General features: G+C 57.9%; 51 protein-coding genes (1 of these 51 running past the window's edge). 31 read left to right on the top strand and 20 right to left on the bottom strand.

Going from position 1 to position 57,671, the window contains the following annotated elements:
- Positions 1-664: the 5' portion of a DUF2333 family protein gene (locus QZ534_RS14160; RefSeq protein ID WP_296935192.1), read on the bottom strand. It extends 389 nt beyond the left edge of the window; 664 of the gene's 1,053 nt are visible here — the first part of the coding sequence; its start codon is at positions 662-664; its stop codon lies off the left edge, out of view.
- Positions 665-671: 7 nt separating this feature from the next.
- Positions 672-2,672: an EAL domain-containing protein gene (locus QZ534_RS14155; RefSeq protein ID WP_296935191.1), complete on the bottom strand. Its 2,001-nt coding sequence runs from the start codon at positions 2,670-2,672 to the stop codon at positions 672-674.
- 198 nt (positions 2,673-2,870) lie between these two features.
- On the opposite strand from QZ534_RS14155, the gene QZ534_RS14150 reads away from it, so the two are divergent.
- The 12 genes from QZ534_RS14150 to QZ534_RS14095 all read left to right on the top strand — a co-directional run bounded on the left by QZ534_RS14150 (position 2,871) and on the right by QZ534_RS14095 (position 16,661).
- A complete protein-coding gene (locus tag QZ534_RS14150; protein ID WP_296935190.1) occupies positions 2,871-4,484 on the top strand; it encodes a diguanylate cyclase in 1,614 nt (537 codons plus the stop codon).
- A 335-nt stretch (positions 4,485-4,819) separates the two neighbouring features.
- Positions 4,820-5,260, top strand: a complete 441-nt coding sequence (gene aroQ / locus QZ534_RS14145; RefSeq protein ID WP_296935189.1) for a type II 3-dehydroquinate dehydratase — start codon at positions 4,820-4,822, stop codon at positions 5,258-5,260.
- Between the two features lie 27 nt (positions 5,261-5,287).
- The gene (gene accB / locus QZ534_RS14140; RefSeq protein WP_296935188.1) at positions 5,288-5,755 is read left to right on the top strand and encodes an acetyl-CoA carboxylase biotin carboxyl carrier protein; all 468 of its coding nucleotides are present in this window, start codon (positions 5,288-5,290) and stop codon (positions 5,753-5,755) included.
- An 18-nt stretch (positions 5,756-5,773) separates the two neighbouring features.
- Positions 5,774-7,120, top strand: a complete 1,347-nt coding sequence (accC, locus tag QZ534_RS14135) for an acetyl-CoA carboxylase biotin carboxylase subunit (protein ID WP_296935187.1) — start codon at positions 5,774-5,776, stop codon at positions 7,118-7,120.
- A gap of 2 nt (positions 7,121-7,122) precedes the next feature.
- Complete coding sequence (gene prmA / locus QZ534_RS14130; RefSeq protein ID WP_296935186.1) at positions 7,123-8,019, top strand: 50S ribosomal protein L11 methyltransferase; 897 nt, start codon at positions 7,123-7,125, stop codon at positions 8,017-8,019.
- Between the two features lie 61 nt (positions 8,020-8,080).
- Positions 8,081-9,316: a DUF3426 domain-containing protein gene (locus QZ534_RS14125; RefSeq protein WP_296935185.1), complete on the top strand. Its 1,236-nt coding sequence runs from the start codon at positions 8,081-8,083 to the stop codon at positions 9,314-9,316.
- 228 nt (positions 9,317-9,544) lie between these two features.
- Positions 9,545-10,540 carry a tRNA dihydrouridine synthase DusB gene (gene dusB / locus QZ534_RS14120; RefSeq protein WP_296935193.1) on the top strand — a complete coding sequence of 332 codons (996 nt, stop codon included), beginning with the start codon at positions 9,545-9,547 and terminating at the stop codon, positions 10,538-10,540.
- On the top strand, positions 10,537-10,854 hold the full coding sequence (gene fis / locus QZ534_RS14115; protein WP_008170934.1) for a DNA-binding transcriptional regulator Fis: 318 nt from the start codon (positions 10,537-10,539) through the stop codon (positions 10,852-10,854). The genes dusB and fis overlap by 4 nt, the downstream gene beginning before the upstream one ends.
- Before the next feature lie 78 nt (positions 10,855-10,932).
- On the top strand, positions 10,933-12,513 hold the full coding sequence (purH, locus tag QZ534_RS14110) for a bifunctional phosphoribosylaminoimidazolecarboxamide formyltransferase/IMP cyclohydrolase (RefSeq protein ID WP_296935184.1): 1,581 nt from the start codon (positions 10,933-10,935) through the stop codon (positions 12,511-12,513).
- A 116-nt stretch (positions 12,514-12,629) separates the two neighbouring features.
- Positions 12,630-13,916 (top strand): phosphoribosylamine--glycine ligase, encoded by a 1,287-nt coding sequence (purD, locus tag QZ534_RS14105; protein WP_296935183.1) that lies wholly within the window; start codon positions 12,630-12,632, stop codon positions 13,914-13,916.
- A gap of 123 nt (positions 13,917-14,039) precedes the next feature.
- Complete coding sequence (locus tag QZ534_RS14100) at positions 14,040-14,978, top strand: alpha/beta fold hydrolase (RefSeq protein WP_296935182.1); 939 nt, start codon at positions 14,040-14,042, stop codon at positions 14,976-14,978.
- Between the two features lie 108 nt (positions 14,979-15,086).
- Positions 15,087-16,661 (top strand): cation:proton antiporter family protein, encoded by a 1,575-nt coding sequence (locus QZ534_RS14095; protein WP_296935181.1) that lies wholly within the window; start codon positions 15,087-15,089, stop codon positions 16,659-16,661.
- A 30-nt stretch (positions 16,662-16,691) separates the two neighbouring features.
- Here the strand turns inward: QZ534_RS14095 and senA are convergent, their stop codons facing one another.
- A complete protein-coding gene (senA, locus tag QZ534_RS14090) occupies positions 16,692-18,056 on the bottom strand; it encodes a selenoneine synthase SenA (protein WP_296935180.1) in 1,365 nt (454 codons plus the stop codon).
- A gap of 68 nt (positions 18,057-18,124) precedes the next feature.
- On the bottom strand, positions 18,125-19,939 hold the full coding sequence (locus tag QZ534_RS14085) for an SLC13 family permease (protein ID WP_296935179.1): 1,815 nt from the start codon (positions 19,937-19,939) through the stop codon (positions 18,125-18,127).
- A 286-nt stretch (positions 19,940-20,225) separates the two neighbouring features.
- Between QZ534_RS14085 and QZ534_RS14080 the strand changes: the two genes are divergently transcribed.
- Both QZ534_RS14080 and QZ534_RS14075 read left to right on the top strand, forming a co-directional pair.
- Positions 20,226-21,602 carry a sigma-54 dependent transcriptional regulator gene (locus tag QZ534_RS14080; RefSeq protein WP_296935178.1) on the top strand — a complete coding sequence of 459 codons (1,377 nt, stop codon included), beginning with the start codon at positions 20,226-20,228 and terminating at the stop codon, positions 21,600-21,602.
- Positions 21,603-21,613: 11 nt separating this feature from the next.
- The gene (locus QZ534_RS14075) at positions 21,614-22,687 is read left to right on the top strand and encodes a transporter (RefSeq protein WP_296935177.1); all 1,074 of its coding nucleotides are present in this window, start codon (positions 21,614-21,616) and stop codon (positions 22,685-22,687) included.
- Between the two features lie 18 nt (positions 22,688-22,705).
- Here the strand turns inward: QZ534_RS14075 and QZ534_RS14070 are convergent, their stop codons facing one another.
- The 5 genes from QZ534_RS14070 to QZ534_RS14050 form a co-directional block, all read right to left on the bottom strand.
- The gene (locus QZ534_RS14070; protein ID WP_296935176.1) at positions 22,706-23,197 is read right to left on the bottom strand and encodes a hypothetical protein; all 492 of its coding nucleotides are present in this window, start codon (positions 23,195-23,197) and stop codon (positions 22,706-22,708) included.
- Positions 23,198-23,202: 5 nt separating this feature from the next.
- Entirely contained in the window at positions 23,203-23,895 is a 693-nt protein-coding gene (locus QZ534_RS14065; RefSeq protein ID WP_296935175.1) for a C39 family peptidase, read from the bottom strand.
- Between the two features lie 12 nt (positions 23,896-23,907).
- Entirely contained in the window at positions 23,908-24,258 is a 351-nt protein-coding gene (locus QZ534_RS14060) for a hypothetical protein (protein WP_296935174.1), read from the bottom strand.
- A gap of 54 nt (positions 24,259-24,312) precedes the next feature.
- Positions 24,313-25,404 (bottom strand): hypothetical protein, encoded by a 1,092-nt coding sequence (locus QZ534_RS14055; RefSeq protein WP_296935173.1) that lies wholly within the window; start codon positions 25,402-25,404, stop codon positions 24,313-24,315.
- A 374-nt stretch (positions 25,405-25,778) separates the two neighbouring features.
- Positions 25,779-27,371 carry an isocitrate lyase gene (locus QZ534_RS14050; protein ID WP_296935172.1) on the bottom strand — a complete coding sequence of 531 codons (1,593 nt, stop codon included), beginning with the start codon at positions 27,369-27,371 and terminating at the stop codon, positions 25,779-25,781.
- A 278-nt stretch (positions 27,372-27,649) separates the two neighbouring features.
- On the opposite strand from QZ534_RS14050, the gene QZ534_RS14045 reads away from it, so the two are divergent.
- From QZ534_RS14045 to QZ534_RS14035, 3 genes are read left to right on the top strand one after another with little or no spacing between them, the layout of a single operon-like run.
- Positions 27,650-29,143, top strand: coding sequence for a DUF1538 domain-containing protein (locus QZ534_RS14045; RefSeq protein ID WP_296935171.1), 1,494 nt, complete (start codon positions 27,650-27,652; stop codon positions 29,141-29,143).
- A complete protein-coding gene (locus QZ534_RS14040; protein ID WP_296935170.1) occupies positions 29,140-29,490 on the top strand; it encodes a transcriptional regulator in 351 nt (116 codons plus the stop codon). Before QZ534_RS14045 ends, QZ534_RS14040 begins: the two co-directional genes overlap by 4 nt.
- A gap of 13 nt (positions 29,491-29,503) precedes the next feature.
- Positions 29,504-29,893 (top strand): CBS domain-containing protein, encoded by a 390-nt coding sequence (locus QZ534_RS14035; RefSeq protein WP_296935169.1) that lies wholly within the window; start codon positions 29,504-29,506, stop codon positions 29,891-29,893.
- A 7-nt stretch (positions 29,894-29,900) separates the two neighbouring features.
- Here QZ534_RS14035 and QZ534_RS14030 read toward each other — a convergent pair whose 3' ends face one another.
- Complete coding sequence (locus QZ534_RS14030) at positions 29,901-31,847, bottom strand: ion channel DMI1 (RefSeq protein ID WP_296935168.1); 1,947 nt, start codon at positions 31,845-31,847, stop codon at positions 29,901-29,903.
- A 63-nt stretch (positions 31,848-31,910) separates the two neighbouring features.
- Complete coding sequence (dauA, locus tag QZ534_RS14025) at positions 31,911-33,671, bottom strand: C4-dicarboxylic acid transporter DauA (protein WP_296935167.1); 1,761 nt, start codon at positions 33,669-33,671, stop codon at positions 31,911-31,913.
- 112 nt (positions 33,672-33,783) lie between these two features.
- Here dauA and QZ534_RS14020 point away from each other — a divergent pair, with 112 nt between their 5' ends.
- Together QZ534_RS14020 and QZ534_RS14015 are read left to right on the top strand one after the other, a co-directional pair.
- A complete protein-coding gene (locus tag QZ534_RS14020) occupies positions 33,784-33,963 on the top strand; it encodes a CopG family transcriptional regulator (protein ID WP_069182795.1) in 180 nt (59 codons plus the stop codon).
- An 88-nt stretch (positions 33,964-34,051) separates the two neighbouring features.
- Positions 34,052-34,996 (top strand): ChaN family lipoprotein, encoded by a 945-nt coding sequence (locus tag QZ534_RS14015; RefSeq protein ID WP_296935166.1) that lies wholly within the window; start codon positions 34,052-34,054, stop codon positions 34,994-34,996.
- Between the two features lie 8 nt (positions 34,997-35,004).
- Here QZ534_RS14015 and QZ534_RS14010 read toward each other — a convergent pair whose 3' ends face one another.
- Positions 35,005-35,538 (bottom strand): macro domain-containing protein, encoded by a 534-nt coding sequence (locus QZ534_RS14010; RefSeq protein ID WP_296935165.1) that lies wholly within the window; start codon positions 35,536-35,538, stop codon positions 35,005-35,007.
- 129 nt (positions 35,539-35,667) lie between these two features.
- Here QZ534_RS14010 and QZ534_RS14005 point away from each other — a divergent pair, with 129 nt between their 5' ends.
- On the top strand, positions 35,668-36,378 hold the full coding sequence (locus QZ534_RS14005; protein ID WP_296935163.1) for an SIMPL domain-containing protein: 711 nt from the start codon (positions 35,668-35,670) through the stop codon (positions 36,376-36,378).
- Between the two features lie 9 nt (positions 36,379-36,387).
- Here QZ534_RS14005 and QZ534_RS14000 read toward each other — a convergent pair whose 3' ends face one another.
- The gene (locus QZ534_RS14000; protein ID WP_296935162.1) at positions 36,388-37,455 is read right to left on the bottom strand and encodes a beta-N-acetylglucosaminidase domain-containing protein; all 1,068 of its coding nucleotides are present in this window, start codon (positions 37,453-37,455) and stop codon (positions 36,388-36,390) included.
- A gap of 118 nt (positions 37,456-37,573) precedes the next feature.
- On the opposite strand from QZ534_RS14000, the gene QZ534_RS13995 reads away from it, so the two are divergent.
- The 6 genes from QZ534_RS13995 to QZ534_RS13970 all read left to right on the top strand — a co-directional run bounded on the left by QZ534_RS13995 (position 37,574) and on the right by QZ534_RS13970 (position 43,860).
- Positions 37,574-38,038, top strand: coding sequence for an ATPase (locus tag QZ534_RS13995; RefSeq protein ID WP_296935161.1), 465 nt, complete (start codon positions 37,574-37,576; stop codon positions 38,036-38,038).
- A 146-nt stretch (positions 38,039-38,184) separates the two neighbouring features.
- Positions 38,185-39,261, top strand: coding sequence for a TRAP transporter substrate-binding protein (locus QZ534_RS13990; RefSeq protein ID WP_296935160.1), 1,077 nt, complete (start codon positions 38,185-38,187; stop codon positions 39,259-39,261).
- 101 nt (positions 39,262-39,362) lie between these two features.
- Positions 39,363-39,908, top strand: a complete 546-nt coding sequence (locus QZ534_RS13985) for a TRAP transporter small permease subunit (protein ID WP_296935159.1) — start codon at positions 39,363-39,365, stop codon at positions 39,906-39,908.
- Positions 39,905-41,200: a TRAP transporter large permease subunit gene (locus tag QZ534_RS13980; RefSeq protein WP_296935158.1), complete on the top strand. Its 1,296-nt coding sequence runs from the start codon at positions 39,905-39,907 to the stop codon at positions 41,198-41,200. The genes QZ534_RS13985 and QZ534_RS13980 overlap by 4 nt, the downstream gene beginning before the upstream one ends.
- Positions 41,201-41,422: 222 nt before the next feature.
- Positions 41,423-42,736 (top strand): cyclopropane-fatty-acyl-phospholipid synthase family protein, encoded by a 1,314-nt coding sequence (locus tag QZ534_RS13975; RefSeq protein WP_296935157.1) that lies wholly within the window; start codon positions 41,423-41,425, stop codon positions 42,734-42,736.
- Positions 42,736-43,860, top strand: a complete 1,125-nt coding sequence (locus tag QZ534_RS13970) for an NAD(P)/FAD-dependent oxidoreductase (protein WP_296935156.1) — start codon at positions 42,736-42,738, stop codon at positions 43,858-43,860. The genes QZ534_RS13975 and QZ534_RS13970 overlap by 1 nt, the downstream gene beginning before the upstream one ends.
- Positions 43,861-43,925: 65 nt before the next feature.
- On the opposite strand, the gene QZ534_RS13965 is transcribed toward QZ534_RS13970, so the two are convergent.
- On the bottom strand, positions 43,926-45,596 hold the full coding sequence (locus QZ534_RS13965) for a choice-of-anchor I family protein (protein WP_296935155.1): 1,671 nt from the start codon (positions 45,594-45,596) through the stop codon (positions 43,926-43,928).
- A 160-nt stretch (positions 45,597-45,756) separates the two neighbouring features.
- Positions 45,757-46,230 (bottom strand): Dps family protein, encoded by a 474-nt coding sequence (locus QZ534_RS13960; protein WP_296935154.1) that lies wholly within the window; start codon positions 46,228-46,230, stop codon positions 45,757-45,759.
- 229 nt (positions 46,231-46,459) lie between these two features.
- Here QZ534_RS13960 and QZ534_RS13955 point away from each other — a divergent pair, with 229 nt between their 5' ends.
- The gene (locus tag QZ534_RS13955) at positions 46,460-46,735 is read left to right on the top strand and encodes a DUF2061 domain-containing protein (protein WP_296935153.1); all 276 of its coding nucleotides are present in this window, start codon (positions 46,460-46,462) and stop codon (positions 46,733-46,735) included.
- Between the two features lie 18 nt (positions 46,736-46,753).
- Here the strand turns inward: QZ534_RS13955 and QZ534_RS13950 are convergent, their stop codons facing one another.
- The gene (locus QZ534_RS13950) at positions 46,754-48,196 is read right to left on the bottom strand and encodes a dihydrolipoyl dehydrogenase (RefSeq protein ID WP_296935152.1); all 1,443 of its coding nucleotides are present in this window, start codon (positions 48,194-48,196) and stop codon (positions 46,754-46,756) included.
- Positions 48,197-48,370: 174 nt separating this feature from the next.
- Between QZ534_RS13950 and QZ534_RS13945 the strand changes: the two genes are divergently transcribed.
- A complete protein-coding gene (locus QZ534_RS13945; protein WP_296935151.1) occupies positions 48,371-49,042 on the top strand; it encodes a LysE family transporter in 672 nt (223 codons plus the stop codon).
- Here the strand turns inward: QZ534_RS13945 and QZ534_RS13940 are convergent.
- Positions 48,987-50,039 carry a 3-deoxy-7-phosphoheptulonate synthase gene (locus tag QZ534_RS13940; protein ID WP_296935149.1) on the bottom strand — a complete coding sequence of 351 codons (1,053 nt, stop codon included), beginning with the start codon at positions 50,037-50,039 and terminating at the stop codon, positions 48,987-48,989. The two genes, QZ534_RS13945 and QZ534_RS13940, sit on opposite strands and share 56 nt — an antisense overlap.
- A gap of 356 nt (positions 50,040-50,395) precedes the next feature.
- Here QZ534_RS13940 and QZ534_RS13935 point away from each other — a divergent pair, with 356 nt between their 5' ends.
- Positions 50,396-51,184 carry a secretin N-terminal domain-containing protein gene (locus QZ534_RS13935; RefSeq protein WP_296935148.1) on the top strand — a complete coding sequence of 263 codons (789 nt, stop codon included), beginning with the start codon at positions 50,396-50,398 and terminating at the stop codon, positions 51,182-51,184.
- Position 51,185: 1 nt separating this feature from the next.
- On the opposite strand, the gene QZ534_RS13930 is transcribed toward QZ534_RS13935, so the two are convergent.
- Positions 51,186-51,716, bottom strand: a complete 531-nt coding sequence (locus QZ534_RS13930; RefSeq protein ID WP_296935147.1) for a DnaJ domain-containing protein — start codon at positions 51,714-51,716, stop codon at positions 51,186-51,188.
- A gap of 226 nt (positions 51,717-51,942) precedes the next feature.
- Here QZ534_RS13930 and QZ534_RS13925 point away from each other — a divergent pair, with 226 nt between their 5' ends.
- Both QZ534_RS13925 and QZ534_RS13920 read left to right on the top strand, forming a co-directional pair.
- Positions 51,943-53,043 carry an efflux RND transporter periplasmic adaptor subunit gene (locus QZ534_RS13925; protein ID WP_296935146.1) on the top strand — a complete coding sequence of 367 codons (1,101 nt, stop codon included), beginning with the start codon at positions 51,943-51,945 and terminating at the stop codon, positions 53,041-53,043.
- The gene (locus QZ534_RS13920) at positions 53,043-56,132 is read left to right on the top strand and encodes an efflux RND transporter permease subunit (RefSeq protein ID WP_296935145.1); all 3,090 of its coding nucleotides are present in this window, start codon (positions 53,043-53,045) and stop codon (positions 56,130-56,132) included. Before QZ534_RS13925 ends, QZ534_RS13920 begins: the two co-directional genes overlap by 1 nt.
- A gap of 62 nt (positions 56,133-56,194) precedes the next feature.
- Here QZ534_RS13920 and QZ534_RS13915 read toward each other — a convergent pair whose 3' ends face one another.
- Together QZ534_RS13915 and QZ534_RS13910 are read right to left on the bottom strand one after the other, a co-directional pair.
- On the bottom strand, positions 56,195-57,172 hold the full coding sequence (locus QZ534_RS13915) for a helix-turn-helix domain-containing protein (RefSeq protein ID WP_296935144.1): 978 nt from the start codon (positions 57,170-57,172) through the stop codon (positions 56,195-56,197).
- A 97-nt stretch (positions 57,173-57,269) separates the two neighbouring features.
- On the bottom strand, positions 57,270-57,671 hold a 402-nt coding region (locus QZ534_RS13910; protein ID WP_296935143.1), incomplete at its 5' end, for an EAL domain-containing protein.

The following is a 57,671-nucleotide window of genomic DNA, read 5'->3' as shown; positions in this document are numbered from 1 at the left end:
CGCTTTCGCCAAGCGTACGGGAGAGGCTGCCCAGTCGGGTTTCAAGATCCGCCAGCCAATTGCTCAGGTTATCCGCCCGGGCGAAGAACTGGGCATCGGCCTGTTCAGGGCTCGATAGCCGGTTCAGGTAACGCTTCAGGGCTGTGATACCACGACGGTACTCTGCCTCGGTCGACGGAATTGCCCAGCTTTCGCTGTCAAAGTGGAACTGGGGCTCGGCGATGGTCAGGTCAGTGTCTTCCGCTGACTGGCTCTGGGAGCGGCTGATGTCTTTGCGCATGGCACGAGACAGGTCACGGAGCTGGACCAGCACCCCATATTCCCAGTTGGGCATGTTATCCAGCCACAATCCCGGCGGGAAAATATCGTTGGAAATATAGCCGCCGGGCTTGTCGAGTAGTGTCTCGGCAATACGTATCATGGTTACCGTGGTGGCAAAACCGGTAACGGGCTCCCTCTCCATGGTATTGGCGACCGAACGGGTGTGTTCCCGCACCGAGAAAGTGTCTGGCTCGCTGCTCCAGATCATGCCAAGCACCAACGCCACAAGCAGGTAGACCACAACCAACGCCAGAATCAGTTTACCGATTACGCCGCTACCACCGGCATAATCCTGAACATCGTCTTTCTTGTCCTTGAAGTACTGTCTGATTTTGCCTGGCATATGACTTTTAATCCCCTGTCTGTTGGTTGTCAGCGGCAAACGGTCGGCCCAGATGGTAACCCATGGCCCCGTCGATACCCAGTTTACAGAGTACCGAGTATTCCGCCGCAGTTTCCACTCCTGTGGCGAACACTTTCACGCCGCGGCTGTGTGCTATGGCAATAACCGACTCAAGATAGAAGCGGTTATCCTCATGGGTGTCTATATCGTGAATGAAGCTGTTATCAATACGCAGACCCTGAAACCTCAGATTTCTCAGGTAACTGAAGGGCACGCCGCCAACGCCAAAGCGGTCGACCAGTACGGGAACCTCCAGACGCCCCAGCGCCCGGACCAGCAAGCCCACTGCCGTGCGGTGATGGTGGATGGCCTGTTCGGAGACGCCTATCCAGAGATTGCGGGCCCGCGGACCAGCCTGCTGGAGCTGCTCAAGCAAGTTCGCACGAAAAGTCTCGCTGGCCACGGACGCGTTTCCGAGCGAGACGGCCAGCGGCTGATCCGGCAACTCTTTCAGGCGATCAAGTACCCGCTGAACCAACAACCGATCAATCTCAGAAATCAGGCCAAAGCGCTCAGCCATCGGAACAAAAGTACCTGCCTTCAAGGCCCCTTCGGCAGAATCAATACGCGAGAACACCTGATGATAAACAGGCATGAGCCGGCCTTCGTGGACCATGGGCTGGAGCCAGAGCGACAGCGTCTGCTGGCGGATCGCCTGACTGATGATCACCCGCCAGGTTTCCAGGTTGTGATGACCATCTTTCTCGGGGTCGGCCAAATGGCAGCCCGTCCCGTTGTTACTCTGGGCGGCCCGCAGGGCTTCATCGGCAGCGGCCATGAGATCCCTGGCGCCACGGCCTTCAAGCGTTCTCGCCAGCCCGGCATGTACTGCCGTATCCATGGGTGAGGCAAGATCTGAATACACCCCGTCGAGGTCATTGACCAGTTGCCGACACCAGACGCCGGCGTCGGCCGGCATCACGCCGGGCAGAAAAACGGCAAATTCGGCACCGGTTCGGCGTCCGGCAAAGGAGCCCGCATGCTGTTTCACGAAATCGGCAACCGCCGTCGCAACCCTCAGCAGCAACCGGTCCGCTTCGCTCCGGCCATAGGCCTGGTTATATCCGGAAAAATCCGCCAGTTGAATCAACATGAGGATGCCGGGTGCGGCCTTTTCCTCGGACTCCACCTCCACTTTCAGCCGCTGGTCGAAGGCGCTCCGGCTAGCCAGGCCGGTGACCGAATCTTCATTGTTGACCCGGCGCAGGTGTTGAATGAGTTTGGCCTGCCCTTCAAAGAGTTGGCCCAGGTCATCTGCCATCTGATTCATGGCGTCAGTTACCTGGTTGATCTCACGGGTCGACGTGATCGAAACCCGCTTCCTGAAATCCCTCTGGCCCAGGGCTTTTGCCTGATCTTCCAGAGAGTGCAGCGGGCGCAGAGTGCGGCGGAGAAGGAGAAATACCGCAAATAGCCCGATACCTCCGATAATCGCAGTACTGGCAGTCAGCCCGATGGTGATTCGCCACAGATCCTCGTAGGCCCGTCCGGGGTGGCTGATAACCTGGACAGTCCCCAGGCGACTCCAGCCGCGAACCACTTCCGCCTCAGCTACCGGCAGGGGAAGATCTGCAAAAGAGCGGAACCAGGAAGGAACGGCCACCTCATTTAGCGTCATGGCCCGCCCGGCGACCTGATCGCCCTGATGATTCAGATAGCTGACTGACAGGTATCGCCCGCTGTCGAACACCGCATCAATTAATGAAGACGAGGCAACCGGATCACGGCCATCGATAGCGTTGGAGAGGGACAGCCCGATGGCCGTCGCCCCGTCACGGGCATGACCAGCCAACTGGTCCGAGACATAGTCCCGAAAATAGCCATAACTGGTAATGAAAACCGCGATAAGCAGGGTTACCAGCAAACTTCCGGTCAACACCAGAAGCAGCGTTCGCAGGGTAACCACGCCCTGCTGTTTGCGCTTGATGGGGATTTGCTTCCGTGCCATGGGCAGCTTCTCCGGATTGGCTGTGAGCCAGCCGGCCAGTTGATTGTGACCTGCACCGCAGAGTTGACAAACATTTACATAGCGCAACCTACGCCGACAACATTAAACACTATAGACTCTGCAAAAGGACTAAGGTTGAAAAATCGTCCGTACCGGGGAAGGACGACCAATAACGAAAAAGAGACAGGCCCGAGCAACATGAACGACGAAAGCCAGAAAGAAAAACTCAGGCAGCATTTCGCACGCCGTGTAACAACCCAGGCACGGGTTGTTCTCGACACCTGGCAGAAAATTCACGAAGACCGGGACATGGCCGCCGCCCACCGCAACGAGTTTGCAGCCGCCGCTGATAAACTGGTGCGTTACGCCCAGCGGTTTGAAATGGAGAGCCACGCCAGGGCCGGGCAGACAACACTGGAACTGATCAACCAGTGGGAACCGGGTTCGGCACTGGATGATACCCTCGAGAGACAACTGCAGGATGCCATCGAGACCCTGTCCCAGAGCACCCTTCGCAGGACCGACCTCAACAGTTCCGAGTCACCCCACCAGTTCCGCCGTACCCCGGTATACATCGCTCTGGCCAACCAGGAAATGGCAAGCCGCCTGATCCGGCAACTGGAATTCTTCGGCTTTCGTGCCTCGGCCTTTGCCACCGCCGATGAACTGACCGAAGCCTGCGCACTGCACAAGCCGGAAACCATCCTGGTGGACGTCAACTTTGGTGGTTCACCCAACGCTGGCATTACCACCATCGAACACCTGCAGGAACGTCACGATACGCCCATCCCCATTATTTTCATGAGCGACGAGGACGGCTCCATCGAAACCCGCCTGCAGGCCTCACGGTGTGGTGGGGAAGAGTTCTTCTATCCGGCTGTCGATCCGGGCCAGCTGATCGAGAAGATCGAAACCTACACCCACGGCAACACCGTGGAGCCGTACAAGGTTCTGGTGCTGGACGACTCCCGGGCCCAGGCCAAGTACATGGAAACGGTACTGAAAAAGGCAGGCATGACTGCCCACATTATCACCGACCCGATGCAGATCATCCACGCCCTGGAGGAGTTCTCTCCGGAAATCATCATCCTGGACATGTATATGCCTGGCTGCACCGGTATGGAAATCGCCCGGGTCATCCGCCAGCAGGATCGTTTCCACAGCGTACCCATTATTTACCTGTCTGCGGAAGAAGACGTCAGCAAACAGCTCCATGCCATGAGCCTCGGCGGCGACGACTTCCTGACCAAACCCATCGACCCGAAACACCTGATCGCCACCATCCACAACCGCGGACGGCGTGCCCGTTCCCTGCTGGCTCTGATGATCCGTGACAGCCTGACTGGCCTGTTCAATCACACCCATACACTCCACCTGCTGGACCAGGAGATTGTCCGGGCGCGCCAGAAAGACCAGCCGCTGTGCTTTGCGATGATCGACATCGACTATTTCAAGAAGGTGAACGACACCTTTGGCCACCCGATTGGCGACCGGGTGTTGCGCAGCCTGTCGATGTTCCTCAAGCAACGCCTGCGCAAGACCGACCACATTGGCCGGTACGGCGGCGAGGAATTTGCCATCATCCTGCCCAATACCCGCCCGAGTGATGCCCGAAACGTTCTCAATGAAATCCGGGAGCGGTTCTCCGAGCTGCAACAGCCAGCCGGCGACCGGGAATTCAACGTCACCTTCAGCTGCGGCATCGCGGCCTGGGAGGATGACACCTCCCAGGCATTGTGTGAGCGGGCGGATCGGGCGCTTTACAGCTCCAAGGAACTTGGCCGCAACTGCGTAACCCTGTCTGACTCTTAGGTGTGGGCCGTCCAGGCCCACCCCCCCCCAGAAACCACCGATAACCTTCTCCGCAGGGCGCCACGGACAATTTTGCGCCGGACATGGCTCAGTCACTGTCCGGCTGCTACCTTTTATGAAACCAACGTCGAATAGAAGTTCGTTCCGCCGTTCACGACAATGATTGTCATCAGCGGAAAGATCCCGTTTCGATTCATTTGCCGTCTTTTTACGACCAATGGACAACAGGACGATTGTCAAAAAGTGTTGATCTGAGCAAAACAAGCACGCACCATTGGGGGAACATGCCGTTAAATTCGGCGATCCTGTAAAAAGACACCAAGGCAGTCAGAACCATGTCGACAATTCTCGTGCTCCATGGCCCCAACCTCAACATGCTCGGCACCCGCGAGCCAGAGGTCTATGGCTACGAGACACTGGCGGATATCGACGACCGGTTGCGCTCACATGCGGCAGAGCACGGCCATCATCTGCTGCACCTGCAATCAAACGCTGAATACGAACTGATTGAACGGGTTCACGAGGCCCGGGCGGAAGGCGTGGATTTTATCATCATCAATCCAGCCGCTTTCACCCACACCAGCGTCGCCCTGCGGGATGCCATGCTGGCTTCGGGAATTCCTTTTGTCGAAGTGCATCTTTCCAACGTGCATGCGCGGGAACCGTTCCGGCATCACTCCTATTTCTCGGATATCGCCGAAGGCGTTATCTGTGGGCTGGGTAGCCAGGGGTACGACCTCGCACTCCAGGCAGCCCTGAAACGCATTCACCGATAGACCTGACACAACGGGACTGGACTGACTATGGATATTCGTAAAATCAAGAAACTGATCGAGCTGCTTGAGGAATCTGACGTCGAGGAGCTGGAGATTCATGAAGCCGACGATTCGGTACGTATCTCACGCCGTCGCGAGCCGGCCGCCGGCACACAGTACGTAAGCCACTACCCGGCGCCTGCCCAGCAGCCAGCGCCCGCCCCCGCCCCGGCAGAATCTGCCCCGGCCACGGAAGAGTCCTCAAAACCGGCAGGTCCTTCCGGCCATACCGTGAAATCACCGATGGTGGGCACGTTCTACCGCTCGCCGTCGCCCACAGCCAAGGCGTTTGTGGAAGTTGGCCAGACCGTCAACGTGGGTGATGTCATCTGCATCGTGGAAGCCATGAAGATGATGAACCAGATTGAGGCCGACAAGAGCGGCACCATCCAGGATATCCTGGTCGAGAATGGCCAGCCGGTTGAGTTTGACCAGCCCCTGGTCGTCATTTCCTGAACGCGGTGATAGCTACTCATGGCCATGTTAGAAAAAGTTCTGATCGCAAACCGGGGTGAAATTGCCCTCCGGATTCTGCGCGCCTGCAAGGAGCTCGGCATCAAGACCGTGGCGGTGCACTCTCAGGTTGATCGCGACCTGATGCATGTGCGTCTCGCCGACGAGTCTGTCTGTATTGGCCCGAACAGCGCGACCGACAGTTACCTGAATATTCCCACCATTATCAGCGCCGCTGAGGTCACCGATTCCGTGGGCATTCACCCCGGCTACGGTTTCCTCGCCGAGAACGCCGATTTTGCCGAACAGGTGGAAAAGAGCGGCTTCCGCTTTATCGGCCCCAAGGCCGAAACCATTCGCCTGATGGGCAACAAGGTGTCCGCCATCAATGCCATGATCAAGGCCGGCGTTCCGACTGTGCCGGGCTCCGATGGGCCGCTTGATGACGACGAGGAGCGAACCCTGCGGATTGCCCGGGAAATCGGCTACCCGGTGATGATCAAGGCGGCTTCCGGCGGCGGCGGTCGCGGGATGCAGGTTGTCCACTCAGAAGCAGCTCTGCTGAAGGGTGTCCAGATTACCCAGAGTGAAGCCAAGAATGCCTTCGGCGACCCGACGGTCTACCTGGAGAAATTCCTGGAAGCGCCCCGACACGTTGAGGTCCAGGTTCTTGCCGACATGCACGGCAACTGCATCCATCTGGGCGATCGCGACTGTTCCATGCAGCGCCGGAACCAGAAGGTCATCGAGGAGGCCCCGGCCCCGAATATCAATCCGGAATCCCGGGAGCGCACGCTCAAGGCCTGCGTCGATGCCTGCAAGGAGATCGGCTATGTGGGCGCAGGCACCTTCGAGTTCCTGTACCAGGACGGCGAGTTCTATTTCATCGAAATGAACACCCGGGTTCAGGTGGAGCACCCCGTCTCCGAGATGGTCACCGGCGTTGATATCGTCCGGGAGCAGCTGCGTATCGCCAGCGGCCTGCCACTGCAGTACACCCAGGACGACATCCGGATTTCCGGCCACGCCATGGAATGCCGGATCAATGCCGAAGATCCGAAGACCTTTATCCCGAGCCCCGGCAAAGTGAAGCATTTCCATGCGCCCGGCGGTAACGGTGTACGCGTGGATTCGCATCTGTACAGCGGCTACACGGTTCCCCCCTATTACGATTCCCTGGTGGCAAAACTGATCACCTGGGGCGACGACAGGGACATTGCCCGGCGCCGTATGAAGAACGCGCTGGACGAACTGGTGGTCGAGGGCATCAAGACCAATCAACCCCTGCATCGGAAACTGGTGCGCGATGGTGGCTTTAAACAGGTAGACTTCACCATCCACTACCTTGAGAAACTGATGCGGGATTAATCATGCCCTGGATACAACTCCAGATCCCGGCTGATCCGGACAATGCGGATCAGCTGGAGGATCTGCTCATGGAGATGGGTTCTGACGCCGTCTCCATGGAAGACGCCGCCGACCAGCCCCTGTACGAGCCGGACCCCGGCACCACCCCTCTCTGGAGCCAAACCACCGTGACCGGTTTGTTCGATTCAGACCGGGATATCGAGCAGCTGTGTGCAGATATCCGGGATGCCTGGCACCAGCAGACCCAGCAGGCTTTGCCGGAAATCGAGGTAACACTGGTCGAGGACAAGGACTGGGAGCGGGCCTGGATGGACGATTTCCAGCCACTGAAATTCGGCGAGCGCCTCTGGATTGTTCCAAGCTGGCACGACGCCCCGGATCCCGAGGCCGCCAACCTGATGCTGGATCCCGGCCTCGCCTTCGGTACCGGCACCCACCCGACCACCGCCCTCTGCCTGGAATGGCTCGATGGTCAAGACGCCCACGGCAAGCAGGTCATCGATTACGGCTGCGGCTCGGGCATTCTCGGCCTGGCCGCCCTGCTGCTTGGCGCCGACCATGTTATTGGCGTCGATACCGACCCGCAGGCCCTCGAAGCCAGCAGGGAAAATGCCCGGCGTAACGGTGTCGAAGACAGTAAGCTGGACCTGTTTCTGCCGGAGGACGAACCCGAGACCAAAGCCGACATCATGCTCGCCAATATCCTGGCCCAACCCCTGATTGGCCTTGCCCCTCACCTTGCATCCCGGACCAGACCCGGCGGCGACCTGGTGCTGTCCGGCATACTGTCCAGCCAGGCCCGGGAAGTGATGGCCGCTTATGAGCCCTGGTTCGTGATGGACGAGCCCGAACAGCGGGAAGAGTGGATACGCCTCACAGGACGGCGCAACGACAGATGACGAAACCGGTCTTAACGACTAAACTCCGACACTCGTAGCCCAGTCGCTTTCAGGAAGAAGCATGACCCAGAGCAGCCTGCAGACACAGTGCCCGAATTGCCAGACCCGGTTCAGGGTAACCGAAGAACAGCTTGGCATTGCCAAGGGCAAGGTACGCTGCGGGAACTGCATGAAAGTGTTCAACGCCATCGAACACCAGGTTATCCCCGGCGGCGAGAAACCACGCCCCTCTCCCGCCCCGGAGAAGTCGGCGGACACCCCGTCATCGGCTGGCTCCGGCGTTAGCGAGGAAGATTTTGTCTTTGCCGACAACCCGGAAGAGGATGCAGCGGAAGGCCGCTACGCCGGCACCAAGCTGACCTTTTCCGATGACGAGCTCAGCGACAGCTTCCGCAGCTTCGACGAGCGGGACGAAGCAGACTACAAGGACGCTGAGACTGACAGTTCCGACGAGAATGTGGATGAAAGCTGGGCCGAAGCCATTCTGCAGGATGACGAGCCCGCTCCCCGGAAAACCGCTTCTACCGAGCGCCCCGAACCGCCCCCCGAGCCCGAAGAACCAGCACCCGAACCGGAAACCAGACCGGAACCCGACCATGAGCTGAGCCTTGAAGAAGAACCGGTGTTCGAGCAGTCAGAAACACCCTCTTCCAGGGACGCCCGGTCCGCCAAGGAATCGGATCCTTTCGACGATTTCGTGGACGAATCCGCTTTCGATTTCGATGAACCGGATCGACCGGCCGACACCTTCCACGCCGACCCGCCCTTTCGCGACCTGCACCGCGAACCCGTTGCCGTCGATTCTGGCCGAGGCGGCATCAGGACCATCGTGTGGAGTGTTATTGTGTTGGGCCTGGTTGGCGTCTTGATTGCCCAGGTGACCTGGTTCCAGTTCGACCGCCTGTCGGCCATTCCCGAACTGCGACCATTCTATGAAAAAGGCTGCGAACTGGCTGGCTGCGAGCTCAAACCACTGATCAATGTTGAAGCAATCCAGAGTCGGAAACTGGTGGTACGGACCGACCCGGATAATCGCTCGCAACTGGTGGTCGATGCCGTCATCATCAACCGGGCCGACTTCGAGCAACCGTTTCCTGCCATTGCCCTGACCTTCTCCAACCTGAATGGCGACGTGGTTGCCCAGAGCCTGTTCACGCCCGAAGAATACCTGGCCGGCGAGGGCCGGGAGCTGGATGCGATGCCCACGGATACGCCCGTGCGCATTGCCATCAACATCCGGGATCCGGGCCGTGATGCGGTCAATTACAACATCCTCTTCCGCCCCCACGCACCCTGATGCAGTAAGGAAGTATTTACTCGACAGCCATTACCGACGGCCATCGCACAGAACAAAAGTCAACCAGAAAGGGCGAAAAATAATCAGTTTTTTCACCGCCCAGCCCCTTCAATCATGGTCCACCCGGCGGTATCATTAGCGCCCTTCGGATGCTGGATCGGTTACTTATTGAACAACCGCTCAGCCCCGACCTTTGCTCAACCCGCTGTGACACGGACTCAGATCATGCTGCCAACGGCAAAAATCGGGCCGTACACCTTGCCCAACCCTTTGATTGTTGCGCCCATGGCCGGCGTAACAGACCGCCCTTTCCGTCTGCTCTGTCGTAGGTTGGGTGCCGGTCTGGCAGTCTCGGAAATGGTCATAGCGGACAGCAAACTCTGGCATACGCGCAAATCCCGGACACGCCTTGATCATAAAGGTGAGCCGGAACCCCGTTCGGTGCAGATTGCCGGCGGTGATCCGCACATGCTGGCCGACGCCGCTCGTCAGAATGCGCAATTCGGGGCCCAGATCATCGACATCAACATGGGTTGCCCGGCCAAGAAGGTCTGCAACAAGGCGGCCGGCTCCGCCCTGATGAAAGATGAAACCCTGGTGCGCGACATTCTTGAGGCGGTAGTCCAGGCGGTTGATGTTCCCGTTACCCTCAAGATGCGCACCGGATGGGATCGGGACAACCGCAATGCGCTGGTCATTGCCCGGATGGCCGAGGACGCCGGCATTCAGGCCGTTGCCATTCACGGCCGGACCCGGGCGGACAAGTACGAAGGCAACGCCGAGTACGACACCATCGCCGATGTAAAATCCCGCATCAGCATTCCGGTGTTTGCCAACGGGGATATCACATCACCGGAGAAAGCCCGGGAGGTACTTCGCCACACCGGTGCCGATGGCCTGCTCATCGGCCGAGCCGCCCAGGGCAGCCCCTGGATTTTCCGGGAAATCCGGCATTTCCTGGAAACCGGGAGCCACATGGCCGCGCCGGAGCTGGATGAGGTTGAGGATATTCTGACCGAGCATCTCCAGGCACTGCACGCCTTCTATGGCGAAACCATGGGTGTGCGTATTGCCAGAAAACACGTGGGCTGGTACCTGCAGTCCCACGATCCGGGTAAACAGTTCCGTAAACGCTTCAACGCCATCGACGATGCGCTGGAGCAGAGAGACACGATTCAACGGTATTTCGCAGGCTTACGAAATGGAGAGGTATTCGCAGCATGAGCGCTGAGACATTGGCAAACGACAACCTGAGCACCCCGGCCAACGATGATATTCATCAGTTGCAGACGGTGAACAGCAGCGGCAACACCGTCACTCTTCGCGACAGCGTTGAGGTTGCCCTGAAAAACTACTTCGCCCAACTGGACGGCGCTCCGGTGACGGAGGTGTACCAACTGGTTCTTTCCGAAGTGGAAGCGCCTCTGCTGGAGCAGGTGATGAAATACACCCGCAACAACCAGACCAAGGCGTCCACCATGCTGGGCCTTAACCGCGGCACCCTGCGCAAGAAGCTGAAGCAGTACGGTCTGCTATAATCCAGACAATTGAAGAGGGCCTCCCGGACACCATTCGCGAGGCCCTTATTCGTTCATCTCCAGCGAAGAAAGTGACCCATGGCAAACCAGGCTAACACCTCCGTCCGTCGCGCCCTGATCAGCGTGAGTGATAAAACCGGCATTGTCGAATTCGGCCGTGCCCTGACCGAACGCGGCGTTGAGCTGCTCTCTACCGGTGGCACTTACCGGCTCCTGAAAGAAAACAGCATCCCGGTAACCGAGGTCTCTGACTACACCGGTTTTCCCGAGATGATGGATGGCCGGGTAAAAACCCTGCACCCGAAGATCCATGGCGGCATTCTTGGTCGCCGGGGCACGGACGATGCGGTGATGTCCGAGCATGGCATCAGCCCCATTGATATGGTTGTGGTCAATCTCTACCCCTTCGAAGAGACCGTGGCGAAGCCGGACTGCGATCTGCCGACCGCTATCGAGAACATCGATATCGGTGGCCCCACCATGGTTCGCGCAGCGGCGAAGAACCACAACGACGTCGCGATTGTGGTCAATGCCTCTGACTATAGCCGCGTAGTAAAGGAGCTGGATGCCAACGATGGCCAACTGACATACAGCACCCGGTTCGATCTGGCGGTCAAAGCGTTTGAGCACACGGCAGGCTACGATGGCGCCATCGCCAACTATCTGGGCGGCCGCACGCCGGACAACGACAACGCCGACTTTCCTCGCACCTTCAACGCCCAGTACGTGAAGGTCCAGGACATGCGTTACGGCGAGAATCCGCATCAGCGCGCCGCCTTCTACGCCGAGCGCAACCCCAAGGAAGCCTGCGTGGCCACGGCCAAACAGCTTCAGGGCAAGGAGCTCAGCTACAACAACGTGGCGGATACCGATGCCGCCCTGGAATGCGTGAAGCCTTTCGCGGATCCAGCCTGCGTGATCGTCAAGCATGCTAATCCCTGCGGTGTCGCGATCGGCGCGGATATCCGCCAGGCCTACGACCTTGCCTTTGCCACCGACCCCACCTCGGCCTTTGGCGGCATCATTGCCTTCAACCGGGAGCTGGATGCAGAGACTGCGAAAGCCATCATTGATCGCCAGTTTGTAGAAGTGATCATCGCACCCACCGTTGCCCCGGAAGCGGTTGAGCTGGTAGCTGCCAAGAAAAACGTCCGCCTGCTGGCCTGCGGCGAGTTTGACGGTGACCGTGCTCGCTCCATGGATTACAAGCGCGTGACCGGTGGTCTTCTGGTCCAGGACCGGGATCTGGGCATGGTGGCCATGGAAGACGTCAAGGTCGTTACTGAACGCCAGCCTTCCGAACAGGAACTCAATGATCTGCTGTTTGCCTGGGAAGTGGCCAAGTATGTCAAATCCAATGCCATTGTCTATGCCAAGGCCGGTCGCACCATCGGCGTCGGCGCCGGCCAGATGAGCCGGGTCTACAGCGCCAAGATTGCCGGCATCAAGGCCGCTGATGAAGGCCTGGAAGTGAAAGGCTCGGTGATGGCCTCCGACGCCTTCTTCCCGTTCCGGGACGGCATTGACGCTGCCGCGGCCGCGGGTATTACCGCCGTTATCCAGCCCGGCGGATCCATGCGCGACCAGGAAGTGATTGATGCGGCCAACGAGCACGGCATCGCCATGGTCTTCACCGGTATGCGTCATTTCCGGCATTAAGGGAAAGTTTGGGAGTGTCGAATTACGCCTTTGGCTAATCCGACCTACGAACTGAAGCACGAATAAAGTAGGTCGGATTAGCCGCAGGCGTAATCCGACAAAACAGGAATACGCTCATGAATATTCTCGTTATTGGCTCTGGCGGCCGCGAACACGCCCTGGCCTGGAAAGCCGCGCAATCCCCCAAGGCAGACCGTGTTTTTGTGGCGCCCGGCAATGCCGGAACTGCCCGAGAGCCGGGCCTGGAAAATGTCGACATCGACGTGATGGACCTGGACGGGCTGGCCAACTTCGCGGCCACCAACAATGTCGGTCTTACCATCGTTGGCCCCGAGGCACCGCTGGTGGCTGGCATCGTGGATAAATTCGAGCAACGTGGCCTTCGTGTCTTCGGCCCCACCGCCGGTGCAGCCCAGCTGGAGGGATCCAAGGCCTTCACCAAGGATTTTCTGGCCCGCCACAAGATCCCGACCGCCGGTTATGGCAACTTCACTAATGTGGACGAAGCACTGGCCTATGTGCGCCAGCAGGGCGCTCCCATTGTGGTCAAGGCTGACGGCCTGGCCGCCGGCAAAGGTGTAATCGTGGCCATGACCCTGGAAGAAGCCGAGGACGCGATTCGCGACATGCTGGCAGGCAACGCCTTCGGTGATGCCGGCAGCCGCGTGGTCATCGAGGAATTCCTCGAAGGCGAGGAAGCCAGCTTCATTGTGATGGTGGATGGCGAGAACGTGCTGGCCATGGCCACCTCCCAGGATCATAAACGGGTAGGCGATGGTGACACCGGCCCGAACACCGGTGGCATGGGCGCCTACTCGCCTGCCCCGGTGGTCACTGCCGACGTGCACCAGCGCATCATGGATGAGGTCATTTACCCCACCGTGCGCGGCATGGCGGCTGAGGGCCACCCGTACAAGGGTTTCCTCTACGCTGGCCTGATGATTGACAACAGCGGCGCCCCGAAAGTGATCGAATTCAACTGCCGCTTTGGCGACCCGGAAACCCAGCCGATCATGCTGCGGATGAAGTCCGATCTCGTTGAATTGTGCGACGCCGCCATCGACGGCAAGCTGGACCAGTGCCCCTCGGAGTGGGATGACCGCGCTTCCGTGGGCATTGTGTTGGCAGCCGGTGGTTACCCCGGCAGCTACAACAAGGGCGACGCCATTTCCGGTCTGCCGGAAGTCGAGACCGAAGGTGAGAAGGTGTTTCACGCCGGTACCCGCCTCAATGGCGACCAGGTAGTTACCAATGGCGGACGTGTACTTTGCGCCACGGCGCTTGGCAACACCGTCACCGAGGCCCAGAAGCGGGCCTATGAACTGGCTTCTCGCATACAGTGGAACGGCGCATTCTACCGCAAGGACATTGCATTTCGGGCCATCGCCCGCGAACAGTCCTGATCCCCGGTAAAAGGGGCCGAACCAGTCCGCGAAAATGCAGCCCGGTCATTGACCGGGCTTTTTTATGGGGTAATGTAAACACTTCGCAACGGATGCCGATGACCCGCCCGACAGGAGCCCCAGATGCAACGCCCCCTCCCACTGAACCTTATTTTCATTCTCACTGTCTATATGCTTCTGGCAGCCTGCTCCCGCCAGAGCATTTACGAGACAGCCATCGGGCTTGAGCGGTCCTCGGCGGGCCTGGAAGCGGATACCGTAGCTGTCGGTAACCTGGAGATCGCCTACCTGAGGAACCACCAGGTGGTTGATGGCGACACCATCGTGATGATCCATGGCTTCGGGGCCAACAAGGATAACTGGACCCGCCTGGCCGGCCACCTCACCGACAATTTCAACGTCTACGCCATCGACCTGCCGGGGCACGGTGACAGCAGCAAGCCCCTGGATATCGGTTACCGCCTGGAAGACCAGGCCGGCTACGTTGACAAAATCATGGAGGCACTTTCGGTCGAGAGCGCCCACATCATGGGCAACTCCATGGGTGGTGCGATTACCGCACTCTATGCGGCCAACTATCCCGGGAAGGTGAAATCAGCGGTGCTGTTCGATCCTGCCGGCATTCTGGAATACGAGAGCGAGCTGGTGGATCTGGTGATGGACGGGGACAACCCGCTGATCCCGAAGCAGCCCGGGGATTTTGAACGGCTCATGGATTTCGCACTCGAGAAAAGGCCTTTCGTGCCCTGGCCGATCATGGGCGTGATGGAAGAGCGGGCCATCGCCAACCGGGACGTCAACGAGGTCATTTTTGCGGCCATTCGTGATGCCGGCTTCGAGTCGGACTTCCGTAATGCTATTACCCGTATCCAGGCCCCGGTCCTGATCATCTGGGGCAAGGAAGACCGGGTTATTAACTATCGGAACGGCGAGGTGTTCGCGACAACAATCCCGGATGCCAGACTGGAACTGATGGAAGGCATAGGCCACGCACCGATGGTGGAGGCCCCGGAAGAATCCGCAGAGCTGTTCCGGGCATTCATCGGGCAACCGGTCAGGTGAGACCCGATTAAGCAATACGCCAGCATTCCACCTTCAGCGACTACAAGGGCACGGCAAAACAGGGTAGCCTAGCAACCATTGTGCTTTCGACATCTGAACTGATACCCCATGCCTGAAGCGATCTGGATTACCTTTGCTTTCGGTCTTGGCCTGCTGGTCAAGCTCGTTGGTCTCCCCCCTCTTGTTGGCTATCTGACTGCCGGCTTTGTGCTCAGTGGCATCGCCGAGGCCACCGGTGTTGTGATTGAGGAGACCGATGTTCTCCAGCACATCGCGCACCTTGGCGTGCTTCTCTTGCTGTTCACCGTGGGGCTGAAGCTGAAGCTCCGATCCATTGTCAGTCCGGAAGTGATTGGCGGCAGCCTGCTGCACTTTGGCATCACCTGCGCGGTATTCACCCCGGGTGTCTACCTGCTGATGGACATCGATTGGTCGACCGCGTTTATGCTGGCCATCGCCCTGTCATTCTCGAGCACGGTGCTGGCCGCCAAGGTTCTTGAATCCAAACGGGAACTGCGGGCGTTCCACGGCCGTGTCGCCATCGGCATCCTGATCATGCAGGATCTGATCGCCCTGGTCGTCATGAGCCTGGCCGCCGGCAAAACGCCCTCCGAATGGGCCCTGATTGTATTCGGGCTTCCCTTGCTTCGCCCCCTGCTCTTCCGTTTGCTCGATGCCAGCGGCCATGACGAACTGCTGGTGCTCCTGGGACTGCTGCTTGCGCTTGTGGTCGGCGGGCTTGGTTTTGAAGCCGTCGGCCTCAGTTCGGAGCTCGGCGCCCTGGTGTTCGGTGCCATGCTAGCCAATCACCCCCGGTCACAGGAACTTTCGAAATCGCTCTGGAGCGTCAAGGAAGTGTTCCTGGTGGGTTTCTTCCTGCAGATTGGCATAGGCGGCCTGCCCGACGGGGATGCCCTCATTTTTGCGATCATTGCGGGGCTGGTCCTGCCATTGAAGGGCATCCTGTTCTTCTTCCTGCTGCTGGCCTTCCGTTTGCGGGCCCGCAGCGGTTTCCTGAGCGCCCTGGCACTGACCAACTACAGCGAATTCGGTCTGATTGTGACAAGCGTTGCCTTGCCGGAGTGGCTGGTACCTCTGGCGATTTCGGTATCGCTGTCTTTCCTGGTCTCAGCACCCATCAACCGGTTTGCACACGGTCTCTATGAGCGCTATGCCCAGGGGCTCAGCCGCTTCGAAGGCAGCAAGCATCATCCGGATGAACAACCGCTGTCACTGGGCGATACCCGGGTTCTGATCATGGGTATGGGGCGGACAGGTACCGCCGCCTACGACTGGCTCTGCGATGATCAGCCGAAACTGATGGGGCTGGATTCCGACCCGGCGAAGGCCCGGCAACACCAGCAAGAAGGCCGCAACGTGGTCTTTGCTGACGCCGAAGATGCTTCTTTCTGGAACGGCCTGCACATGCCGGCGGTGCAGTCTGTCATCCTTGCCATGGGTGATATCGAGGGCAAGCTGATCGCCGCGCGAATGCTTCGGAAGCTGGGTTTCAAGGGCTTCATCGTGGCCCACACCATGTACGAGGATGAAGCAAAACAGATCCGGGAAGCCGGCGCCGACGAAGCCTATCTGACCATGAGCGAGACCGGCGTTGCCCTGGCCAGCCACCTGAGGGACAAGCCCCCCGCAAAACCGTCCCTGGTAATGGGCAAACCCGAGTAATCTGAGCGGCCAGAACAAGCCCGCCGGTTACTATAGCTCGAGTGCGCAGGTCCGGAACCCGGTGTAGACATCATTTCGCAGGGGCAGGTATGCCTGCCGGTAGGTGCCCCTGATCAGACAGGATGATGTTGCGCAACTGCCGCCCTTGGTGACTTTGTGGTCGCCGAACTGCAGGGTGGACATAAAAGGGTACATATCCACCTTGAAGCCGTCGTAAGGCAGGAACTGATCATTGGTCCACTCCCAGACCGTGCCGGTCATCTGTCGGCAGCCAAAGGGGCTATCACCCTCGGGAAAGTCAAACACCGGATTCTGGGCCATGGCACGACCATCCAGATCCGCCAGCTGCCCGGTCGGCGTGGCGTTACCCCAGGGGAAACGCCGGAAGGGTTCGCCCGGACGATTCCCCAGGGCCGCAACTTCCCATTCGTATTCCGTCGGTAGCCGACGCCCTGCCCAGCGACACCAGGCCTCCGCCTCCCAGAACGTAACGTGGGTGACCGGCGCATCCGGGTTGATCGGCTGCCAGCGATCAAACACCCGTTCCTGCCACTGCTCATCATGCCAGCGCCAGTACAGCGGGTGACGGGGTGCCCGTAAAAGCGGCTCTCGACTGCCATGCACCAGGGCCACATCGGTTTCAGTCTGTAGCCATTTCCGCCCACCAAAAGACCAGAGTTCGGGCCGCCGGTAGCCTCCATCTTCCACGAATTCCATGAACTGGCGGTTACTGACCAGGCATTTTGAAATGGCGAAGGCATCGAGGTTCACGGTGAACCGCGGTTTTTCGTTATCGAAGGCGAAGTCGTCACCGGCGTACCGCTCGGACTCACCAGGCATCCCGATCAGCCACTCTCCTGCCGGAACATACGCATCTCCCTGATGCGACTCGCCCGGCGCCGGCCGGTACAGGTCGGTCCCCGGAGGTGCCGGGTAGCCAACGGTCTGACGGCACCAGATCATCGACTCTATGTGCATGTTCTGGTGGTAGATGGCGTAGCGATAGAGGTAACGGGCCTGGTCGGTTAACGGCTGCTTATTGATCCGTTCGGCAACCCGGTCATAGATGAGATTGAAATAGTCGAGGGTTTTCTGCCGCCCGGGAAACAGCTCCCGGTTCCAGCGATCCTGGTGCTCGATGTGAAACGAATCCCACAGGTCGTCCATGGCAGGATCGTGGCTGGGCGTGCCGTCCAGGAGGTTGAACAGGAAGACCTCATAGAAGAAGGCAGCGTGACCCATCTCCCACAATGGCGGGTTGACGCCGGGATGGTAGGGAACGTCGAGCGCTGACTCCGGGAGGGAACACACCAAAGTCTCCGTCCGCTTCCTTGTCCACTCAAGCTGACCCAGCAATTCCGACTTTGCCTGATCGATTTGCTCAATCGCTGCCATCACCAACCACCCATCATTAATACCGTTATCTCAGCATACCAGAGACTTCAGAGTTGGGTTAAACAGACTCATCCCCAGACCGCCAGAATGCCAGGGACGGCCACGAGGGCCACCAGTAAAGACAGCGGCAGCCCCAGACGCCAATAATCGCCAAACCGGTAGCCCCCGGGTTCCATTACCAACGCGTTGGACTGATGCCCTACCGGGGTCAGAAATGCGCAGGATGCGCCGATGGCCACAGCCATCAGCATCGCATCTGCGGCAATGCCCAACTGGCCCGACAAGCTCAACGCGATAGGGGCAACCAGTATGGCGGCCGCTGCGTTGTTCACAACGTTCGACAGCAGCATTGTCCCCATCAGAACAATGGTAACGACCACCCAGGCATCGCCCCCTGAGCCAAGCATCAGCATCCATGAAGCAATAAGCTCTGCCCCTCCGGTGGTTTCGAGGGCCTGCCCCACTGGAATCATTGCCGCAAGCAAAACGATAACGGGCCAGTCAATCGCCCGGTAGGCTTCCTGGTTGCTAAGGACGCCACCAAGAACCATGGCAACGGCGCAGGCGACCAGGGCGACGGGCGGCGACAACCAACCAACGACAATCACGGCGATGGCAGTGACAAACAGCCCGCCAGCCAGAAGCGCGTTGCGTTCGCGGCCGAACCTGAGCCCCCTCTCTGCCAGAGGCAGACAACCCAGCCCCTGAAGGGTGACGCGCAGAGTTTCCTCCTCACCTTGCACGAGAAGAATGTCGCCGGTCTGAAAGCTGATGTCGCCGAGGCGTCGTTGCAACCGCTGTCCCTGACGGGCAACAGCGACAATATTCAGGCCATTCTGCTCACGGAGATTCAGTCTGTTGGCGGTTTTCCCGATCAAACCGGATTCTGGCGTGATCACTGCCTCCATCAAGCGGACGTCACCCTCGGACAGTGACTTTTCGCGCGGGTTTTCCGGTGCATTCCCATCTTCGTCAGACTCTTCGGAGGAGGACTCCTCCACATTCGCCAACTCAAGGCCAGTGCTGTCCAGAAATTCCTGCAAGGCATCGGTATCCGCCTCTACCAACAACAGATCCCCGCCGCGCAGAACGGTGAACGTGGATGGCGCCAGTGACCGCTTGTCATCCCGGATCAACGCGAGTACCACCACATCCTTCTCTGCATCAGCACGTGTCAACAGCCCATGCAGTGTTGCGCCGATATGCGAGGAATCCTCGGGAACCCGGAGCTCGGTAACATAATCCCCGACACTGAACAGCTTGCCACCATCATCGGCATTGCCCCGCCTGGGCGTCAGCCGCCACCCGACCAGCGTGATAAAGGCAATGCCCGCCAGGGTAATCGCCAGGCCAACCGGTGCGAAATCAAACATGCCAAAGGAACCCGTTTCCCGATAACTGGCAATGATGATGTTCGGAGGCGTGCCGATCAGTGTCATGGTTCCGCCCAGCAGGGAGCCAAACGCCAGGGGCATCAGCAGGAGCGAGGGCGAACGCCCGGCCTCCCTGGACATCCAGATTGCGACCGGCATCAGAAGCGCAAGCGCACCGACATTGTTGATAAAGCCCGAGCAGAGGGCCACCACCGATGTCAGCATCAACACCTGCAGTGTCGGACGGTGCCCGACCTTGCCCAGCAGGCGGGCCAACCGGTCAACCACGCCGCCGTTTACCAGTCCCTGGCTGATCACCAGAACCGCAGCCACAGTCACAACGGCAGGATGACCAAAACCATCGAATAACTGATCCGCCGGCACAATGCCGGCTATGGCGACGGCCAGAAGCGCGAGCAGAGCCACCAGATCGAACCGGATTCTGTTCCAGACGAACAACACCAGGGCGATCCCCAGTATCGAAAAGACAGTAGCCTGACTGGCGCTCACTTTACCTCCATGACTTCCGCTCCTGCCTACACGGCTTGTAATCGGTGTCGGCAAACTTTACAGGAAACGCGGGCCGACCGAAGCCTCCGCCCATAAACTCCTGAAAGGTCTGCAAGTGTATAAACTGGCATACAACCTGAATGTCTGCCAGCAGGAGTTGTTTGCCTGTTTCCCCCAGCCGTATGCGGTCACAGGGCAGTGATCGGATCGAGCAGTTCCGGTATTACCAGCATTTACTGAACGTTCAGCCGTTCGTTTTCCAGGCACATTCTCAGGGAGAGTCGCCATGAAGGAAAAACGACCGCTCGTTTGGTTGTCGGCGGTGTACCCGGCTTTTTCTGCCAGCGAGCCCTTGCTCAGGGACTGGCAGCTTATTCATGCCTTCCCTCCAGGCAAAGGCGGCAGAGGTGAGAGTATTGGCGGCATGGCCAGAATCGGCGTATTCGATCTGACCTCATTAAACGGGGATCAGTTGGCCTGCCTGCCCGAGTGGCTGGACACTATCCCGGTCCAGCACTGGGTCGCCACGCTGGGGCATCATCAGCTCCAGAGTCCGGAAGTCTGTGGGCTGATCAATCGCTATTGCACGGACTACCATACAGTCCCGCTGCAGGCCGACCGACTCAATGCCATCCTTGGCCATTTGTGGGGTATGTCTGAACTTCAGGCAAGGGCTCGGACGACAAAACCCGCCTGTTACCACGATTTCGCTCTCGAAGGTGAGTCGGTGGCGATCCGGCATGTCAGGGAGTTGCTGCAGAAATTTGCCCGCACCGAAGAATCTGTATTGATCTATGGCGAGAACGGAACCGGCAAGGAAGCCGCCGCCCGCTTCATTCACAACAATTCGCCCCGAAAAAACAAGCCACTGATAGCAGTGAACTGTGCCGCCTTGCCCCGCTCTCTGACCCAGAACGAGCTCTTCGGCCACGAAAAAGGGGCATTTACCCATGCCATGAGTGCCCAGAAAGGTCGAATTGAAGCGGCCAATGGCGGCACTCTGTTGTTGATCGGTGTCGATGAGCTTTGTTCCGAGCAACAGTCGGCCATTCTACGCTTCCTTCAGGAAGGTCTGATCGAGCGCCTGGGTTCCAACCATCCGATCAGCGTCGACACCCGACTCATTGCAACAAGCACGAAGCCACTTGAACAGCTGGTCAGGTCCGGGGACTTCCGAAGCGACGTGTTTTACCGGCTTGGAAGCCTGCACGTGTTATTGCCACCCTTGCGGGAACGGAAGGAAGACATTCCCGTTTTGTCCAGACGAATACTCTCGGCTACACCCTCTGCACAAGGCACCAGGCGCCTCACCGACGATGCATTGATCTGTCTGGCTGGACACCCCTGGCCAGGCAATCTCAGGGAATTGCAAAACCGGTTGCGTCAGGCCTTGTTGCTGGGAGAGGGCCCACAGATCAGTGCCGAAGACATGGGCTTCACCACAAACTCAACCGATATCTTCGACCGCAGCCAGGAACTCTCACTGGACGCTTTTCGCTCCAGAGCAGATCGACAGGCGATCTCGGTAAGTCTCGCGCTTGCCCATAACAACGTGTCGGCAGCTGCCCGGCTTCTAAACATTTCACGGGTTTCGCTCTACCGGCTGATGGATAAGCACCACGTGCCTCATGGTGCCTCAGCCCGGGCGCAGAAAGACAACTGAAGGAGTTCCCCATGAATAAGAACACACTTTGGCTTATACCGCTGATTTCTCTGGGTCCCTCGGCAGTGGTTAAAGCCGCCCAGGCAGACAGGGATACCGCGCCCCTGGCAACAGAAATCCGGACAACGTCCGACGAGAGTCACGATCCAGCCACCGACATCGCATCCATTACCGCCGACCGGGGCATCGTCACGCGCCCGGGGAGGTTTACCATCGAGCCCTCGTTTTCCCATGCCCACAGCAACTCAACCGCAGTCGCGATCGAGGGTTACACGGTGATCCCTGCCCTGTTGATCGGACTGATCAACATCTCCGAGATCCAGCGCGATATCTTCGTCGGCGCCCTGTCACTCAAATACGGCATAACCAGCAAGTTTGAAGCGGCGGTCCGCGTGCCTTACCTCAGCATCAATGAGGACCTCAGAGAGCGAGAGGTTTTCCAGGGCACACCCGTGGATACACTTCGCGAATCCTCCGGGGAGGGCCTTGGCGATGTTGAGCTTTCGGCGCGATACCAGCTAAACGACGGGCTCGGTGGCTGGCCCTACGTGATTGGCGCGCTTCGCGTGAGAGCGCCGACCGGCGAGGGCCCCTACGACGTCGATCAGAGGACGATACTTGATAATCAGGGCAACCCGATTGGCATCGAGCTGGAAAGCAGGCCGACCGGATCAGGCTTCTGGGCATTCGAACCCGGACTCTCATTCATCTACCCCACTGACCCGGCCGTGCTGTTCGGAAATCTGAGTTATGTCTGGACACTCAAAGAGGAGCAGGGCTTTGAAAATGGCGGCACCGTCGACCCGGGCGACATTGTGCGTTTTGGCTTCGGGATGGGGTTCGCCTTTAACGAGCGGACGTCGTTCAGCCTGGGCTATGATCACTCGATTATCCGGAAAACCACCTTCGAGAGAAACATTGACCTTTTTGAATCCAACTTCGACCGCATTCAGATCGGGTCATTGTCGTTCGGGCTGTCCCAGCGCCTGTCGCAGTCCACATCCCTGAGTCTGACGGTGAGCATCGGCGTTACCGAGAACGCACCCAACAGCGAGATTACTCTCAAGCTTCCAATCAGTCTCTAGGGAGGGGTCAAAGGCCTGTCAGCGGCCAAGCAACTGGATCAATTGATCACTGAACCTGGCCGGGAACTGGTTTCCGGCACCCAAATTATTCAGTTCAATATTCAACTGATGCATGTTTTGTATCACGGTACTATCAAGGTTGTTCTGGACCACTGTCATCCAGCCGTTGGGACCGGCCATATTGCTCGCTACCCGGGCTCCGCCATGCCGGTTGGCACTGATAACCTCGAGAACGGTTTCCATCTGGTGATCCAGCAGCCGGTCATGGACCGGCTGGTTGAGGTTGGGGATGGTCAATCGATTGATCACCAGAGTGTCACCGTTAATACCGACAACCTGTTCCAGGCCAATACTGATCTCCAGGTTATCCATAAGAAAACCACCCCTGTACTCCGAAAGCTCCGCGTCAGCGATTGGGGCAACCCCGGGATTGAGTTCCGCCCGGGCAACCTGCGATATGGTTGTGCAGGCAATCACTAGCCATGCAACCGCAGGCATCCTGCCCTTCATGATCATCACCATTCCCTCGTGGAGGGCCAGTAAGGCAGTGTGTGCCCCAGAGCCGGCCCTACAAGGCCTTTTTGCAATGGCGCCCTCGCCACCTGGGGCCAGCGCCCGGTATCCAGAAAGTGATCGCGCCCCCGATCAAGATGACTGCGGATCACAAAGGCGGTGCCATCCCAGTAGTCGCTGAACTGTGAGTAAGAGTAGACCTTCAGCCCCCGTGCGGGGTCTCCTATCAAAACCTCATCTTCACTGATGCCTTTGACCAACACGAAATGACGGAAGCCCTCTATGTTGAGCAATACAATCATAGGCAGACGGACCTTCTCTCTGAGCCCGGCCAACGGCAAGCGGAATCCATCAGCCTGGTACCCTCTGGACGCCAGGTAACGCTTCATATCCAGCATGGAGAAGCCATGTTGACGGACCTTCTGCTCATCTGCCAGTGCCAGCATTTCTATGAACACATCGTGTTCGGTGACCTGGTCTTCGTAATGGAATGACAGTAACGAGGCGACCGCCGCGGAGCCGCAACTGAAGTCATACTCTTGACGTAGAACGCTGTCGAAGCGACGGCTCTCGAAACTGTTTACAGTGAGACGAAAATCACCGCCAATACCCGGCACCATGACGGAGCCGGCAAATGCGGTGGACCATAACAGCCCGGTACTCGCGCAAACCGCGACAAGAACCCTCTTGGTCATGGCCCACCTCCGTCAGTGATTGATCAATATATTAATTTGGGTACTGTCCTGAATGACCACCTGGTTGCCCGTGTTCTGGATAACCGTGGCGACTCCGCTCATGTTGCCGAACGCGTTGTCGGAAATACTGTTGTCTCCTGTGACAACGGTCCCGGACAGCAGGTTATCGGAGACATTCGCATTCTGCTGGTTATTGTTTATCTGCCATTGCATCGAAACTCCCTGACGACCGCTTGCATCCGCCAACTGAGCTTCCGATAGGGAGGTGGTATCCATCCACTCCTCTGCCGAGACAAATCCCGCTCCTGCGACCAATAACGCCAGCAAGGCAGCCTTCAGTTTCCCTCTGATGACGTAACCCATGGCAGTTCTCCCGGAATACCCGGGCCGCACCCGTCAGGGTGCGGCCGGGATTCCTTACTGGGTGCCACCACCGGTGGACAGGTTGGACATTACACTGACATTTGCCTGTGTAACGTTGCCGTTGCCTGCATTCTGGGCAAAAGCGCCGACGCCGGTGTAGTTCGCGGAACCGCCTGAGATTTCATTGCGGTTGCGAGCCTCGGTGTAGGACGCTCTGCCGTTGGCATCGCCGTATGTGGTTGCGGTACCTGTTACGCTGCCATCCAGATCAGCGTTATTCAGGAACACATCCAGATCCAGGGCCAACGAGTTATCGGAGCTGTCGTTGCCGCTGTCGGAGATATTGGTATTCCCGCTGTCGGCAATGTTGGTGGAGTTGTCGGAGCTGTCATTGCCACTATCGGAGACAGTGGTATTGCCGCTGTCTGCCACATTGGTGGAGTTATCGGAATTGTCGTTTCCGCTATCTGCCACATTGGTAGAGTTGTCGGAATTATCATTTCCACTATCTGCTACCGCGGTATTGCCGCTGTCAGCAACGTTGGTGGAATTGTCGGAATTGTCGTTTCCGCTGTCCGCAACATTGATGGAGTTATCGGAACTGTCATTCCCACTGTCGGCAACATTTGTGGAGTTGTCCGAACTGTCATTGCCACTGTCGGCAACATTGATCGAATTGTCCGAACTGTCGTTCGCACTGTCTGCCACGTTGGTGGAGTTGTCGGAGTTGTCATTTCCGCTATCGGCCACAGCAGTATTTCCACTGTCTGCAACGTTGGTGGAGTTATCCGAGTTGTCATTGCCGCTGTCGGAAATCTTGAACGAATCGGCCACATCAGTGCTGTTGTCGGAATTGTCATTCCCGCTATCCGCAACATTGGTTGAGTTGTCGGAGCTGTCCGTGGAGTTGTCATTGCCACTGTCGGCGATCTTGAACGAATCAGCCACATCAGTGCTGTTGTCCGAGCTGTCGGTGGAGTTGTCGTTACCGGAGTCGGTATTGCCTGAATGGTCGTTGTTGGCTGTCGAGGTATTGTCCGCGTTAGTGTTCGGATCTCCGTCACCGCCCTGATCGGCGTAGGCAAAACCGGAAACACCCATTGTCATTGCGATGGCAGCTGCTAGCAGTGTCTTTTTGGTGTTCATGATGTCATTTCCTTTGAAGTTATTGGCTTTAAAGGGATCCGACCCAACCCGCTAGCCTTCGGGTAAGCCAAGGTTCAGACCCGCCAGAACAAAGGAGCGATTCCCGTGCCAGAATCCATAAACGGATGCCAACTGGATGTTTTTGCTAACCTTTATAAAAATCACTCAAGACTCGGCAGGGCCGGGGGCAAGGAAAACTGTTTCAGGGGTGAAACAGGGAGGACAAAGAAAAACCGCCAAATCGCCCGTTTTTATTTTTTTTCAGACAGTTACGGAAGATAAGCGGTGTCAAAAAGAAAAACCCCGCGCAAGGCGGGGTTTCGTGGGTTAAAGCGAGCCTTCGGGGCTCGCTCCAGCAACTTCAGAACCGTCGATCAGCCGAACTGGTTCATGGTGTTGTCTTTACCACCGGCCTTCAGGGCCGCATCACCAGCGAAGAATTCCTTGTGGTCGTCACCGATGTTCGAACCAGCCATATCCTGGTGCTTGACGGTGGCGATACCCTGACGGATTTCCTTGCGCTGTACACCGGCAACGTAGGCCAGCATGCCTTCGTCACCGAAGTAGCCCTTGGCCAGGTTGTCAGTAGACAGGGCCGCAGTGTGGTACGTCGGCAGAGTGATCAGGTGGTGGAAGATACCCGCCTCGCGAGACGCGTCACGCTGGAAGTTCTGGCACCACTGGTCAGCCAGCTGACCCAGCTCGGTGTTGTCGTACTCTTCGCTCATCAGCTTGTCACGGTCGTAGGCAGATACGTCCTTGCCTTCTTCCTTCCAGGCGTCGAATACCTGCTGACGGAAGTTCAGGGTCCAGTTGAAGGACGGGCTGTTGTTGTAGACCAGCTTGGCATCGGGCACCACTTCACGGATGCGGTTAACCATGCCGGCGATCTGGCCAACGTGCGGCTTCTCGGTTTCGATCCACAGCAGGTCAGCGCCGTTCTGAAGGCTGGTGATGCAGTCCAGAACAACACGGTCTTCGCCAGTGCCCGGACGGAACTGGAACAGACCGGAGGCCAGACGCTTGGGCTTCATCAGCTTGCCATCAGACTTGATGACAACGTCACCGTTGTTGATCTCGGAAGCGTCCTCGATGTAGTCACCGTCCAGGAAGCTGTTGTACTGGTCGCCCAGGTCACCCGGCTCGTCAGTAACAGCCAGCTTCTGGGTCAGGCCAGCGCCCAGGGAGTCGGTACGGGCAACGATAACGCCGTCATCCACACCCAGCTCGAGGAACGCCAGACGAACAGCGTTGATCTTGGACAGGAAGTCGGCGTGGGGAACGGTTACCTTGCCATCCTGGTGACCACACTGCTTCTCGTCAGACACCTGGTTCTCGATCTGGATGCAGCAGGCACCGGCTTCGATCATCTGCTTGGCCAGCAGGTAGGTAGCTTCGGCGTTACCGAAACCGGCGTCGATGTCGGCAATGATCGGCACGACGTGGGTTTCGTGGTTGTCGATCTGCTTGATCAGCTCTTCAGCCTTGGCGTTGTCGCCAGCTTTCTCGGCTTCTTCCAGTGCACGGAACAGGTGGTTCAGTTCCCAGGCATCCGCCTGACGCAGGAAGGTGTACAGCTCTTCAATCAGGCCGGATACGGCAGTCTTCTCGTGCATGGACTGGTCAGGCAGCGGACCGAACTCGGAACGCAGGGCAGCAACCATCCAGCCGGAGAGGTACAGGTAACGACGCTTGGTGGTACCGAAGTGCTTCTTGATGGACAGCATCTTCTGCTGACCGATGAAGCCGTGCCAGCAGCCCAGGGACTGGGTGTACTGTGAAGTGTCCTTGTCGTAGTTCGCCATGTCTTCGCGCATGATCTTGGCGGTGTACTTGGCGATGTCCAGACCAGTCTTGAACTTGTTCTGGGCGCGCATGCGAGCGGCGTGCTTCGGGTTGATGGCGTTCCAGGTCGGGTGCTGCTTCAACAGGGAAGCAATCTGGTCAACGTCTTGTGCGTAGGGCATGGTCTCAATCCTTTCTACGTTGGTTTTCTATGTCGATATGGAGAAGCGTACAGCAACTTCCGAAGCCAACAGCCTGCTCACTTTTTGAGCAAAGCGATGACATTGGTGGTTACTTTAGTGGTTTCAAATTTATAATTGAAATTTATATGATCTATTTTCGGCATTTTTCTGGTGAATGCAGAACCGGGACAGGTTTTGAGTTGGATCAACGCCGACACACTGGCTATTGTTATTGTGGATAATGGTTACTCCACGTCAGAATTCACCAGGCGCAAACAGTGTTCTATCTGCGAGCTTTCAGCCATTCCCTTCTGCACGCTCTGAAGAATCTGTTTCCGATCGTCGCTGTCGTCGTCTTCTTTCAACTGGTTGTTCTCCAGCAAATACCGGAGAACACGTTGGCAATGGCCGTCGGGTTACTGATCGTGGCCGTCGGCGTTGCGCTGTTTCTCCAGGGTCTTGAGCTCAGCATCTTTCCGGTCGGCAAGAGCCTGTCCAACCAGTTTGCCCGCCGGGGTTCGGTGCCTATTCTGCTCTCCTTCGGATTTGCCATGGGTTTCTCGGCAGTGGTGGCAGAGCCGGCGCTGATTGCCGTGGCTCAACAGGCGGAAGAAATCAGCGAAGGCAAGATCAAGGCACTGACGCTCAGGATACTGGTAGCCGTCTCTGTCGGGCTGGTGGTTGCCCTCGGCGTATTCAGGACCATCTTCGGTTACCCGCTGCACTGGTTCATGATCATCGGCTATATCGTTGTGGTGATCATTACCTGGTTCGCACCGCCGGAGATTGTTGGCCTGGCTTACGATTCCGGCGGTGTGACCACCAATATCGTCACGGTGCCCCTCATTGCGGCCCTGGGCATCGGGTTGGCAGCCTCCATTCGAGGTCGCAATCCGTTACTCGACGGCTTCGGCCTGGTGGCACTTGCCGTCATGGTCCCGATGATCACCGTTCAACTGTATGGGATTGTTGTTTATTCCGGCGAAACCGCAGACCCGACGGTGCTGCCAACCCTGGCCGGGAACGGAACAGCCGATCAGACACCGGTTCTGCTGCGTATGCTGCTCGACCTGGCGGAGATGGTCCGGGACGTTTTGCCGATCATTATTACTATCTTGTTCTTCCAATACCTGGTACTGCGCCGCGGGCTGACCAATCCCCGCAAGATCCTGTTCGGGTTTGCGCTGGTGGTGCTGGGGCTCTATGCCTTCGTGGTCGGGCTCAAGCTCGGCCTGTTTCCCATCGGAACGAGCATGGCCCGGCAGTTGATGAGCATGGAGGGGTACCTGTTCGTCTATCTCTTTGCCTTCATGATCGGCTTCGCCACCACCATGGCCGAACCCGCGCTGATCGCCATCGGGCATCAGGCAGAACAGGCCGCTGCCGGCACCATCAATGGCAACGCCATACGGATCATTGTAGCGGTCGGCGTAGCCCTGGGGATAACCCTTGGCGTCCACCGGATTATCAGTGGCGATTCGATTCACCATTACATCATTGGCGGCTATATTCTGGTCATCATCCTGACTGCGCTGGCGCCCAGGTACATCATCCCCCTGGCCTACGATCTTGGCGGGGTAACCACCTCGGAGGTTACCGTGCCGTTGGTGACCGCACTGGGTATTGGCCTGGCGAGCAGCATTGAAGGCCGTAACGTGCTGATCGATGGCTTCGGCCTGATCGCCTTCGCCTCTATTTTTCCGATTGTGACGGTGATGAGCTACGCCATCATTGTTGAAATGCTTGCAAAGCAGAGGAAAACAGACTCATGAAATTTTCGGTACTGGTTGCAATCGTTCCCGAGGATCAGGAGCAGGACTGCGTTGATGCCGCAAGGGACCTTGGCGCCGGTGGCATCACCGTGCTATCCGGTCGAGGCATCAGCAACACCGCCAGGAAAACCTTCTTCGGTCTGACCTACGACGGCAGCCAGAGTGTTCTGCTGATGGTTCTGGAGAAGAGTCTTTCGCTCGATATCCTGAAGGCTATCCAGAAGATTCTGATGCCAGACCATAACGATTCGAAGGGACTTGTGTTTACGCTTCCCCTCGAACACCTGGGCGGGATCGACATGTCACAGGTCGCGAAGTTCGAACAACATCTGAAAGATTCACTGTAGCCGGAGAACAACCATGAAACTGGTCAAAGACGTAATGGTCCGGGACATTGTCACTATTTCTCCATTTGCCACCATTCGCGATGCACTTTCAATGATGAAACAGCACTCGGTGAAATCGCTGGTGGTGGAAAAGACAAGTGAGCACGATGCCTGGGGCCTGATCACCTACACCAATGTGCTGAAAACGGTTATTGCCGAGGACGGCGACATCGATCTTCTGAACGTTTATGACGCCTGTGCCAAACCCGTGATAAGCGTGGGTGAGAGCCTGAATGTCCGGCATGCCGCGAGCCTGATGAGTAAATACCGGGTAAAGCGCCTGCTGGTGCTGGCTGACAATGACCTGAAGGGCTTTGTGGTGATGGACGACATCATGGCCGCTCTGCTCGACAGCATCGACTGATGGGCTATCAGGTCAGACACAGGACCACCAGCCGGTCGCCCGGTTGCAACTCCAGATAGTCTTTCCGGGGCGGGTTCAGTTGCAGGTGACGCCCACGCTCATTGGGGTTGCTGCGAAAGACACCGAGCGCAATTTCACCTTCAGCGGCCACCGTCTTTTCCAGCACCTGAAAAGTGGCACTGGCAGGCAACGGGTAATCCGCCGGATCCCGGAACTGAATCTCGGCGCCGCCAGCGGTGAACAGCTCATCCAGAACGATCCGAAGCTCACGCCGCAGGGCCACCTGGGCAAGAACGTGACTCAGAATCATGGGGCTGATCATCATCTCGCTCTGGTGCCCATCCAGCAGGTGCCGGTTATCGGGGTCGCTCAACTCCATGATCAGTTGGGGCCTTCGTGCAAAATCGGCCAGAATATCCTCCAACTGGAGATACCCCACCATCGCGCGGGCATCGGCTTCTTCGCCCGACGCCAATCGGTCACTGCTAAGCAGGATCACGGTATCGTAGCCCGCCGGCCCGATCCGGCGGAGTTCGCCCTCCACCATATAATCCGCCTCCATATGCCGACAGGTCAGGCGGTCGGCATTGTCGACGTACTGTGAAATGGCCTGTTCCCGCTCGGCCTTCGGGACTACAGAAACAAGGTCCACTTCAAAATGCCGGTGTCCGTAGCTCAGGAACTCCGCGATCAGGCTGGGCACCCGCCGATTCCAACCCAACACCAGAACCCGGTGATTCACCTGGTCCGCAGGCCGCTCAATCCGCACCGCCGGGCCCCTCACCAGTTCCGGCAAAGCTGTTTTCTTGGGATCTGGCTCCGTCTCGGAGTAATCCCGGGCCATGATGACCACACGATCAGACGATTCGATCCGCGAGTCAGAAGGCGCAAGCAACTGCACATCCCAACCTGCATCACGATGTTTCAGCAGCCCCAGCACGATAACCTCTGGCCGGGCCGCTGCCAGCTCACCCAGTGTCATGCCCGCCAGCGATTCACCGCCGCGGATATAGATCTCGTTCCCCTCACCGGCTGTGAGCAATTCGTTGAACACTTCCGACAGGCCGGGATGAAGGATGTTCTGAACCATCAGCCGGCTGATGGTGGCATCGCCGGCTACAACCTCTACGGCCCCGGGGTAGGCCCGTTCAATCACCGGCAGCTTGCGGACGTCCTGAATCTCTGCCACGACAAACGGCAAAGAGGACTGAAAGTGCCTCGCCTGGGCGGCAATAGACAGCAGCGCCTTGACGGTTTCCACGTCGGAGGTCACCAGACTGCCGGCCTCATGGGCTGCGCTGGGAACGATCACGGCCGCAGCATCCAGGCAGGCCACCCGGTGCAGCGCGTCCGGTTGGATGGCCGACCCTGAACGCAGGATGATCTGGCGAGCTCTGCGCCCGATACCGGGTTCGCTCCGCAGTTCATGTACCTGGGCCGCTGAAGCCTCCTCCGACAATACCACCAGGTTCAGCTTCTGGGCGTCGTGCTTCTCCAGGAAGCGCCGCATCCGGCCACTGGAACCCAGCAACTCAGAAAGCAACGGCAGGGTCTGGCTGGTCCAGCCCAACACCACTACATGGTTTTTAAGAGTCACCGGCGTGAGGCCGCGCTCAAGGTCCGCCATTTTGGCAATCAACCACCGTGTCAGAATGGCCACCAGGGTGCCCATGAACACCACATAACCGCTGATGGTCAGCAAGGTTGAGACGAAGCGCTGCCAGGTTCCTACATCATCTCCCAGATAACCGGGATCGGTGAGCCGCAGGAAGGCCCACCAGATTGCGGAGCCTGGCTCTTCGAAGTCCCCGCCCTGGGGAACCACCAGAAGACCGCCGATCAGAGAAATCAGGCCAATAAATACACCGACCACAAGAAGCTGAAACCCCGCCCCCTTGACAAGCTGGCGTTCCAGTATGAATTTCACTCGGTCGATCAACCGGAAAGGCAACATGGCATTCCTCTTTTCAGGAGTATTCTCATCGCCTAAGGGTAAACCATCCTGAGACATTAAGAATCAATGTTTTATCTGGATCGTCGTTTCCGATTCATGCGAGGGTTGACTGATCAGGCGCAAGGCTTCGTCCAGAGAGGGAGTAAAACGACTTACACCAGGCACAGGTGTGACGCCAGCGCGGGCAAGGGTCCGCAGTGGCTGGAACTGGAGATCGGCAATGACAATCTGCGTGCCGTCCCATTCACAAGTGGCAATAAGCTTGTTCAGGGCAGACAGTCCCCCGGCATCGAGAATCGTGACGCCATCCATATACAGGATGAACCCGCGGGCATTCCGGGACAGCACCGCCAGCTCCCCGAAAATCCGATCGGCGGCGGCAAAGAACAGGGGCCCATTGATCTTGAAGACCTGCCAGCCATCGGGCAGCTTGTAGTCAGCCATACGATTGCTGAGGGTGATATCCGTGACCCTGGTCATCTGTGCCATTTCCCGCATGAACAGGACCGCCGCCAGTAAAACGCCGGTGGTAATGGCAATCACCATATCCAGCAATACCGTGAGCGAGAAGCAGGTGAGAAAAACCAGGATATCGCTGCGCGGCGCCGTTTTCAGCAAGTGCAGCGACTTGGGCGCCTCGCTCATGTTCCAGGCCACCATGATCAGCAGCGCCGCCATGGCCGGCATGGGCAGGTACGCCAACAGCCCGGCCAGCGACACCAGCGCCAGCAGCACCACCAGGGAATGAACCATTGCAGATACAGGCGACTCGGCGCCAGCACGGTAATTTGCGGCAGAACGGGCGATGGCTGCGGTCGCAGTAATGCCGCCGAAAAACGGGGTAACAATGTTGCCAAGGCCCTGCCCCATCAGCTCGCTGTTGGCGCTATGACGTTTGCCGGTCATGCCATCGAGCACCACCGCGCAAAGCAGTGATTCAATGGCGCCGAGCATGGCGATGGCAAAGGCCGCGGGCAGCAGATCCCGGACCAGCGACCAGGACAGCCCAATAGGCTCACCCGATGCCCCTGCCTGCTGCCAGGGCCAGGCAAACTCTGGCAGAAAAGGCGGAATACCGGCGCCCGTCGACCCATCCGGCAACAGGTAACTGAACCGTGAACCAATAGTCTCGACAGAGGCGCCCTGGGCGTTCAACCACAATGCCAGAAGACTCCCGATCACCACGGCCGGCAGATGCGGAGGCACCGGGGTTTTGAGTCTTGGCCAGAGCAACATTACAGCCAGGGTGGCGCCGGCCACCAGAGTGCTCATGCCATCGAATTCCGGCAGTGCCCCCGCCAGTAAAGCCAGCTTGTCCCAGTAGTGTTCGGGCATCTCGCCTACCGGCAGGCCGAAAAAGTCCCGGACCTGAAGCGTGGCGATTACCACTGCAATACCGCCGGTAAATCCCAGGGTGACGGATTCAGGAATATACTCAATGAAGCGGCCCAGCCGCATTAACGCCATGATGACCAGCAGCACACCGGACATCAGGGTGGCCAGGAGCAAACCACCCAATCCATAGCTCTGGGCAATGGGGTAGAGAATGACAACAAAGGCAGCGGTAGGGCCGGAGATACTGAAACGGCTGCCACCAGTGAGGGCAATTACGAAGCCGGCGATGATTGCCGTATACAGCCCGTACTGTGGTGCAACACCGCTGGCGATGGCCAGTGCCATAGCCAGCGGGATGGCGATAATGCCCACTGTTACGCCGGCCATCAGGTCTCGCAGCAAACGGCGCCCCCGATAGGGCTCGTCAATACAGGCTTCCCGGAATGCGTGGGCCATCCGGAGTGAAAACAGGTGGGCACGATGCGGCATGAAAGACTCGTTAATTGCAACTGATGCCTGTAAATTATATGCTCATAAAATATTCATTCAATGTTAATATGATTAACATGTCGAGCAATCACCAAAGGTTATGAACAACCCCATGGAAAAACGCACTGCCCGCCTGACGCTACTGATTGATCCGGAAAAAAAGGCTGCCTTTGAAGAATTGTGCAAGCAGGAGGATGTCACGCCCTCACAGAGGGTGCGCCAATTCATCCGCGAATACGTGGAAGAGAGATTGGGGCCGGACTGGCGCGAAGAGCGCGAAAAAAGATCCTGACAGCGCTCGCAACGTAAGGACTACCATGAAACCTCTCATGCCAGCCCTGCTATTAGCCACGCTCGCTGCTCTGAACGGGTGCACTGCCATGCCTTCTTCAAAAGCCCAGGAAGCAAAACTTCCGGCACCTCAAACCCAGTATGATTTCCGGTTAGTGCAGTCGGAAACCGATACCGCCCTGACTCCAGAAGAGTTGGCACGACAACTGGTCAACACGGATGTCGTGGTGGTTGGGGAATACCATGGACACCATGGCGCACATCTTCTGCAGTCCCGGCTTCAGACAGCTTTGTATCGGCTGAGGCCAGAGCAGCTTCTATCCATGGAGCAGTTCAATCTGGACCATCAGGATGACCTCAACCGTTACCTGCAGGGTGAAACCGGGGAAACCGAAATGATTGAGGATTCCGGTGCCTGGGACAACTACCGTGCCTCCTACCGGCCACTGGTGGAATTTGCCCGCCAGCAGAATCTGCCGGTGATCGCTGCCAACGCGCCGGCGGATGTGGTTCGATGTGTGGGTCGTAAAGGCCCTGAATACCTCGACCGTATTCCTGACACTCTGAAACAGACGTTACCCAGCGATCCCTTCATGGACACCCCGGCCTACCGGGAAAAGTTCGTGGCCGCCATTGGCGCCAGCCATCGGGCGGACGACACCATGAGCGAGCGGATGGAGAACACCTACAAGGCCCAGTTGCTACGTGACAACACCATGGCCGCGCGCATCCTTCAGGCCCGGGCCGAGTATCCGGGGCACCAGGTCTTTCACCTGACCGGCACCTTCCACAGCGAAGAGGGACTGGGAACGGTGGCCCTGCTGAAACAGCGCGCGCCGGAGCTGTCTGTCGCCGTAATCAGTCCCGTGTTCTGGCCTTCGGACGTCAAAGAGCCACCACTGGACCGGAATCGCGCAAAAGGAGACTTCATTTACTTTATCCAGCCCCTGCCCGACGAATTCCAGGACGCCGAGCGCGAACGCAAAGCCATGCAGGCCCGTTTCAGCAGATCCACCGACAAGACTTGCGACTAAAACCGCCGCTACTGCCCGGAAAGGTCCGATTCGAGCTTGCGGGCCTCATCAAATACAGAAAGATCCTGATCGCTGAACAGGACAAACCGGACCAGGCGAACAGAGTTGAGTTCCGTCAGGCTGTCGGCGACCGCTTTCATGGCCACGGCCGCCGCGTCCCGGAGCGGGAACCCGAATACGCCGGTAGAAATGGCGGGAAAGGCAATGGACGATAGGCCGTTCTGGTCAGCCAGATAAAGCGCATTCCGGAAACAGTCCGCCAGCAAACGGTCCGAGGGCTCATCCACCCCATAAACCGGGCCCAGGCAATGGATAACATGCTGGTTCGGAAGGTTGTGGGCCGAGCTGATCACCGCCTGCCCGGGCCTGATGGGCGCCAGCGCCCGGCACTCCTCGGCCAGTCCCGGGCCGGCTGCACTGTGAATGGCACCGGCGACGCCACTGCCGGGTAAGAGCTCGGCATTGGCCGCATTCACGACTACGTCCATATCCTGCTGTGCGGCAATATTGCCTTTGACGCATTCAACTTTCACTTTTGTCATGATTCCTCCCTTTCAGCCTGGGACATGAAGCGCTAACCTTGCTCATGATCTTCAGGATAGCAGCCAGCAACCGGACGTTTTTTCGAAACTTTCCAGAACTCTCCGGTGACGCAGATACAGGGACACATCATGAAACTTCTCGCCTCGCTGATTCTCGGCATCAGTGCCATTATCTCCGCCGCCCTGATCGGCAATGGCCTCACCGACCTGCGCACCGGCGACCGCTATGTCACCGTCAAGGGCGTGGCTGAACGGGAAGTGAATGCAGATCTCGCCTTGTGGCCTATCCGTTTTGTTGCGACCGGGGCTTCGCTGGATGAAGCCCAGGACAGGGCGAGAAACAGCCGGGATGCGATCATGGCGTTCCTGAAGCTGCAGGCCATAAACCAGGATGCCGTGGAACTCCAGCGTCTGGATGTCACTGACACCCGGGCCAACCCCTACCAGGCCAACAATGGCGAACAGAAATTCATCATCAGCCAGACCCTGATGGTGCGCAGCACCGACGTCGATCGAATCCGGCAGGCAGCCCAGGGAGTCAGTGAACTGGTGGATTCGGGAGTGGTGCTGTCTTCGGACTACGGCCCTTCCGGCCCGACTTACGTATTTAATGGTCTCAACGATATCAAGCCGGAGATGATTGCCGAGGCAACGGCATCAGCGCGGGAAGCCGCCGCCCAGTTCGCCCAGGATGCCAAGGCGGAACTCGGAGGACTGCGACGTGCCAACCAGGGCGTCTTCCAGATTCTGGCCAGGGACCAGGCGCCGGGCATCATGGAGGGGCAGCAACCGGTTAAAACCGTTCGCGTTGTATCGACCGTCGAGTACTATCTCCGATAGCCGACAGGGTTACTGGGTAGCCACCATCTCATCAGTCACCTGGTACTCACCAGCCAGCCAGCGCAGAATCTCATTGGCTGCCGGATGGTCAAAGGCATCGTAGGTGTGCTGCAGACTCTGGCGCTTTTCCTCGCTGATCCGGCCCAGGCCGGCATCCTGCAACACCAGCAGATCCGCATGCAGCTGCGCCGCCAGTTCCCTGCCCAGTACTTCCCGAGCCACATGGCGGAATGCCTGGCCATATTGATAGGACGGCCCAAGCCGATAGGACTCTGCCAGCGTTATGGCCGGAATTGCCGTTAATGTGGGCTGCAATGCCGGATTGATGCCGTGGCCGGCCAGGTGCGCCGCGTTGGCCGCAGGTCGTCCGGTGAACGCGCGCAGATGCAGATGTTGCGACATCCGGCCGCCGTCATTGACCGGATAATTATCCCAGAGCACCGGTTTGCGCCCGAGCAGATCCCCCACCCGTTTCAGGTGACCGGGAGACACCTCCCTGGAGCACACTTCTTCCCCGGTCCAGAAGACGTTCACCGAATGGTCCAGCTTGCGTCCCAGGGTCTCCAGATAATCCGCCGGTCGCTCTCCGAACACCCGGTCCAGTACCGGGTCATCGGAGTAATAGCTGGGGCAGACACTCAGGTGTTTGATGGTTGTGCGATCACGGATCCAGTGCACAATGTCCGCCTGGGTACTGGCAAGGTCCGGAGTGTCGGATCGCATGTCATCGAACAGAATCGCCAGCTCATCAATGCCGATGCGCTCCAGCAGCGCGAGTTTGTCTGCCAGCGCCGCCCGGGCCTCATCGTCAAAGCGATTGAATACCTCGAACGGACTGAGGCCGACACCGAAACGAACACCTTCGCTCCGGCAAAAGCGCGAAAATTCCGCCAGCTCCGAGGCCATGGCCGGCGGGTGTGGCTGCTGCCATTTGCGCCGGAGGAAGGCATCGGCCTTGGGGGCATAGAGATAAAACCCGTAACCGTGGGGGGCCAGGGTCCGGACCAGGTGTCGACGTTCCTGCCAGGTCCACATTGGGCCATAGAATCCTTCAATGATGCCTAGTGTCGTTGTCATGACCAATTTCCATTTCGCTGATTCCGGAGCCCGGCGGGTACCCCATAACCCTCAATTTTGACTAGACTTACCTCTAAATGCCAACTACAAACGATCCGCCCCGATAAGGAGCAAAGCAATGGAGATAACAACCTTCGAGGACCTGATTGACTGGACACGCCAGCTGCACGCGCACCTGTCCCGTAGTCTTCACGAGTCGGCCAAACTGAACAATGACGAAAGAGCCTCCGCGTTACTCGACTACCTGTCGCGCCATGAGTCGCTGCTGGAGAAAGCCGTGCGTGAATTTGAGAACCAGGCTGAACCCAAGGCCCTGAGCACACGCCTGTACGATTACCTGAACAACCAGCACAAGCCGATTGGCCCCAGCGCCGACTCCTACACCCACTACGCCTCCATGTCTTTCGAGGACATCGCCCGGGAGGTCTTCCAGTTTCACGACCAGGTCATGGACCTCTACGATTCCCTGATCGGCAAGGCAGAAATCCCCGAAGCCAAATCGCTTCTGGAGGACCTTCTGGCCCTTGAAGAACACGAAGCCATGCGTCTGGCCAGCCAGATCGGCCGGATGCAGGACATCTGATCCGCTGTACGACCAAGGTCGTACACCTAGCGGTTTTTGATTTCGTTTGTTAACGATAATTGCTACCGTGAACTAGCATCAAGAGCGTTTTCACCTCAAAAAGGGAAACGCTCGACCCACAAAAACGATAAGAGGATAGAAGAGCAATGAAGATCCGTTCTGTTCTTTCCGCGGCTGTGTTGGCTGTCGCAACTACCTTTGCCTCCTCGCAGGCGCTCGCCCAAGACACCTTTACACTCCGCCTCGCAGAAACCTGGGGGCCAAATTTCCCGATTTTCGGTGATACCACCAAGCGTTTCGCTGAAAACGTAGAGAAAATGTCTGACGGACGACTCAAGGTCCGTATCGACTCCGCCAACAAGCACAAAGCCCCGCTGGGCGTGTTTGACATGGTAAAGGCCGGTCAGTACGACATGGGCCACTCCGCATCCTACTACTGGAAAGGCAAGGTTCCCGAGACCCTGTTCTTCACCAGCATGCCGTTTGGCATGAACGCCATGGAACAGTACGCCTGGTTCTACCACGGTGGTGGCATGGAACTGATGCAGGAAGTCTATGAGCCCCACAACATGCTGTCGTTCCCCGGCGGTAACACCGGCGTCCAGATGGGCGGCTGGTTCCGCGAGGAAATCAACTCGCTGGAGGACCTTCAGGGCCTGAAAATGCGTATCCCCGGTTTCGCCGGTGAGGTGTTCGCGGAAGTTGGCGTTAACCCAACCAACATTGCCCCGGGTGAGCTCTACACCGCTCTTGAGCGCAACACCATCGATGCGGTTGAGTGGGTAGGCCCGGCCCTGGACCTACGTCTTGGCTTCCAGCAGATTGCTGACTACTACTACACCGGTTGGCACGAGCCGGCCACCGAGCTCCAGTTCCTGGTCAACAAGCGTGTATGGGACAAGCTGCCGGCCGATCTTCAGGAAATCATGCGTGTCGCCATGCGCACGGCCTCCTACGACATGCTGGTTCACTCCCAGCACGCCAACGCCGAAGCCTGGGCAAACATTCGTAAAGAATACCCGAATGTGCAGATCAAGCAGTTCCCGGATGAAATCTTCGACGCCATGTACGAAGCCAACAACAAGCTGCTGAAAGAAGCAGCGGCCGAAAGTGACATGGCTGCCAAGATCATTGAGTCCCAGCAGAACTATCTTGAGCAGAGCCGCGCTTACACCAACATTTCCGAGCGCGCTTACCTCAACACCATGGCCGAAGTCGAGTAAGATATAGGCTGTAACGGAGCCGGGATCGCTCTACGAGTGATCCCGGTTTTGTCGTTTATAGCAACTGAAAAAGCGCCAGCTCTCCTGGCGGGAGATCATCAATGCGGTGGATTATCAAACTGGACGAAGGGCTTGCCCGGCTGTCCACCTTCTGTGGCTGGGTTGCCTGTGTCGCGATGATACTGATGGCAGCCAACGTCTTTTACGACGTAGTGGCCCGCTACGCCTTCAACAACGTTTCAATCGGCATGCAGGAAATGGAGTGGCACCTCTATTCGGTGGTGTTCCTGCTGGGTATTCCCTACGCATTGCGCACGGATGGTCATGTTCGGGTCGACGTTTTCTACACCAAGTGGAGCAACAAGGCCAAGGCCTGGGTGAACCTGGTGGGTGCAATCATTTTCGTTATCCCCTTTGCCTACCTGATCGGCGTCTACGGCTACGATTTTGCCCTGGACTCCTACAACATGGGTGAAGGCAGCGGCGACCCTGGCGGTCTGCCCCACCGCTGGATCATCAAGTCTGTCATCCCTATCAGTGCAGTCTTCATTGGCATTGCCGGCCTGAACATGGTCACTTATGCAATTCGGGTCATGTCCGGTGAGAAAGCTTACGCTGGTGAGCACAGCGCAGGAGGCCTCGCATGATCGGTATGATTATGTTCGGCGTCGCCCTGCTGATGCTGATGCTGGGCTTCCCAGTCGCATTCACCTTTGGTGGCGTTGCACTGTTCTTCGGAATTTTCGCCGAGGGCATGGACCTTTTTGCCTTCATGCCCTACCGCATCATGAGCGTGATGCAGAATACCGTCCTGATGGCCGTGCCCCTGTTCATTTTCATGGGCGTGGTGCTTCAGCGCACCCGGTTGGCAGAGCAGCTATTGACCTCCATGGGCCGGCTGTTTGGTGGCCTGCCCGGCGGCCTGGCGATTTCGACCATCCTGGTTGGCGCCCTGTTGGCCGCATCCACCGGCGTCGTGGGCGCCAGTGTGGTGGCCATGGGCCTGATCTCCCTGCCGGTCATGCTAGCCCACAAGTATGACAAGCGGCTTGCCACCGGCACTATCTGCGCTTCCGGCACTCTCGGCCAGATCGTCCCGCCCTCGATCATCCTGATCATCCTGGGTGACGTGCTTGGCCTTCCGGTCGGGGATCTGTTCAAGGCAGCGGTCTGGCCCGGCATCGTGCTGGTCGGTCTGTATATCGTGTATATCCTGGTTCTGACCAGACTGAAGCCTGAAACCGCGCCGGCCATGCCGGATGAGCCGGGCGTGTCCCGGAAGAAGGAAATCTTCAATGCGCTGCTGGCAATCATTCCACCGCTGGCATTGATTGTGGTGGTTCTGGGCTCGATCTTCACTGGCATTGCCACACCAACCGAGTCATCCGCCCTGGGTGGCGTTGGCGCTGTGGTGCTGGCCATCATCTACCGGCAGTTCTCATTCAAAATGGTGTGGGATGCGTCCAAGGATACCGTGAAGGTAACCGCCATGGTCTTCGCGATCCTGATCGGTGCCACCGCCTTTTCCATGGTATTCAGCTACACCGGTGGCGATTACCTGCTGGAAGAGTGGCTGCTGCAGCTGCCCGGGGAAAAGTGGGGCTTCATCATCCTGGCCATGGTGGTCATCCTGGTGCTGGGTTTCTTCATCGACTTCGTTGAGATCTCCTTCATCATCGTGCCGATTCTTGCACCGGTTGCGGAAGCCATGGGCATCAACATGCTCTGGTTCGCCATCCTGATTGCCATGAACCTGCAAACGAGCTTCCTGACGCCACCGTTCGGGTTCTCGTTATTCTACCTGAAAGGTGTCGCACCACCGGAAGTGCGAACAACGGATATCTACAAAGGTGTCCTGCCATTCATTCTGATACAGATGTTTGTGTTGGCACTGATTGTGATTTTCCCAGAGTGGTTTGGTATGAGCTCTTCATACTGACCAAAAATACCGGGCCCCAGGGCCCGGTATTTTTTTACCCTTCCATTTCTTGCCTGGCCATCCTTCCGATAACGCTCTTCTATCCTTGCTCAACCTGACAAAATCTCAGGCTTTTCTATACTGAACGGAAAACCGGCGATTCTCAGACTGGTATTCGGGAACCCTGGCGCACACACGTCGACAAAACATTGATGTTGAGGTTATCAAGGGAGAGCGGAGTCCATGAACCAGAGCACTGCCCAGAAAACCCGTGAGAGCGGGCAAGAAACCAAGAGCCACGTTCTGACCCTGCCACTGGAAAATACCCATGTTGATCGGTCACCGCACACCTACGAGCGGTGGCTGATAGCGAAGCTCATGCGAATGGCGGGATCGCCACCGCTCCGCTTCCGGCTCTGGAACGGCGATGTCATTGAACCGGAAGGCCAACAGGCGCAGTTCACTCTGCAGCTGACCGACCCGAAAGCCCTCTACGCACTGGTCACCAATCCCAACCTGGCGTTCGGCGACCTCTACAGCGCCGGTCGCCTGGAAGTGGAGGGCGACCTGCCTGACCTGATGGAAACCCTCTACCGTTCAGTGCATCAGGCGCGCCAGAAATGGCCGAAATGGCTGGAAGCCCTCTGGCGCAACCACAACCCTCGCTCCACCGGCATCTCCGAAGCCAAGGAAAACATTCACCACCACTACGATCTTGGCAACGAGTTTTATCGGCTCTGGCTCGATAGCGCCGAAATGCAGTACACCTGCGCCTATTACGAGAGCCCGGACCTGAGCCTCGAACAGGCGCAACTGGCAAAGCTGGAACACGTCTGTCGTAAACTCCGGCTCAAGCCCGGCATGACCGTGGTCGAGGCCGGCTGTGGCTGGGGTGGATTGGCCCGATACATGGCGCGCAACTACGGCGTCAAGGTGCACTCCTACAACATCTCCAGGAAACAGCTGGCCTACGCCCGTGAAGAAGCGCGTAAGCAAGGTCTGGATCATCTAGTTGAATATGTCGAAGATGATTACCGCAACATCAGTGGTCAGTACGACGCTTTTGTCTCCATCGGTATGCTGGAGCATGTGGGCAAGGAAAACTACGAGGCCCTGTCCGAACTGATCAAACGTAGCCTGAAACCCGACGGCATCGCCCTGCTTCACAGCATCGGCCGCAATCGCCCGATGCTGATGAATGCCTGGATCGAGAAACGCATCTTCCCCGGGGCCTACCCGCCGAGCATCGGCGAATTCATGCAGATCTGCGAGCATGGTGATTTTTCGGTGCTGGATGTCGAGAATCTGCGGCTGCATTACGCCCAGACCCTGAGCCACTGGATGGAACGGTTCAATGAGAATGAGGACAAGGTAACCGCCATGTACGACGGCCACTTTACCCGGGCCTGGCGCATGTATCTGGCCGGTTCCATTGCTGCCTTCAGGGCCGGTTCCCTGCAGCTGTTCCAGGTGGTCTTCAGCCACGGTGACAATAACAAACTCCCACAGACCAGGCAGGACCTCTACAACTTTCCTGCAGCACCCGAGGAGGCCTGATGGATTATTACGATCTGATCATCGTCGGTGCCGGCCCAGCCGGCTCCACCCTGGCCAGCGCTCTGGAAAACAGCGGCAAAAAAGTACTGATCATCGACAAGCAGGATTTCCCCCGGGACAAGACCTGTGCGGGCTGGGTTACTCCTGCCGTTATGGACACGTTGAAGATTAACCTGGAGGAATACGGCAACGGACGAACACTCCAACCCATTCGTCGTTTTCGTATCGGCATGATGGGTCAGCCGGCCGTGGAAAACGATCATGGCGATGTCGTCAGCTATGGTATTCGCCGATGTGAATTCGACGATTATCTGCTCAGCCGCGTCAACGGTCCAAAACAGTTGGCCACGCCGGTCAAACCCATCGTCCGCAAAGACGGCAACTGGGTTGTCAATGACACCTGGGAAGCCCCTCTTATTGTCGGTGCCGGTGGTCACTTCTGCCCGGTTGCGCGATTACTGGGAGACGGACCGGGGGGCCATGAGACCGTCGTCGCCGCCAAGGAAGTTGAGTTTGAAATGACACCGGAGCAGGCCTCGGTTTGCGAGGCCCGGGGCGATACGCCCGAGCTCTGGTTCTGTCGGGATCTCAAGGGCTATGCCTGGGTGTTCCGGAAAGGCAATTTCCTAAATATCGGGCTGGGCCGGGAAGACAACCACAAGCTGACGGGACATCTGGAAGCGTTTGTTGAGGAAATGAAATCCACCGGTCGGATTCCACAGGACCTGCCCGGACGATTCAAGGGCCACGCCTATCTGCTTTACGCCCACGCCGACAGACCCCTGGTTGACGACGGTGTGATGCTGGTTGGCGATGCCGCCGGCCTCGCCTACACCCAGAGTGGCGAGGGTATCCGGCCAGCGATAGAATCCGCGCTGCTGGCAGCGGATGTGATTCGCCAGGCCGCCGACTATTCAGCCTCCTCCCTGCAGATTTACGGCGATGCCATTGCCGAACGCTTCGGCACTCGCGCCACCGAGGCAGACCAGGGCTGGCAGGTGCCCGACTGGGTCAAGATGCCCCTGGCCAGTGGCCTGATGCGCTCCCACTGGTTTACGAGAAAAGTCGTGACGGAAAAGTGGTTCCTGCATCAGGAAGTGCCACCGCTGCAGGCCGCTGTCTGAGGCGGAAAACAAGAAACCCGGGAGGATCGATAACGATGCCCCCGGGTTTCTTTCAGACCCTGAGTTCAGTCCGCCGTCAGTTCAATCACGTCAATACCATACAGGGTGGTGGTTCCGCTGATTTCATTTCCCACTGCCAGTAAGGGCTGTCCATTCGGGCTGTCTTCGGCAGCGATGAAGGCAATGCCCTCCGGTCCGAGATCTCCGGCCATACCGGCCTGCAAGTCTACATCCGAAACCGAGAAATCCCGATTGTTCAGGTACTGGACGAATTCCGGATTCTGGGGATTGGTCACGTCGTAAACCATAATTCCGCCAATTCGCTCAAGACCGATAAACGCGAAGGTCTGGGCGTTGATTGTGCCAACTGTCACTGCCTCCGGCTCAGGGCCTTTGTCGTCGGATCGATTGTCGAAATTGTTCTCATCGTTGGTGGCGTTGAAGTTGTCAGGCAACAGACTGGCGGTGATCCGTTCGAACTCGCTGCCGCTGTCGAAGACCCTCTGGCCATCGGCGGACCAGATAGAGAAGGATCGTGCTCCGTAGGTGTAGATTTCGCTGTATTCACAATCGACTTCCGGATCCGTCGCCGGGTCAGAGGGATCGCATCCGTTGCTGACGCCGAGGGTCGAGGTCACGTTGATCCGGCCCAGGTTCTCCTCGAGCTGAAGATCGGCCGCATTTGGAAAAGCCGTGGCATCCAGGGTCAGATCCCCAAGCCGGAACTCTTCGGAGAAGCCATCGTAGTCCCTGGAATCGCCCTCATTGGCAGTAATGTAGTAAGTCTTGCCATTGTAGCCATAGCTTGTGATAGCGTCCGGCATATACATACCTTTCACCGGCCAGTTGCGGATGTTGATGCCGCTATCCCGGTTGCTGGCGTCCAGCTCGTTTCCTATCACGCTGTGATCCTTGAAACCCAGGGGCAGGATCGCATTGATCACACCGGCCTCGATATCCAGCTCGGCTACGGCGTTGTTCTCCTGCAGGGCGACCCAGGCGGTCTTGTTGTCGAGGGAGACCGCAATGTACTCCGGCTCCATATCCTGGGCGACAGTTGCTCCCGGCCCAAACACCCGCACACCGCTGGCTTTCAGTGCCGCCTCATCGGCATTGAAGGCTTCGAATCCTGCGGTGGTTACCGTTGCGCCGGCAACGCCCGCTGACAGATCAATAATGCTGACGGATCCCACAGGATCGTTGGTGTAGTCGTCGCTGGGTTCACCCTCGTTGGCGACCAGCACTTTCATGCCGTCCCGGGTAAAGGTAACCATATCGGGCAGCGCCCCTACCGTAACTTCACCAACCTTGCCAAGGTCAGTGGTGTTGTAGAAAACGACCTTGCCGTTGTCCTGCTTGACGTCGGCTTCGATGGCCACCGCCACCAGGCTGCCGAAGACAGCGACACTGTTGGCGGAAGCACCCTCGGCGGTCGCATCGATGGTCTGCAAGAGAACCGGTTGGGAGGGGTTCTGGATATCAAGCACGTCTACCGTGGAGGCACCGGCGTTTACAACGAACAATCGCTGGTTGGCAGCATCGTGGGCAACAATTTCGGCAGCCCCCACGTCGAACACGTCGCCCGGGGCCTGATAGGTGCCCAAAACATTGAGTTCGATCAGTGATTTGCTGGTGCCGTTGATACCATCAGCGCCATCGTCACCATCATCGGTACAGGCGCTAAGGCCCAACAGGGAAGACAGGATGGTTGCGGAAAGCAGGGTCTTACGGAACATGACATTGTGCCTCTGGCATTGCTTGGTGTAGGGAATTCCTACACACGCTAGGCCACAGGCGTGACAGTTCAGCGTCAATTCCGAGTCATTACCATGACGAATTGGTGACAGGAACAAAAAATGGCGACCCGAAGGTCGCCATTCCGTGAGTTCGATCGACTCAGTGACCGAGGTAACTACGATACATCCAGACAGTCTTTTCCTGCTGAGAGATGTAGTCACTCATTAGGGCAACGGTGCCCTCATCTTCCGCGTCACCCGCCAGACTGAGCAACGCACGCTGTTTGCCGATCAGTTTGGCAAAGCTTTCCACGATGTTCTCCATCGCCTCCTTGCCGTCTGACACATCTTTGCGCTCGGGCACTTCAGAGCGCTCAATATAGGTGCTATAGGCGTGAGCCGGCCGATGGCCAAGCGTCAGCACGCGCTCTGCAATTTCATCAATCTTGAGCAATAGATCATCGTACAGCTCCTCGAATTTGACGTGCAGCTCGAAGAAGTTGTCGCCCTTGATATTCCAATGGTAGCCACGGACATTCATGTAGAAGATCTGATAGTTGGACAGCAGATCATTGAGGGAATCAGCAAGCTTCGCCGTTTGCTCGGTATCAAGACCAATAAAATTCTTACCCATAACGCTTCTCCTTCGCGGTTATGCATCAAGTTTAGAAATAAAGATACTCCCGATCACCAGACGTCAGGAAGTTTAGTTTGCTAATCTCGATGATAGGATCGATGAATAACACTATAAAACACGAAAACCGGATAGCCCCAAACTATAACTTCTCTCAATACATTTCATTTAACAATCATTCTCACCCGGCGTTTAATAAACTGATTAACGAACGACACCGGAGACAACCATGAGCGCGTTAAAACTGTTCGTACACAACCATGGCCGGAATGGCGACCAGTCACTGATCAAGACGGTAACGTTTGCTCTCACTCATTTTACGGTCGCCTTTTCGGTGGCGTATCTGCTCACAGGCGATATTCTTATCGGCAGTCTGATTGCCATGGTGGAACCGGCGATCAACACCGTTGCCTACTTTTTCCATGAAAAGATCTGGGCGCGGCGCCAGCGCAATACAAGGGTTTCAGAGTCAACTCTAAACCATAGCCGGCCTTATACCTGTTGATCCCGATCAAGGGCCGGCTCAAACACCGGGCCCGCAGTCTGTGCAGCCCTCTTCGGGTGCCGGTCCGATGCGGAGATTACGGTTGAGGTCTTTGAGCGCCGTTCTCAACCCTTCCTCGATGACCGGATGATAGAACGGCATTTCCAGCATTTCGCTGACGGTCAGTCGTCGCTGGGCAGACCATGCGAGCAGATGACCAATATGCTCCGCCGCCGGCCCGAACATCTCCGCCCCCATGAAAAGCCCGCTGCCATGCTCACCGTAGACTCTCAGTAAGCCCCGGTTTTTACCGATCACCCGGCTTCGGCCCTGATCCTCAAAGGACACCTCGCCAACCGCGAAACAGCCACGACAACGCTCGCTCACCTGATGAATCGTCAGCCCAACGGTCGCAATCTGCGGATCTGTGAAAACCACCGCCAGCGGTGTTCGACGAAGCCCGGTTCGCACATCCGGGTATGAGGCAGCGTTGTCACCCGCTATACGCCCTTCGTCGGCTGCCTCATGCAACAATGGCAAAGTGTTATTGGCATCGCCGGCGATAAATATGTGGCTCTGGCCACAACGCAGGGTATGGGCATCAAACAGGGGCATGCCCTTGTCATCCAGCTCGATATCGGCGTTCTGGATATCCAGCCCGTCGACGTTGGGTCGGCGCCCGGTCGCCGCCAACAGGTAATCGAAGGTCTCCGTTTTTTCGCCGGAAGTGCCGTCGACAAAGGTAATGGCAACACCGCCGTCTACCCGTTCAACGTTCTTTACGTCCGAATCCGGATCCAGAGGAAACTCGTCGTTGAAGGTTTCAAGCGCGTAGTCGCGAATGGTGTCATCCTGGATGGGGCCGACCGCACCGCCAACACCAAACATCCGGACCCTTACACCCAGTCTGCTCAGGGCCTGCCCCAGCTCCAGACCGATCACCCCAGGGCCAAAAACCGCAACCGAACCGGGCAAATCCTGCCATTCGAAAATATCATCATTCACCACCAGCCGGTCCTTGGCCTCTTTCAGAAATCCGGGAATATTCGGCCGGGAACCGGTGGCAATGATGATCCGATCGGCCTGAACCTCCAGACTGCCGCCAACCACAAGACGGTTCGGACCGATAAACCGGGCGTGGCCTTTCAGACGGTGCGCTTCCGGAAACTTCTCTACCGAATCAATCACGGACGAAACGAACCGGTCCCGTTCGGTTCGCACCCTCTCCATAACCCGCTTGCCATCGATCGTTATCCCCCCGGCAGACACGCCAAAAAGATCGCCAAGCTGCATTTGATGCGCGTTTTCGGCGGCCGCAATCAACAGTTTGCTTGGCATACATCCGACCCTGGCGCAGGTGGTTCCGTACTGATCGCCTTCTATCAATACAACCTTGTCGGTCGCTTTGCGCACTCGCTGATACGCAACCATCCCGGCGGTACCCGCGCCAATAATCGCAACGTCTACGGCTCGCTTTTCCATACAACGGTCTCCTGACAGGCATTCCCGGCACCGGGGAACAGGGAAGGTTTGAACGGGTGAGACCTCAGTATAGAAGCCATGGCAAGTTTCACCCACACCGTGAAAAAAGACTGGATTCGGCCTATGCTGTCAGACTTTTCAGACCGAGGCGGGTGCATAAGAGGAGTTGGAAATATGCAGAGTTACTGGCCGGAATTTCTGACGGTGGCCCTCGTCCACTTGCTGGCAGTGGCAAGCCCTGGGCCGGATTTTGCCGTAATGCTCAGGCAGGCTCTGTGCCAGAGTCGCAGAAACGCACTGCTGACCGCCATCGGTATTGGTGGCGGAATTCTGGTGCATGTCTGTTACTCCCTGCTGGGTATCGGCCTGCTTATCCAGCAATCGATCATGCTGTTCAATGTGCTCAAGGTGCTGGGAGCGCTCTACCTTGCCTGGATTGCGTTGCAGTGCCTGCGGGCCCGGGCCGGTGGCGTTCATGTGGAACAGGACCCGACCGGTGGGCAATCCGGTGTTGCAGCCCTGCGTCTGGGTTTCCTGACCAATGCCCTGAATCCCAAGGCAACCCTGTTTTTTGTCTCACTGTTCTCCGTTGTCATCAGCCCGGGCACGCCCATTGCGCTCCAGGCCGGCTACGGCATTTACATGGCTCTGGCCACCGGACTCTGGTTCGCCATGGTTGCCGTGTTCTTTACCCTACCCCGCGTCCGCCGGGGATTTAACCGGTTTGGCCACTGGCTGGACCGGTTGATGGGAGGCGTTCTGCTGTTGCTGGCCGGCCAGCTGCTGCTGTCTACAGTGAGCGGATCAGAGCCTCCGTCTGGGCCCATCCAAGGCAAGGATCGGTAATCGAACAGCCGTAGCGCAGGTCTTCACCGTCGTCCTGCCGACCAGGCTCCAGGAAGCTTTCCAGCATCAGACCACGGATATGATGGTTGCCGGCCCGGCGCTGAGCCATCACTTCCCGGGCAATATCCAGCTGTCGTTCGGCCTGCTTGCAGGCATTGTCGTGGCTGCAGTCCACCATGACGGCCGTGGACAAACCCGCATTGCCCAGGGTGCCGACGGCCTGCTCAATACTTGCTGCATCATAGTTGGTAATGCCGCGGCCACCGCGCAACACCAGATGGGTGTCGGGATTCCCCCGAGTGGTAATCATGACCGGCGCGCCGGTTGCAGACACGCCAAGGTGGTGATGGGGGTGGGAAGCGGACTTCATGGCGTTGGTTGCCACGGCAATCCCACCATCGGTGCCATTCTTGAAGCCCGTTGGCATGGGCAGGCCGCTGACCATTTCCCGATGGACCTGGGACTCGGTGGTTCGGGCACCGATGGCAGTCCAGCTCACCAGATCACCCAGGTAATCCATCGCGAACGGGCTCAGAGCTTCGGTGGCCAATGGCAGCCCCATGGCAGCCAGATTCAGCAGCAGGCGGCGGGAACGACGCAGGCCTTCATTCAGATCGCCGGATCCAGTGCGCTCCGGGTCGTACAGCAGCCCTTTCCAGCCGACGGTGGTCCGGGGTTTTTCCAGGTAGGCCCGCATAACAATCAGGAAGCGGTCGCTGACCTCATCCGCCAGCGCCTTCAGCTTTTCCCCGTACTCCAGGGCAGCTACTTCATCGTGAATGGAGCAAGGCCCCATAACGATCAGGGCTCTGGCGTCGTTGCCCTGCAGTATCTCCCGGATTTCCTGCCGCTGCCGGTCTACCTGCCGGGCCACAGCGTCGCTGGCCGGCATCTGAAGCCTTAGCTCCGCCGGTGTTGGCAGGACCACTTCCTGTCGGTGCCGGACTGGAGACTCAGCATTCTGGTGTGTCAGTTCAGTGTTCAAGGGCATGTTCATGTCAGTGTTCCCGTTTCCCTGCGTCAGAATCAAAAAAGCCCCGGCTGGGCTACCAGTCGGGGCTTTTTGAGTCCGGTGGCAGCCTGGGTTTTCTGCCGGGCTGCCTTCCTCGTTATTCGTTCGATGAAGATGCTATGGGCGGCCCCGGCTCTGGCTAAAATAAAAGCCATAACCAAACCACCAGAAAAACACAGCAGCGACTGCAGCCGCCGGCTTGGCGCCGAAAGCTTGCAAAACATTCAATTGACAGTTCGCGTGTGTCGTCTTCATGCTTTTCAATATATACCCCCGGTTTTCACCTTGGCAACCCGTGTGCCCGAGTTTTTTACTACCGACGGAAGGATTGGGAGCATTCAATGGCCGTTTTTGCCCGAAAATACCCGACGCAGCTTTTCCTGGCACTGTTGCTGGCGCTTGCATCCAGCCAGGCTGTTGCCCAGGCGGAATCCCGGGTATACCAGCTCAACAACAGACCGGGCGAAGACGTGGCCGTGCAGATTCGCGAGCTTTACCAGGGCTCGCCGGTGACCGTGACCGCCCGTGGCCAGCAATTGGTGGTACGCGGTGAACCCGATATGCTGGACGAAATCGGACGGCTTGTTGAAACGCTGGATGTGGCGCCCGTCCAGATCCGCATCACCGTTCGTTCCAGGACCGATAGCGGTGGCAAACGCTCAGGGGCGGGTATTTCCGCTTCCGGCGGCCAGGCTGAGATATCCGCGGAGCGCCGCGTTACCAGCACTGGCAGTGCCCAGGAACGAACACTGGTCATGCAGGATGGCCAGTCGGCACACATTACCTCGGGCCAGATCCGGACGATTCCAGTCGCCGTTCGCGGAGGCCGGAATCCGGCCGCCTTTCTTCAACAGGTAGAAACCAGGAGTGGATTTCTGGTCAGCCCCCAGGTTATTTCCGATCAGGCGGTAGAGCTGAGCATTGTCTCGTTCGAGGAAGAACCTGCAAACCTGGATGGTTATGAGACGGAAGCGGTGGTCACCATTCGGCGGGTTGAACCGGGACAATGGGTAACACTGGGCAGTACTGCAACCCGTTCGAGCCAGGAACGCAGTGGCATCACTTACCAGGTGAACAGCAGCCGCTCCGAAAACCGACGTTTTGAGGTACGCGTAGACATCTTGCCCTGACTCAGGCGTGTCGCTTGCCGAGGAGAACCTGCTTGGCTTCGTTCAATTTGGCTGCCAGGTAGTCGTTCCCGCCCCGGTCCGGATGGAGCTTCTGCATGAGCCGACGATGGGCCATCACGATTTCCTCATCGGTGCAGCCTGCTTTCACGCCCAGGATATCGCAGGCCTCGCGCTCTGACATCACACCTGACAGATCAGTACCGGGGCGGGAATGATCGTTCGCCTGCGCACGTTCCTCTCCGTGTTCCTCTCCACGCCCTTCTCCCTGTTGCTTCCTTCCCATGAACCGGTTGATCTCAGGAGCAAATTTCAGCAAGGCGGGAAGTTTGCGTAACAGCGGAATGACGGCCGCCACCGCCGCCGTAAGCACATGGACGCGTCCGGTCAGAACCATAAACACCAGAAGGGCGCCGCCAATGACGAGTACAACCTTCCAGGTGGCCGACTTTTTCTTTTCAGCGGACAATGCGCCCCACTTTTTGAGAATGACAAACACGGCGGCTGCTAATGCGAGCCCCAGAATCCACTGCATGGTTGATCCTCACCCTGAATACCGTCGTAATTCTGTCACCGACGTCTGTTACATTACCAGTACCCCGTGCGGAAAGCCGCCCGTCACGAAAAAGCCATGATGCTTGTCAAATCCGGCACGGCCGGAGTCTAGATAGAAATACTTACAACCCGGTGACAATCGCGACCCTGATTTTGTAGGATGCTATGCTTCCCAAAATCTGACACAGATCCTCAGGACCCGAACCATGCGCACTGCTTCCCGCTTTCTGATCGTCATTATTTTCCTCGGCGTAGTGCTCGGAGGCATCTTCGGCTACAAGTTCTACCAGTTTGGCCAGATGCAAGAGCAGATGTCCCAGCCCCAACCTCCGGCCAAGATTTCTGCCGTTGAGGCTCAGAACGAAGCCTGGACGCCGGCCATCAAGGCCGTGGGCAGTGTTGAAGCCATTAACGGTATCCAGGTGGCCAACGAAGTGCCCGGGGTGATCGAGTCCATCAATTTTGAATCCGGCGATGTGGTCAAGCGCGGCGACGTTTTGATCCGCATTGACGCAGCCATTGATGAGGCCGCTCTTCGCACACGTCGGGCCGAGGCGCAGCTGGCCGAACAGGAATTCAAACGGGTCTCCGACCTGTTGCCCAAGCGGGCAGTCTCGCAGTCCCAGTACGATGAGGCCAAGGCCAATTTCGACGCTGCCCGCGCACGGGTGAACGAGGCCGAGGCCCAACTGAGCAAGAAAATCATCCGTGCACCGTTCGACGGCACGCTGGGTATCCGGATGGTTGACCAGGGCGAGTACATTGCCACCGGCACCGCAATTGTCGAGATCAACATGCTGGATCCGATCTATCTCGACTACACCCTTTCCGAGAAAAATCTGCCGAACGTAGCAACAGGCTACCCGGTGGTCGCTACCGTCGCAGCTGTTCCCGAGCAGGATTTCGAAGGTTCCGTCAGCGCCATCAACACCTCGGTTAATCCGGAGACCCGGACAGTGCGCGTCCGCGCCACACTCTCTAACCCGGATAACCTGTTGCGCCCTGGCATGTTTGCGACCGTCTTGACGCAGCAGCCGGAAGACAACGAAGTGGTGACCGTGCCGCGCACCGCCATCTCCTACAACACCTATGGCGATTTTGTGTTTGTGGTTGAGGAAAACGAAGAAGGTAATCTGGTTGTCAACCGCCGCACCGTAACCACCGGCGAAACCCGCAACACCCGCGTGGCGGTTCTGTCCGGTCTTGAAGCCGGCGAAACCATCGTCGAGAAAGGCTTGTTGCGTCTGCGAGCAGGCCAGCAGGTGACCATTCAGGAAGAAGAGCAGAAGCAGGAGGCGTCTGAGTAATGCGCTTCACTGACATTTTTATCCACCGTCCCGTACTGGCGACGGTGGTCAGCCTGCTGATCCTGCTCCTGGGTGCCCGGGCGGCCATGGAAATGGAGATCCGGCAGTATCCGGAGCTGGAAAGCACCACCGTGACCGTCACTACGGCCTACCCCGGTGCCAGCTCTGACCTGATCAAAGGGTTCATCACCACGCCGCTGCAGCAGGCCATCGCCGAAGCCAGCGGCATCGACTATCTGACCTCCACCAGCTCCCAGGGCTCCTCCACTATCGAAGCAAAGATGGTGCTGAACTATGACGCCAACGCAGCCCTGGCGGAAATCCAGGCCAAGGTAGCGAGCCAGCGCAACGTGTTGCCGGCGGAAGCCCAGGACCCGGTGATTACTTCCACCACCGGTGATTCAACGGCCCTGATGTACATCGCCTTCTACAGTAACGAACTGGCGGTGCCCCAGATCACCGACTATCTGACCCGTGTTGTTCAGCCCAGACTGCAGGCGCTTTCCGGTGTCGGCAAAGCGGAACTGCTGGGCCGCAAATTCGCTCTTCGGGTGTGGCTGGATCCGGAACGCCTCGCCGCGGTGGATATGACACCTCCGGAGGTTGTGGCAAAGCTCCGCGCCAATAACTATCAGGCGGCCGTGGGTAACACCAAAGGCAAGTACACCGAAATCAGCATGACCAGCGACACCGATGTCGCTGACCCTGACGCATTCCGCAATCTGGTGGTCAAACAGTCCGATGGCACCCAGATCCGCCTGCAGGATATCGCCCGGGTTGAACTGGGTTCTGAAACCTACGATCAACTGGCCCTTTACAAAGGCCAGCCGGCCACTTACGTAGCCATTGAACTGGCTCCCGGGGCCAACCCGCTGACGGTCGCCGGCCTGGTTAAAGACGAGTTGCCGGATATCGAAAGCCAGCTGCCGTCCGGTCTGGATGTGCGCCTGGCGTACGATGCGTCTGATTTCATCGAAGATTCCATTAACGAGGTTATCCAGACGCTGCTGGAAGCCATGATCATCGTCCTGGTGGTGGTGTTCCTCTGTCTTGGTTCGGTTCGGGCCTCTGTGGTGCCATCCGTTGCAGTCCCGCTTTCACTGATCGGCGGTGCCTTTATCATGCTGATGTTCGGTTTCTCGCTGAACCTGCTCACCCTGCTCTCCATGGTACTGGCCATCGGCCTGGTGGTGGATGACGCCATTATCATGGTGGAGAACGTGCACCGGCATATCGAAGAGGGTGAGTCCCGCTTTGAGGCCGCCATCAATGGCGCCCGTGAGATGGCGGTTCCCATCATTGCCATGACCACCACCCTGGTGGCCGTATACGCCCCCATCGGCTTCATGGGCGGGCTGGTTGGCTCGCTGTTTACCGAGTTTGCCTTCACGCTGGCTGGTACCGTGGTTATTTCCGGCATCGTTGCCCTGACGCTCTCTCCGATGCTGTCGGGCAAGGTTCTGAAACCCCACGGCAACCCCGGCAGATTCGAGCAGGTGGTTGAGAAAACCTTCAATGGCCTGGCAGCGAGCTACAAGTCTGCCCTTAGCTCGCTGATGCAGACTAAATCCGTGGTGGTTTTCTTCGCCGTCGTCGTGCTGGGTTCCATTTACTTCATGGTCTCCATGAGCCAGAACGAACTGGCGCCCACCGAAGACCAGGGCATCCTGTTCTATCAGGGGCTTGGCCCACAGACCTCGACCCTGGACTACCTGCTGGAGCACGGTGATGAAATCCAGGAGCGCATGTCGACCGTCCCGGGCTACAACGAGGACTTCATGATCATCGGTATTACCGGCCCCAATGCGGTCTTCGGTGGTTTCAAGCTGGCCCCCTGGAGTGAGCGGGAGATCAGTCAGTTTGAAGTCCAGCCGAAACTGGATGCCGAGCTCAAGAATGTCACCGGACTGCAAACCGCGGTGTTCCCGCGCCCCTCACTGCCGGGCTCGGGCGGCGGCCTGCCTTTCCAGTTCGTGATCACCACCGGCAGCAGCTATGAGCAGCTGGACCAGGTTGCGGATGAACTGCTGGGCAAAGCCATGGGCAGCGGCAACTTCATGTTCCTGCAGAAGTCCATCAACTTCGATCGCCCGATCACCCGCATCAATGTTGACCGGGACAGAGTGGCAGACCTGGGCCTGTCCATGCAGGACGTCGGCCAGAGTCTGTCGAGCATGCTGGGGGGCGGATACATAAACCGGTTCAGCATGGAAGGTCGCTCCTACCAGGTCATTCCACAGGTGGATCAACAGTTCCGGCTCGACGCCCAGGCGCTCGATGATTACTACATTCGTGCCGATAACGGCGAGCTGGTGCCACTGGGCAGCGTTGTCAGCTTCAGCCAGGACGTTGAACCGTCCAACCGTACCCAGTTCAACCAGCAAAACTCCCTGACACTGCAGGGCGTGGTGATGCCCGGTGTCGCCGCCGGCACCGCGATGGACTTTATGGAGCAGACTGCGGCTGAGGTTTTCCCGCAGGGCTTCAGTTACGACTACACCGGTCAGACCCGCCAGCTGGCGACCCAGGGCAGCGCCTTGATGGTGACCTTCTTCCTGTCGCTGCTGGTGATCTACCTGGTGCTGGCAGCCCAGTTCGAAAGCTGGCGGGATCCGTTCATCATCCTGGTCTCGGTGCCCATGTCGGTGGCCGGCGCCATGGCGTTCATAGTGCTTGGCTTCGCCACCATGAATATCTACACCCAGGTGGGTCTGATAACGCTGATCGGGGTGGTGTCCAAGAACGGCATTCTGATTGTCGAGTTCGCCAACCAGTTGCAGAAGGAACGCGGGCTTAACAAGGTGGATGCGGTGATCGAGGCGGCGGCGATTCGCCTGCGGCCAATCATCATGACATCACTGGCGCTGATCTTTGCCATGGTGCCGCTGCTGATTGCCATTGGCCCGGGCGCGGAAAGTCGCTTTGCCATCGGCCTGACCATCAGCGCAGGTCTTGGTATCGGCACCCTGTTCACCATCTTTGTCTTGCCGGCGTTCTATATCCTGCTGGGTCGTGATCATCACGGTTCAGCCGCCGATGAGTATGGCAACGGGTCCGAACCCGAGGGTAAATCGGCACCAGCCCACTGACCCGGTGCAAGACATCAGGCCCGGCCACGGCAACGTGAGCCGGGCTTTTTTTGCGATGCATTTCAGGACAGCAACAGGTCCGGCTCGTCCACAATCGGCTTGCCAGTCCCACGGCCCTGGAGGTTTCGCCGCCACTGAACCGTTTCGCTGGGCAATTCCCCGAAGTGTTCCCGGTAAAGGGCCGCGAATCGCCCCAGGTGGGAAAAACCCGCATCGGCGGCATACCATGAGATGTGCGGCACTTCGCACTGGCAGTCCACCAGACGCTGCCGGACTCTCAGCAGTCGGTTTCGCTGGTACAACCGGTACGGCGTCATACCGGTTTCCCGTTTCATCAGATAGTAAAGGTTCCGTTCGCTGACGCCGGAGTGGCTGGCCAGTTCCTGAAGGTTGAAGTCCCAGCCCGGCTCGTCCCTTATTTTTTCGATGGCCCTGAGCAACCGGCGATCGAGTTTCGGGCACTTGCAAGACTGGACCACCTGCGTTGAGGAGAGTGTCAGTTTTCGGAAAAGCTCATCCGTTTTGCTGATGGCGTGAGCATCATCCCGGAAAAACGGTGACCGATGAAGATAACAGGTAATGAGCTCTTCGTAGGTCGAGAGCGAGTCATCACTGCAATCCAGGGAAGTCGGGGCGGAAGTTTCCGGTTCCAGCCTGAGAATCAGCACGCTCGCTTCCGGAGGCAGACGCAATCGGAACCGGTCTTCTGGCCATGCAAGAACCAACTGGTTCAGGCATTGCCAGGGCTCATCCCGCGTTGCGATCTCCGGCTTGCCGGCCCGCGGCAACAGGAAGACAGGCGCCGTCGCCCGGCAGCCGGCGATTTCCATGCCCTCAGTGGCATGGAGACAGATCAGACGGCCACTCTCCGTGGCCAGCGTCGACAAGGCCCCCACCTGATGGCCGTTGCCCTCGAACAGGGTGCATTCAATATCGTAACAACCGGATAACTCGCGAATTGCGGCCAGCCACTCAGCGAGGGAGGCGCGATTGAGTCGCAGATAGGCATCGAGTTCCAGTTCTGGCGCAGTATTTCGCATAGAGGTCCGGGATGGAGATTTGCCCCTTGATAAATCAAATGAAGCCCCGGACCTAGCCAAATCTTGCAAATTACTCGGGGAAAGGCCGCCGACTCGCCTAATATTGATTTCGATCAATAAATGCCGGAATCAACTCTTGCCAGGGTGCAGGCCTGGCCATCAGGAAACCCTGGCCCCGATGACAATTCAATTCCCTGAGCCTGTCGTGCTGCTCTTTGGTCTCGATTCCCTCCGCCACCACTTCAAGATCAAGTGCTTCGGCAATCCCGAGAATCGCAGAGACGATCCGGGAATCGCCAGACTCGCCGCCGAGACGCCAGATGAATTGCCGGTCAATTTTCAGCACGTGCAAAGGCAGGGTATGCAGGTAGGCCAATGAAGAGTATCCCGTTCCAAAATCATCGATCGCGACAATCACTCCCTGTTCACCAAATTGCCGAAGCCGGTTCAGGCATTGCCGGGACAGATTCATCAGATGGGTTTCGGTAATCTCGATTTC

This window comes from uncultured Marinobacter sp. (assembly GCF_913055835.1).
Lineage (GTDB): Bacteria > Pseudomonadota > Gammaproteobacteria > Pseudomonadales > Oleiphilaceae > Marinobacter.
Note: the sequence above shows the minus strand (reverse complement) of the source record. Positions and strands in the feature narration are given on the sequence as shown.

Bases quoted from the DNA above. Each gene is read 5' to 3' on its own strand.
- QZ534_RS14155 (WP_296935191.1), bottom strand. From the start codon at position 2,672: ATGGCACGGAAGCAAATCCCCATCAAGCGCAAACAGCAGGGCGTGGTT.
- QZ534_RS14150 (WP_296935190.1), top strand. From the start codon at position 2,871: ATGAACGACGAAAGCCAGAAAGAAAAACTCAGGCAGCATTTCGCACGC.
- aroQ (WP_296935189.1), top strand. From the start codon at position 4,820: ATGTCGACAATTCTCGTGCTCCATGGCCCCAACCTCAACATGCTCGGC.
- accB (WP_296935188.1), top strand. From the start codon at position 5,288: ATGGATATTCGTAAAATCAAGAAACTGATCGAGCTGCTTGAGGAATCT.
- accC (WP_296935187.1), top strand. From the start codon at position 5,774: ATGGCCATGTTAGAAAAAGTTCTGATCGCAAACCGGGGTGAAATTGCC.
- prmA (WP_296935186.1), top strand. From the start codon at position 7,123: ATGCCCTGGATACAACTCCAGATCCCGGCTGATCCGGACAATGCGGAT.
- QZ534_RS14125 (WP_296935185.1), top strand. From the start codon at position 8,081: ATGACCCAGAGCAGCCTGCAGACACAGTGCCCGAATTGCCAGACCCGG.
- fis (WP_008170934.1), top strand. From the start codon at position 10,537: ATGAGCGCTGAGACATTGGCAAACGACAACCTGAGCACCCCGGCCAAC.
- purH (WP_296935184.1), top strand. From the start codon at position 10,933: ATGGCAAACCAGGCTAACACCTCCGTCCGTCGCGCCCTGATCAGCGTG.
- purD (WP_296935183.1), top strand. From the start codon at position 12,630: ATGAATATTCTCGTTATTGGCTCTGGCGGCCGCGAACACGCCCTGGCC.
- QZ534_RS14100 (WP_296935182.1), top strand. From the start codon at position 14,040: ATGCAACGCCCCCTCCCACTGAACCTTATTTTCATTCTCACTGTCTAT.
- QZ534_RS14095 (WP_296935181.1), top strand. From the start codon at position 15,087: ATGCCTGAAGCGATCTGGATTACCTTTGCTTTCGGTCTTGGCCTGCTG.
- senA (WP_296935180.1), bottom strand. From the start codon at position 18,056: ATGGCAGCGATTGAGCAAATCGATCAGGCAAAGTCGGAATTGCTGGGT.
- QZ534_RS14080 (WP_296935178.1), top strand. From the start codon at position 20,226: ATGAAGGAAAAACGACCGCTCGTTTGGTTGTCGGCGGTGTACCCGGCT.
- QZ534_RS14075 (WP_296935177.1), top strand. From the start codon at position 21,614: ATGAATAAGAACACACTTTGGCTTATACCGCTGATTTCTCTGGGTCCC.
- QZ534_RS14070 (WP_296935176.1), bottom strand. From the start codon at position 23,197: ATGAAGGGCAGGATGCCTGCGGTTGCATGGCTAGTGATTGCCTGCACA.
- QZ534_RS14065 (WP_296935175.1), bottom strand. From the start codon at position 23,895: ATGACCAAGAGGGTTCTTGTCGCGGTTTGCGCGAGTACCGGGCTGTTA.
- QZ534_RS14060 (WP_296935174.1), bottom strand. From the start codon at position 24,258: ATGGGTTACGTCATCAGAGGGAAACTGAAGGCTGCCTTGCTGGCGTTA.
- QZ534_RS14055 (WP_296935173.1), bottom strand. From the start codon at position 25,404: ATGAACACCAAAAAGACACTGCTAGCAGCTGCCATCGCAATGACAATG.
- QZ534_RS14050 (WP_296935172.1), bottom strand. From the start codon at position 27,371: ATGCCCTACGCACAAGACGTTGACCAGATTGCTTCCCTGTTGAAGCAG.
- QZ534_RS14040 (WP_296935170.1), top strand. From the start codon at position 29,140: ATGAAATTTTCGGTACTGGTTGCAATCGTTCCCGAGGATCAGGAGCAG.
- QZ534_RS14035 (WP_296935169.1), top strand. From the start codon at position 29,504: ATGAAACTGGTCAAAGACGTAATGGTCCGGGACATTGTCACTATTTCT.
- QZ534_RS14030 (WP_296935168.1), bottom strand. From the start codon at position 31,847: ATGTTGCCTTTCCGGTTGATCGACCGAGTGAAATTCATACTGGAACGC.
- dauA (WP_296935167.1), bottom strand. From the start codon at position 33,671: ATGCCGCATCGTGCCCACCTGTTTTCACTCCGGATGGCCCACGCATTC.
- QZ534_RS14020 (WP_069182795.1), top strand. From the start codon at position 33,784: ATGGAAAAACGCACTGCCCGCCTGACGCTACTGATTGATCCGGAAAAA.
- QZ534_RS14015 (WP_296935166.1), top strand. From the start codon at position 34,052: ATGCCTTCTTCAAAAGCCCAGGAAGCAAAACTTCCGGCACCTCAAACC.
- QZ534_RS14010 (WP_296935165.1), bottom strand. From the start codon at position 35,538: ATGACAAAAGTGAAAGTTGAATGCGTCAAAGGCAATATTGCCGCACAG.
- QZ534_RS14005 (WP_296935163.1), top strand. From the start codon at position 35,668: ATGAAACTTCTCGCCTCGCTGATTCTCGGCATCAGTGCCATTATCTCC.
- QZ534_RS14000 (WP_296935162.1), bottom strand. From the start codon at position 37,455: ATGACAACGACACTAGGCATCATTGAAGGATTCTATGGCCCAATGTGG.
- QZ534_RS13995 (WP_296935161.1), top strand. From the start codon at position 37,574: ATGGAGATAACAACCTTCGAGGACCTGATTGACTGGACACGCCAGCTG.
- QZ534_RS13990 (WP_296935160.1), top strand. From the start codon at position 38,185: ATGAAGATCCGTTCTGTTCTTTCCGCGGCTGTGTTGGCTGTCGCAACT.
- QZ534_RS13985 (WP_296935159.1), top strand. From the start codon at position 39,363: ATGCGGTGGATTATCAAACTGGACGAAGGGCTTGCCCGGCTGTCCACC.
- QZ534_RS13980 (WP_296935158.1), top strand. From the start codon at position 39,905: ATGATCGGTATGATTATGTTCGGCGTCGCCCTGCTGATGCTGATGCTG.
- QZ534_RS13975 (WP_296935157.1), top strand. From the start codon at position 41,423: ATGAACCAGAGCACTGCCCAGAAAACCCGTGAGAGCGGGCAAGAAACC.
- QZ534_RS13970 (WP_296935156.1), top strand. From the start codon at position 42,736: ATGGATTATTACGATCTGATCATCGTCGGTGCCGGCCCAGCCGGCTCC.
- QZ534_RS13965 (WP_296935155.1), bottom strand. From the start codon at position 45,596: ATGTTCCGTAAGACCCTGCTTTCCGCAACCATCCTGTCTTCCCTGTTG.
- QZ534_RS13960 (WP_296935154.1), bottom strand. From the start codon at position 46,230: ATGGGTAAGAATTTTATTGGTCTTGATACCGAGCAAACGGCGAAGCTT.
- QZ534_RS13955 (WP_296935153.1), top strand. From the start codon at position 46,460: ATGAGCGCGTTAAAACTGTTCGTACACAACCATGGCCGGAATGGCGAC.
- QZ534_RS13950 (WP_296935152.1), bottom strand. From the start codon at position 48,196: ATGGAAAAGCGAGCCGTAGACGTTGCGATTATTGGCGCGGGTACCGCC.
- QZ534_RS13945 (WP_296935151.1), top strand. From the start codon at position 48,371: ATGCAGAGTTACTGGCCGGAATTTCTGACGGTGGCCCTCGTCCACTTG.
- QZ534_RS13940 (WP_296935149.1), bottom strand. From the start codon at position 50,039: ATGAACATGCCCTTGAACACTGAACTGACACACCAGAATGCTGAGTCT.
- QZ534_RS13935 (WP_296935148.1), top strand. From the start codon at position 50,396: ATGGCCGTTTTTGCCCGAAAATACCCGACGCAGCTTTTCCTGGCACTG.
- QZ534_RS13930 (WP_296935147.1), bottom strand. From the start codon at position 51,716: ATGCAGTGGATTCTGGGGCTCGCATTAGCAGCCGCCGTGTTTGTCATT.
- QZ534_RS13925 (WP_296935146.1), top strand. From the start codon at position 51,943: ATGCGCACTGCTTCCCGCTTTCTGATCGTCATTATTTTCCTCGGCGTA.
- QZ534_RS13920 (WP_296935145.1), top strand. From the start codon at position 53,043: ATGCGCTTCACTGACATTTTTATCCACCGTCCCGTACTGGCGACGGTG.
- QZ534_RS13915 (WP_296935144.1), bottom strand. From the start codon at position 57,172: ATGCGAAATACTGCGCCAGAACTGGAACTCGATGCCTATCTGCGACTC.